This is a genomic window from Martinezella miluonensis (assembly GCF_900094545.1).
In the GTDB taxonomy this organism is placed as follows: domain Bacteria; phylum Pseudomonadota; class Alphaproteobacteria; order Rhizobiales; family Rhizobiaceae; genus Rhizobium; species Rhizobium miluonense.
This window is the reverse complement of the sequence record NZ_FMAH01000049.1, coordinates 1-46,420: the sequence shown is the minus strand read 5'-3', so window position 1 is coordinate 46,420 and position 46,420 is coordinate 1. Positions and strand designations below refer to the sequence as shown.

The following is a 46,420-nucleotide window of genomic DNA, read 5'->3' as shown; positions in this document are numbered from 1 at the left end:
CCCCTCATGGCGGCCTCAACAATTGTCGTCGCCCCTCTCATCGTCGCATTCCTCTCCGCTCAAAGATGGTTCGTCGAAGGAATGACCGGAGGGGCCGTGAAGTAATCTTCAAACCGGAAACCAACGGCTCCCAGCCGGAACGGAGAGAACAATGTTGAAAGGCCTGAAATCAATAGTTGCAGCCGTTGCGATTGTCGCGGCGAGCAGCGCCTCATACGCAGAAGAAGGCAAGATACTGCGCGTTACGGCCGCTTCCTCCGATCTTAACGCAATGTGGGTCGAACTCTGCAAAACCTTTGAGAAAGAACATCCCGGCGTCACCGTCGAACTCGATAATACAAGCAGGAATTACGACGATCTGGTGCAGGCAACCCTGCGTGCCTCCATCACTCACTCACTCCCGGACATATCGTTTCAGGGAGCCAATAGCATGAGGGTTTTTATCGACCGCAAGCTGGCCGTTCCGTTGAACCAGTTCCTGAATACGGACACGTCTGAGAGCAGGAAGGCGCTTTCGCCCGCAGTAGCGAGCATTGGCTCCCAGAGTGGAGAGACCTATGCACTCGGGTTCGGAGTGGCGGAACCAGTCGTCTATTTCAACCTCGACCTGATGAAAAAGATCGGCTTCACCGCCGACAACCTCCCCAAGAAATGGGACGATATCATCTCGGCTGGCGACAAGATCACCAAGCTGGGGGATAATAACCTTGGCCTTTTCTTCCAGTACGATAGTGCCGAATTCTTCTGGGACGCCCTGATCTTCAGCCAAGGCGCGCGGCTGATGAAAGCGGACGAAAGCGATATTGCCTTCGATGGGCCTGAGGGCCTGAAGGCTCTGGAAATCATTGCCGAGATCGGCAAGGTCGGCCAAGCCTCATCGGATATGTCCAGAGATCAGGCGCGAAGCCTGTTCGCTGCCGGCAAGCTCGCTATTCTCTTTGATTCCAACTCAAACTTGCCGCGCTTCGAAACCGACAGCAAGGATAAATTCCAAGTTGCCGTTGGCGTATTCCCCATGCTGTCTGAAAAAGGCCAGCTTCCGGCTGCCGGTTCGATTGCCATGATGTTTGCAGACACGTCAGCTAGGCAGCTCCTGGCGTGGGAGTTCCTGAAGTTCGTCACAGGCCCGACTGGACAGGGTATTGTTGCACATCGCTCCGGCTGGATACCTGCCAACGACTTCGCAATTCAGAACAGCCCGGAACTGCGTTCGCATTTCGACAAAAACCCGAACTATCACGCGAGCCTGGAACAGCTGCCTAAGCTCACCGGATGGTACGCATTTCCCGGCCCGAACTCGCTCAAGATTACGAAGGGCATTGTCGACGTGATGCGCGATGTCATGACTCTAAAGAAGAGTCCGCAGGATGGGTTGGGCGTAATGGCGACCTCCACCCGCAAGTTGCTCGCCTCTAAGTAAAACGGCGATGTCGCGAAAGGCGGGTGATGTGACAAAATTCGCTCGTCTTTACCCCGGCGAACGGTTCGCAACCTTTCGCGGCATTCCTCATATTCAATGGGATGCTATTCACGACAGCACAAGGCCCCTTGCTGTTTTTCTCACCGGTGGTGGGCACCTCGGAAGGATTGCCTACGGACATCCCGAAGGCAAAGCCAACGACTTCCTGGCGCACTGGTTGGTGGAAGAAGGCTACAATGTACTCGTTCCATCCCCACCCATCCAGCATAACCTGTTCGAAGAACCAATCCCAGACCTCAATATCTTGACCTGGTGCGAGGTTCTGCTCGACATCATCGTAGAGAAAATTCGCGATTTCGATTTGAGCAGACGGTTTGTCGCGATCGGTTGGAGCATGGCAGGCCGCTTCGCCATTCGTCTCGCCAGCGTAGCGAAGACACGAGGGATTGAAATCGACGGATTTGTCGGGCTGGCGGCAACTCCACCGATTCCCGGCCTATCACCCATCGACCAGATTCTGACACCCGTAAACCCACAAGGCTTCCGGCAATTCGTCCCGGATGGGGACAACGTTCGACAGACCGTGAGCCAAAGGTGGCTTGCGTCGCTGGAGGTGCAAAATCAGGCGGCTGGTCGAACCATAATCGACCCTGCGGCCTATCAACATGAATTTATTGGCAATTCTCCGCTCGCGCTCCATGGCGAAGCACTACGCATTCGCAGGGCAGCTGTGTATTCAGCGATCGATGAAGCTTACCAAGACGTCATGGCTTCCGCATTCTCGCAGGCACCCTTATGCGCGTCCATTTCCCCAACATCCCTGACGGATTTTCACCATTCGTTTACAGACACTGCCAATTGGGCGTATCTGACAACACATTCTATCGCTTCTCGTCTGAAGCCGTCATCGCAAGAGGCGCTTGGCTATATGTGTGGCCTTATTGATGAGATTCCGACTAGGCTTTCCCGACGCGTTCCTGGCGGGCATTTCTTGTTTGTCGGTCAACCTGGCGCGCAAGCCGTCGCAATCTCTTTCAACAAGCTGCATCTGGAAATGCTGGAAATCGCAGCAATGGTTTCTGAAGCGAGCCAGGCAAATTTTGCCATCACATATCCATGACGAATTCGACACGGCTCGAGGAGAAACAAGTCACTGCATACATTACCGGGACATTATTCTGATCGACATTCGTCACCGAAAGTTCCAGCACGCTTTCAGTCATCGATATTTGCAACCGTTTAGCCTCTTCGGCATTTGGCTGACGCGACCGTATCCGCACCGACGTCCTCCGAAAATCGGTGATGCCCACCGCCGCCAGACACGCTGTTATGGAGAGGCGTTTTTCTATGTCAGCACCAGCCTGCCGGAATACTTCGCGAATTTCCGGCAGCCGTGTCTTCGGGAAATAATTCCTCCCGTAGCTGAGGGGAATGCCATCTGCGTCTCCAAGCAACGTCGCCATCGTTGCCTCCTCTCCGATCTGGATCGCGAGGCCGGCGGCAATGCTCTTGCTTGCCGGAAGGTCCGTTAACGAAATCAGCGTTCGCCCAGGGACTTTATTCAGGCCATAAAGGTTTTCTTCAAAACGCGTGCGGGCACCCATCGAATAAGGTATCGCCTTGTGCACTACATAGGCACCTCGACCGCGTTCTATCCGGATCAAACCTTCGTCCTGCAGATGGCCCAGAGCCCGTAGAACGGTATGTCTGTTCACCCCGAAACGGACGGCCAAGTCCGGCGCCGAAGGCAATCTTGCGCCGGCGGCGAACACATCTTCTCCAATCTCCTGGGTTAGTGCCTCGGCGATTTGCCGCCAGAGATTTACACCGTCTGTCTGCATTTAGATCCTCATTCTGGCATAGCGAGTCGTTTGTCACAAAAGGTTCATTTTGGTGCCTTAATAGTGGTCTAGACTACTAGTCTACGATAGCTTTGACAAGGTTTACCATGAAGTTCCTTATTGTGAGTTTCGACGGTCTGAGACCAGATCTAATTGATTCCAAGCAGACGCCCAACCTCACTCGACTGAAGGCTATGGGTGCAACGCTGACCGGCCAAAGGACAGTTTATCCGAGCGAAACGCGAGTAGCTTTTCCCAGCCTCGTAACGGGCGCTACATCAAGCAAGCATGGGATGGTGGGAAACAAATACGTTGATCGCAACTCTAACCCACAGATGTATGTGGATACCGCTGATGCAGTGCTTCTGGACCGACTGAACCGCGAAAGCGGCGGGATGCTCATGAGCGCTCCTACGCTCGGCGAGATTCTTGGTCGAGCCGGCAAGTCACTCGCCGTCCTAGCCACCAACACTCCTGGGACAACTCGCTTTTTTCACCACAAGGCGGAAGAATTTCGACACGTCCGGATTTCCGGACATTTCGCTGAGGCTTGCTCGCCCAAGGTGACGTTGGACGCGATCACCGCACAGTTCGGCCCGTTGCCACCCGTTCCTCCGAAGGGCGAACCGGACATCGAAGCGCAGACATTCATCACGTCGGCATTCCTGGACCATGTCTGGCCGCAGCACGCGCCGGACGTAACGATCCTTTCCTATGGCGAACCGGACACGGCGTCGCATTTCAATGGAACAGGTGGAGTGAAAACACGCCAAGCACTCTCGCACTGCGACGCAGAGTTCGGACGCGTTCTGGATTGGTGGGAAAGTGAAGGGAGGGAAGCGGGAGTGCAGATCATTGCCATTTCCGACCATGGGCACATAACGGGGCACACGCAGGTCTCCGTTCTAACTGAATTAGCCGCAGCCGGTTTCCGTGTCGGCACCGCGCCCGCCGGCGACATTGATGTCGTTGTCGTTCCCGGCCAGGTCGGAGCCCTTTATTTGGCTGAGCGGACGCAGATGCAGTTGACCCGGCTGGTGGAGGCCTTGACGGACAAGCCCTGGGTGGGGCCGATCTTCACCGAGGGCCGCAACGAGGTCGAGGGGCTAGCCCCGGGAACGTTTGGGAGTGATCTTGTTTTCGGGGACCATGTGCGCGCACCCGACGTCTACTTTTGCTTCAGGGCCGACGACAGCGTGGATGAATTCGGACTTGTGGGGGGCACCTTCTACGATAACGATCGTCGACCTGGCCTTGGGGTTCACGGCGGCCTTCATCCAAAGGAACTCGCATCCGTCGGCATTGTTGCGGGCAACGCCTTCAACGGCAAAGGCCTCTTATCTCATCTTCCGACGGGTATTTGCGATATCGCTCCAACCGTACTTTCGATGCTCGGTGTGCCGCTACCGCAAACGATGACCGGCCGTGTGCTGAGCGAAGTGATCGCCGGACGGGAGCCCTCCTTCGAAACCCTGCCCGATCTTGTCGAAGGAAAGCCACAGGTCTTCGAAACGGGCATTGGCCGCTACTCACAAAGGCTTCAGCGCGTGAGTGTTGGTAACACGATCTACCTCGATGGAGGCTGGGTCAGCTCAAACGGATCCTAAGCTGCCCCCCATTTCCTTCCCCCATTCTCCTTCGTTGCAACCCTAAATTCAGGAAGACGAACAATGCGTAAGCTCTTTGGGGCCCTGGCCCTCACTGTGCCAGCTCTCTTCTGCCATCACGCCTCAGCGGAAGACTTAAACGTCCTTTACTCCAACGCCTATCTCCTGAAAAAACCGATGGACGAGATCGTCAAGGGGTTCGAGGCTTTGCATCCGGGAACGCAGGTCAAACTATCTGATGTCAAGGGATATGCAGACATGACCCAGCTCATGCTGCGGGCCGCAGTGACCGGTGGAGCACCGGATGTGGCGTTTCAGGGTACAAGCTTCCTGAGATTATTCGCCGATCGCAACTTGGCCGTTCCTCTCGATGACTTCATCAAAGAGGAGTCCGACTGGAATACATTAGGTTATTCTAAGTTCATCACAGAAGTCGGCAGAGCTAACGGGAAAATCTATGCGATCCCCTTCGCTGTTTCCATCCCGACGGTGTATTTCAACGGAGATCTGTTGAAGGCTGCCGGTGGCGATCCCGCGAACCCGCCGAAGACCTGGAAGGATATCGTAGATATCGCAAAGAAGATAAAGGCGCCGAGCGGACCGATTTATTTCGACTACACCCCGACCGGGAATTGGACCTTCATATCGCTCATCCAGGCCGCTGGCGGGTCCATGATGACGCCCGACATGAAGAAGATTGCCTTCAATGGACCGGAAGGACGAGATGCCCTGAAACTGCTTCAGAGTATCGGTCAGGCGGGCATGATGGACATGAGCCGTGACCAAGCAAAGCAAGCATTTTCGGCAGGCTCAATTGGAATCTTCATAACATCTAGTTCGGATATTACGAGCTACACCGAACAGGCCGCTGGCCGTTTCCCTGTAGTTGTTTCGCAGTTTCCGATTCCTTCGTCAAAGGGAACTCTGCCGGCAGGTGGCAGTGCGATTATGATCCATACGCAGAACCCGGCCAAGCAGAAGCTTGCCTGGGAGTTCGTCAAATACGCGACGAACCCTCAATCTCAGGCCACAATGGTCAAGGCCGCGTCCTACATTCCGGTCAACACTATTGCAGTAAATGACCCAAAGTTGCTTGGAGCATTCTACAAGGAGAATCCTAACTTAGGAGTCCCGGTCGCTCAATTGGACCACCTGGCGGGTTTCTTCGCATTCCCGGGAGAGAACTCCACGAAAATTACCAAGGTGATTCAGGACCAGTTGCAGGCAGTTATTACGCTCAAGCGGTCACCTGACGACGCCATGCATGAAATGACCAGCCAGGTCGAAGCCCTTCTGCCCAAAAATTAATAGGAAATAGACGACTACCCACATGCATGGGCAGCAGTTTATGCAACTCCCAAAGGTATTACTATGTCAACTGAACCGATAAGCTTGATCAGAACGACTCCGCCGACACCCTCCTGGCTTGGTGAGGAGTTCTCGAACGCATTTATCGACCTTTCGAAGCGGAACGATCTGTCGCAACTTCTTCGATCTCACAAGCACAACGGCGCGCCCGAAGACCGGCGCGCGGGTAGCATCTGGCTCAAACAGCGATTTGGTGACGAGCTGGACCCCGATCGCATCATCGTCACCAACGGCACGCAGAACGCATTGTTCATCACGCTGGCCACGATGGTCGGACGCGGTGGGCTCTTGCTGACGGAACGTTTAAGCTATTACGGCTTCCGCCGTCTCGCGGGCTTCCTAGGAATTGAAGTCCAGGCTATCGACATGGACGCAGATGGCGCCCTGCCCGACGCCTTCGAGGCTGTATGCAAAAGCGCGAAGCCGAAAGCCCTGTTTCTCTCTCCAACCCTCCACAATCCCACGACGATCGTGATGTCGCGCGAACGCCGATTGGCCTTGGCCGAAGTGGCGCGGAAGTACGGTGTCATCATCATTGAGGATGACGTATACGGCGTCCTGCCGGCAAGTGCACCGCCTCCCATCGCGGCCTTGGCTCCTGACGTGACCTGGCATGCAACCGGGCTGGCAAAATGCATCGCGCCTGGCTTGCGTATCGGGTATCTCGTCGCGCCAACAAAGGCTGCTGCGGCCGGCGCCTATCAGCCATTCAACACGACATCGACCTGGTTCGTCTCACCAATTTCCGCGGCAATCGTACAGAACTGGGTTGAAAACGGAACCGGTCAGCGAATCCTTGGCGCGGTCCGCGATGAGGCCGCAGCGCGGCAGATAATTGCGAGGGAACTACTGAAGGACGCGAGCTACACGACCAAGCCGGAAGCGCTTCACTTGTGGCTCGATCTTCCCGACGGCTCTTCCCAGGAAACGTTCCTTTCTGCCTGCGCGCAACGAGGCGTTCTGCTGCGCAGCGGCGAGATGTTCGCGATCTCCAAGGAACAGGCGCCGTCTGCAATTCGAATTGTGCTTGGAAGTCCGAACACTCGTGAGGAACTCACACAAGCACTAATTGGTGTTGCTGGCGCGATTCAGGCGTTCGCTTGAAATTATGTCAATCGGACTAAATCTTCGCTTGGGATGGGTGCGAACTGTCTCAGGCGAACATTTAGTCTAGTTCGTAATTTAGATGCCTTCGATTGCTTCCTCGAGACGAACGACTTCATCATACAGCTCGGACAGATACTTGATGGTATTTTGTGCGCCGGTCGAGCCAACAAAGAAAAAGTGCCCGCCAGAAATGTAACGGGTGAGGCGTTGTGGAGCTCCAATCACAGTCTCACGGAGCGATCTCCATCCATCTTCCGAAAGCGCTGAAATTGCAACGGCTGATAATCGGTTGTGAACAAGCCCCTTGGCCGTTATTTCCCCCCAAACGACCCCGTCGGTCAGCGCATGCCGAAAGTCGCTTCGATCGAGTGGCACGATTGCGGCGCAGATTGGGTAATCCTCCCCGGAAAAGGAGCCTGCGGCGTGAAGCGTTTGCACACGGTCCTGCGGCGGCTCATTCTCAAAGTACGGCTCGAGTTCTGGCCCCCAGAGCCCGCGTGGAACATTCGTCCTATAGAATTTGGCAAAGGCCAACGGCGTGATGACAGATCGGCCTTCTCCGCGGGCTGTCGCGGCAAGTTCAGCCAACCACCGCTCATCACGGTCCGTACCGTCGCGCTTGCCGCTTGCGAGGTCCCAGAGGCCATTCGGCAGCAACCGCTCCGGCGGAGTTTCCTCTCTGGTCAACCTTGGGAAAGGCGGAGTGCCACAAAGTGAGACGAAGCAGGTCAGATGAAGGCCCAGTTTGCGCAGCTCGCGCGCGAGCGCAAAAACCATCCGGCCGCCCATGCTCCAGCCAAGGGCAACGATAGCTCGACCAGCTTGTCCTCGAAGGGCCTTGGCCGTCAAGGTAGCCTGAATTCGCGCCCACTCCTCAAGCTGAAGGTCCAAAATGAGGCTGCTGAAAACTGGGTGATCACAAGGGTAGGAAAAAGCTGCCAGCCCCCAATCAGCCGCATCGAGCCAGTGGTCAATGAAATCGTTCCGATCACCCTCGGGGTGACCATAGGCGATTCTGCCGAGTACGCCACCGCCTGTCAGGAACAAGGCCAGCGGCTTTTCCGCCAACCCTGCCCTATAATAAGCGAGGGCTGGAACGCCCTCGACTTCGACAAGCTGCTCATCCGGGAAAAGCGCTCCATTTCCCTTGTTTGGTTTCATGGATGATTTCCAATCGTTATCTGCTCGACATCAGAAACTACTAACGGGCGCGCGGCGCGCCGTCCCATCATGATCGATCTCAAGCCATTCTCCCGGCCGCATCACAATCGCTTCAGGCACCGTCTCACCTCGTGTCCGAGCTTGATCAATAGCCTCAACGAACGCTGTGACCTGATGATTTTCCGGGTTCGTGTAGTGGCAGGGCAGTACGGTTCGAAGACCAAGCCACTGCGACGCGAGGACCCCTTCCTCCGGAGACAGGTCGCTGGTCAGTTTCTCGCCAGGACCAGGCGAAGACACGCCGTCTGGATTGGCGATGCCAATAGATCCGATGGTCGGCCTGTAGAGCTCGGCGAGGAGTTTCATGTCGGAGAAGAGTGACGTATCGCCCGGATGGTAGAGGCGCACATTGTCGTCAAGCATGATCACGTAGGAAAGTGGAATGCCGGATATGAACGTTCCATCAGGCATGGTCATATGCGAGCAATGCCGGCACTCAACTGTCTGGACTTCGATTCCCGCAACGGACAAGCGCATCCCCCATGCAGAGGTCCGCACCTGGGTCGTAGGAATACCCTGGCCTGTGAGAAAGGCCTTCACCTCGCCGCCACAGATGACCGGCGCTCCAGTACGGCGGGCGATGACGGCAGTATCGCCGAGATGATCCATGGCGGCGTGGGTAACGATGATCAGGTCAACCTGATCAAAGTCTTCGGCTCTCGCCGGAGAAGCCGGATTGCCGGTGAGAAACGGATCCAGAAGTACCCGCAGGCCCTCGCGGGTGATGACTTCGTACGCGGCCACTCCAAGGAACCGCATGCGAGTAAAGGAAGCGCGTGTCATTTGAACTTACCTCGGCAGAAGGTGTTGGATATCATTGACCATCAGTGTCATCGCCTCCTGCGGCGTTCGCCTCAAGGTCACCACTTGTTGAAGATAGGAACGGACGACTTCCGTGATCCGCAAGGAATTGTCACCGGGGAAAGAATACCACTCGCCGGCCTTCGTAGATGCGCGAACGGACGTCATGCGCGGATCGTTGGGACCGATGGTCTTTTTCAGCCCAGCCACACCAAGCCGATTGCCAGGAATGTAGCCTGTCGTGTCGAACATCAGTTGCTGCGCCTTGGCATCGGCCATGAACTTCATGAAGGTCCAGGCCGCCTTCTGTCGCGCCGGATCCACAGCGGTCATCATCATGCAATTGCCGCCCGCGGGCAGCCAGCCGTCCTCAGCGATCGGAATTGCTGCTGTGCGAACTTCGAATTTGGCCTGTTTGAGCAGACTCTTCAAAAAGCCGCTGGACGTCAGAAGTACGCCTACCGTGCCTGCCGAGAAAGCCTGATAGGCTTGATCCCGGGGCATATCGACCTGCCCCGCTTTGCCGAACATCTGCAGCACGCTGAGCGTCCTCATCCCTGCCGGGCCGTCGAAGGTGATCTTGCTGTCGTCCGCTGACATGATCTTGCCGCCCTGCGCGTTGATCAAAGCCATGAACGTCCAGTTTCCGGCTGCTGCGTAGTCGAAGAAGCCTCCGATGCGGTGATCGCCGAGCGCGCTGATCCTTGCCGCCAGAGCGGTAATGTCCTCCCACGTTTGAGGAAGCTGATCGGGATTGCCGCCCACTTGGCGCACCAGGTCGGCATTGTAGTAGAGGATTGGTACCGAAATGATGAACGGGAGCCCGTAAATTTTGCCGTCGTCTCGGCAAAGCTCGTCGGAAGTAGCGCTGTAACTATCTTGAACCCAATTCTTGTCAGCGTCGAGGAAGGAGGAAAGCGACGCAGCGAGTCCGCGTTTCACCGTCAAAGCCGAGCGATTGTATCCTTGGAAAATGACGTCGGGCATCGTCTTGGAAATACTGTCACGTATCAGGCGCTGAGTCAGGTCGTCATAGTCGACTGCTGGCGGCCGCAGCTTCAACTCGATTTCCGGATGCTCCGCCTTGAATGCATCAATCAGTTGAGGCGGCGTCGAAAGCGGCAGAGAAAGAACCTCGAGACTGACGGCATGCGCCTTGCCGGTCAGGAGCGCCCCAAACAGGCATAAGGATAACAATGATCGTTTGAACATAGACTGGAACCTCTAAGTCGCCGACATAAACGCCGGTGTGCTCGAATTCTCTGACGCCGCAGTCTTGCGGCGACGGATCGCTGCTCGCGTTTGTCAGTTTCCCGGCAATGCAGCCAGGAACTGCGCCGCACTTTGGATCGCCGCTTCAGCACGGGAAACGAGCCGCACACGATTGGCAAATCCATGAATCATGCCGTCATAGCGCTGTAGATCGATCGAGACGCCGGCCGCTTGTAGACGCCCCGCCATTTCAAGCTGCTCGTCGCGCAGCACGTCGAGTTCAGCCACTCCCATCCATACAGGCGGCAGGCCCTCAAGATCGGCATGGAGCGGAGCGAGGTAGGGATCCATGGGTGAGACTTCCCCCGGAACGAGGGCGCGCAAATAGTGCTCCATACGCGCCTTGGACATGCCAAACTGACCATTGCCGAACAGGCGATAGCTTTCCCTTTGCGTGTTCATGATATCGAAGACGCCGTAAAACAGCGCCATACCAACCGGAATCTTTGCCCCGGCATCGCGTCGCCGAAGTGTGGACGCTATGGCGAGAGTTGCCCCAGCCGAGCCACCGGCGACAGAAACCCGACTGGCATCCAGTCCAAAATCAGTGACAGAGGCGAATGCCCAATCGAGCACCTTGGCAATATCGCCGACGGCCGTTGGATATGGATGTTCCGGCGCAAGACTATAGTCGGTGGAAATCACCGCCAGGCGGCCATCCGCAACCATTCTTCGGCAGATGCAATCGCAGTGGTCTAGCGACCCGCGGACGAACCCGCCGCCATGCATGAAAAGCGCCACCGGCATTATATTCGAACCGTTCTTGTAGAGACGCGCGTTAAGCGGCCCCTGAGCGCCTTCGATCGTCAGGGGGACAATTGTTTCGATCTCCGGTGCTCCTTCATTCCAGAATGGAGCAAATCTCGCCTGTTGTTCGCGGTCGCCTTCGAAGGTGGTTGTCGGGCCGCCGTCAGCCGCAACCATTTCTGCGTGCTTTCCCATCGCAATTGCCATTTCTGGATCGATCAGATCGGGAGAAGCGGCCTCTGCGCCGCAGGGGGGCATTGAAGGCATCAGACGTTTACCTTGTTTGGTGGCAATCAGGCGGCACTTGTTCGATGCCGCCAAAGGCTATCGCGGGTGTGGTCGCAAACTGCCCCATGAACATTCAGGGACTGACGCTATGCAGATACCGGCTGCCAGTCTCGGGCCAGATTGAAAACGCAATCGCCGAGCCCGGTTCGAGCGGGAATCCGGCGACACATGGTGATGCCGTCAGCCCGCGCTATCACCGGTTCTGCTTCTCCCCAGGGTGCAGTGGTGAAATGGATCTGACCCACTGTCTGCCCTTCGCGGACTTCCTCACCGAGCGCCACAAACGGTTCAAACAAACCACGCTCGGTATTGCCTGCGTAGATGTAGTCTCGTGCCGGCACCCGATGCAGCAAGCGTGTTGGAAGAGCCTGTTCATCCATCAATGGCTCACGCAAAACACCGATATGATGTAGCAAGCGCGCAAGGCCATGTTCGGCGATTGACAGGGCCTTGAGTGAAACGGTCCCGCCCCCGCCGAGCTCCGTGGACATGTGATAGACCCCTGCCCGGCGACAGGCGCCGATCAATGCACTGTCACCGCCAGTCGACTGATCGATGATCATGCTGACCGGCATTCCGAATGCTTTCAGATATTCGAGTGAGTGGGCGAAACGGTCAGGCTCGGCAGAGCGAGCAATAACGCCACAGGGAAGATATTCCATGCTGCGGCTGCCAGAATGAAAATCGAAGGCATATTGAACGCGTGGCAATATTTCTGCTTCGATCAGATGCGCGATCATCGCTGTCGGCGGGCCATCCGGATTGCCTGGAAAATAGCGGTTGAGATTACCATCATCGAGTGGTGATATCCGGGTGTCTGCGCGGACCGCAGGTGCGTTCGCCGCAGGCAGAAAAATGATCTGCCCGCGAATATCCTTTGGTTGGAGGCGACGGATCAGCTTCATTAGCATGACCTGACCCTCGTATTCGTTGCCGTGATTGCCGGCCATCAGCAGGACGCGTGGCCCACCGCCATTGCGTAGGGTAACAACCGGAATGGGTTCGAAGTTGTAACCGACATCGTCTCCCGACTTGTCGTGGACTGCGAGCGGAAGGCGGAAATAGCCGGCGCTTTTTCCTTCAGCGTCCAGATCGATATCGGACCATATTTTTGATTTCGACATAGATTTTCTCACAATTATCGGGCTGCGGGTGTCGCGCAGCAGATCCGTCCACTGGATGATCTCCGCTCGACTAAAGTGTTGTCCGCCGGATTTCCGGCAGGGAGCGTGCGCTCTTGGGAGCGGGCCCCTGTGGAAACCGCGCCGTCCGTGGCTCACCTCAGAGGCGATAGACCTGTGTTATCGCCTCGAGACCACGCTCAAACTCTGCTCGGGTGGGCGGGGTGCCGGTGCCAAAGCGGATATTGTTCGGGCTTTCGCCATCGCCGAAATAATAGCCGTCGGCGGTACTGATCGAGATGCCGCGATCGGCTAATTTCGCTGCAAACTCCTTTTTCGGCAGGCGGTCAGGCAGGGTCAGCCAGACCTGCAGGCCATCGGGCTGGGCGCGATAGGAGGCGCCTGCCAGACGTTCGGACACCATGGCCTGGCGAATGGCCGTCTCCGCCCTGACAGCGTCTATGATCCGCGACGCTCCGCCACTCGAAACGAGCTGGCTCAACATGAGGCTGTTGATCGGAGCCGCCATCCAGTATGTCGCGCGATCGCCGGGCCAGAAATACCTGGTTGCAGCCTTGGCCGAAGGTGCGATCAGATAGGCAATCTTGAATGCGGGCGCCATGCTTTTGGCCGTGCCAAGAACGTACCAGGAAAGCCCGGGGGCATAGGTCGACAACGGCGGCGGAAGGTCCGTCGGAAGCAGGGAATAGATATCGTCTTCAAAAATTGCGACACCGTATTTGCGCGCGATTTCCGCCATCTCCTTGCGACGTTCTATGCTCATGACGGCTGTCGTTGGATTGTGCATCGTCGGCTGTGCATAAAGCGCAGAAGGGCGATGGTTCCGGCAAACCGTCTCGAAAGCGTCCGGCAACATGCCTTCTTCGTCCATGGCGACGCTGCAAACCTTGATGTTCAAAAGAGCGGCGATGTTGCGGATTGTCGGGTAGGTAAATTCCTCGACTGCCAGAACGCCGCCGGTTCCGACAATATTGGTGATCAAGATATTCAGTGCGCTTTGAACACCATTCGTGACGATGACGCGGCTTGGATCCGGCGCTTCCGGCAACCGGAGATGAACGAATTGCGAACCCGCCGCACGGTCACGAAACACGCCACGAAACTGGTGCGCTCCGATCAGGCTCATCGGCGAATGGTCCGCCATCATCACCTCCATCGCTGCGCGATACTCGGCGTCGAAGACATGGGGAACTTGCGGTGGTAAATTCCCGCTCATGTTGAGGAGCCCATGTGGCGGTATGTAATGCTGCTCCAGCCGCTCGACTGGCCGGTTTGTCGATTGAATGTTCATGTTCATTTTCCATATTTAAAAAAGACGGGCCCCGATGCGCGCGCAAGCGCCAGACTGCGGTCAGCCGAGCAGTTTTCGGGTTTGTGTGGCCATTCTCTGGAGTGCGACGTCCGGCTTGGTGCGATGGGTGACGACGTCGTGCATGTCGTCGGCCATCGTCTGGACGATTTTGACCGTGTTGTTGCCGGGGAACGAGAACTGATCGCCGGTAATCGCGAGCCGCTCGACAACGGCGCGATGGTAGGGATTGATCTTGAAATACGCGTCGCGGAACGATGGCTCGTTAAGCGCCTTGAGGTTGACCGGCATATAGCCGCTGTTCTTTGCCAGGATCATCTGGCCTTGCGGGCTGGCGGCAAACTGCATGAACTCCCAGACGACCTTTTGCTTTTCGGGGTCTTTAGTGAACATGAAGAAGCCATGGCCTGCGCCGACCAAGCGGCCATTCGGATTGGGCAGCGGAAACTGCGCCACCGCGAGCTCGAAATGACCGGCCGCCGCCTTGGCGACGGAGGTCGTTCCGCTGGCGGAGCGAATGTGGATAGCGGTCACACCGGCATTGAAGGCTTGGCGGGCTTGATCGACCGTCATGTCATTCGTGCTGATGTCACCGAAGCGCGAAAGCGTTTGCAGTGCTTGCAGTCCTTCCGGGCCGTCGAACGCAATGGCAGAGCGGGCCTCGTTCATCATCCGCCCGCCATAGGAAGCAAGCAGGTTCTGGAATATCCATGCATTGGTGGAGGTGTATTCGATATAGCCGCCATTGATATTACCGCCGAGCGCGGAGACTTTGGCGCCGATCTCATGGATCTCGTCCCAGGTACTGGGAGGCTGCGGCTTCGAATAGCCGACCTTGCGGAGGAGATCCATATTGCAATAGACGATCGGAATGGTCGTGCCGAAAGGCAAGCCATAGATGCTTTTGCCGACCGTCGTTGCCTCGATCATCGGCGTGGAAAGGCCCATGGCCTGCAGGTTTTTGATATCGCCGTTAAAGAACGAGTTGACCGGCTGGACAATCTTGCGGTCGGCAAGAATGCCGGCATAGGTGAGGGACTGCCAGGTCGCATCTGGGAGAGCGCCGACGACTGCGGCGCGCAGCGTGTTGTTGAGCAACGGATCCCAATTGTCGCCGTCGGCCGAGAATTTGACCGTCATGGAAGGGTTCTGCGCGCTAAACCCGGTGCTCAGCTCCGCCAGCAAGGCTTGATAGTTTGGTGCGCCATGGCTGATCGTTATGGTGGGCTTTTCCTCGGCTCTGAGAATGCCCGGCATCGCCAGGGTCCCGGCTGCCGCCACTCCAGTCATCATCATCTGTCTGCGCGTCAAATGCATAGATGTTCTCCATGAAGTGAAGTCATGCTTCCACACGGCGTTTCAGCGGGGAAGCAATTGTGGACTTGGTTTCAATCCAGCCGCCATCTAGATAGACCGTTCGGCCGACAGCCGTGCGCTGGAGCTTTTGAGAGTAACTATTGAGCCCGACTTCGAAGATCTGAGGCGCAGCGACCTTGGGCAATTGTCTGACCAGGCCGCCTTCATACTCTTCGGAAAGTACTTCGGAGAGAACTCGGCCCGTCATGGTACCGGGGACGGGTATGTCGAGGAGCGACAAGATGGTTGGCCCAATGTCGCAGATGCCGGTCGGGACCGAGGAGACATGCGCGCTGCTGCGGAAGGCGGAGCCTGCCACGATGCCGACCGAGGCGAGCTCCTTTGGATGAAGGCCGCCATGAACGCCGAGACCCGGTCGCCTGTCATTGTCGTAGAACGTGCCGCCGACCAGTCCGAACTCGTCGACGCCGTCATCGGCACGAAAGGCAAAATAAACATCCGGCGCGCGTTCATGATCGGCAAAGACCAGATGGCTGGCGAAGCTGCCCGGGGCGAGGCCTTCAACCTCGTTCTTCCCGGCCGTGAAGATTGGGCCAATCCAGGGCTGCTCGATCAGGGCCTCGACAAGCCTGGCAAGTTGGGGTGTTGATCGGTCAGCAAGATAAAGCGCCCCGACCTGTCCCGGTACCACCACGACATCCACGCCCGCGCTTGGCGCGGTCGCGGGATTGAAGCCGGCGGCTTTCAGGGAACCAGCAACCGAGACGCGCGTATGGGCGGTGATGTGGCCGTGATCCGAAAGCACGATGATCTGCACCCCGGCAGCTCTGCCCTCCGCCTCCCACCAGTCGAGAACGCGGCCGAATTCGGCGTCGCTATGGGCAATAGCCTCACGCGTCTTTGCGCCGCCCGTTCCGTTGAAATGCGATGCGGTATCCGGCTCACCATAGGAAAGCACGGTGACGTCGGGAGCATGCTTCGGCCAGATGTAATCAAGAAAGATCGAGGTGATCAGCGTCTGCGCCTCAATGTCGGGTTCGCCCTGCGGTGGGACCGGGGGCAAAGCTCCGAAGCGCCCGACGATTTCCGAGAGCGCACTTTGCGGAGTACAGGCTTCGGGGAAATGGCCTGAGACACGAATATGGCCGAACTCCTCGGCCTTGTGATGGAAGAAGCGGGTTGTGCCAGGCGTATTGGTTGCGAGCACCGCAAGGCTTTTGCCGGCCCGGCCGAGAATTTCGCCGAGCGTTGGCGCCCCCATCAGATTCCCACCACTTTCGCGGTTCAATTGGTCTAGTAGAACGGCATCGGCCGTATCGACGTAGCGATGTAGTGTCGCAGACCGATCGACGTATTTATTGCCGACCATGCCGTGCTTACTGGAGGTTGCTCCCGTCACAAGACTGGGGAAAGCCACACGCGTTTCGCTCGGATAAACCGTTCTTTGGGCCGAAAGGGTTGCGCCCAGCCCCTTGGTCCGGGCAATATTGGGGGTCTGAGCAGAATCGATCAGATCGGGCCGCAGCCCGTCGAAACTGACAATGAGAAATTTAGGAGCTGTCGTCATATTGGTTTCTTGCGCATTAGAGTTCTAGAACGCTAGAATGCATGAGTATGTGAATGTTGTGTGACGACCACGGAAACGGGTGATGAATGGAACAGGACGGGATCAATCTCTGGCGCCAGATCGGGGAGACACTTGCCGAGGAGATAGGCACAGGCACTTTCGCGCCTGGCGATCGGCTGCCGCCCAGTACCGATCTCGCCACACGTTTCGGGGTCAATCAGCACACTGTTTTGCGGGCCATCTCTCACTTGCAGAACGAGGGGATGGTACGAATTGAACGTGGTAGGGGAACCTATGTTGCCGATGTAATCCCCTACCGTCTCGGACGACGCACGCGCTTTGAAGAAAATCTGAAGGAGCTGAACCACGCGCCTCAACGCACTTTGATTGCCGTAACCGATATTCCCTCGACGCCTGCAATCGCAACCCATCTGGAGCTGGCGCCCAATGAACTCGTAACGCAGGTGACTGTTCTGGCGATTGCCGACGATATCCCCATCAGCATCAACAGTAATTTCTTTCCTCGTTCCCAGCTGCCGGGCATCGGCGATGCCTTTCGCGTCGAGGCGGCTCGACCGAAACCGAACCTTGCGACGCAGTCAGTTCTTGCCGCCCTTGGCATTGCTGACTTCGAACGCCGCAAGATCCGGATACGCGGTCGAGAATCGACACAGGATGAAGCTCGCCTTTTGCGTATGCCGCCCCAAGAAAATGTATTCGAGGTCGAAGTGCTCAATGTCGACGCCGAAGGCAGGCCAATCGTGTTTGGACAGTCGATCTTCTGCTTGAGCCGTGTGGAGTTCGTATGGGATTTTGCATTGGGCGATCTATCTTAATCGCGCTTCATCCGACCGGCTATCCAAAAGACGCTCGCTACCGATTGTAACCTATTCGTCCGGCATAGGACGAGGGATGAGAATTTGTACACCGGCGCTTTCTAGAGCCCGTTGGTGCTCATCTGTCGGCTCACCATCCGTTGCGAGGATCTGAACCTTGTCGAGTGCGAGAGCAACATGTGCATCGCGGCGGTCGAACTTGCCACGATGCATTGCTACTGCCATCACGCTTGATTGTTCCGCCAAAGTCTGGGTGAGATCCACCATCGCGCGCGTCGTAGCAAACAAACCGAACTCGAAGTCAAGTGCGCTCGATCCTATGACGGACAGATCGAAAAAGCGATCCTTTAACGACCTCAGGGTCTCGGTACCTCCGATCGACCGAAGTTGACCGTTCAAAACACCGCCTGTCAGAGTAACCGTAAAGCGGGGCGATGCAGCTAAGGTAGTGCCCACATCAACCATGTTGGTCGTAACGGCCAGGCTCTTGTCCGAGGACGCGAGCACTTCGGCAAGCAGCAACATCGTTGAGCTGGACCCGATAAACACATTCATGCCATTTTCAAAAAGTGGCAGCGCGGCCTTTGCCGCCAGCAACTTGGCCCCCTGATCAACGCTGATTCTTTCCGAGATCGGCTTGCGCGCATTGATACTCGAAGGATTTGTCGCAACCGCTCCACCATGAACACGCCGAAGCAGTCCATCGCGTTCCAGCGCGCGAATGTCCCGGCGGGCGGTTTCGGTATGCACGCCGAAGCGTTCGGCAATTTCGCCTACCGCGACCACATCTCCGCGATTGAGAAGCGCAAGAATGTTTTGCTGACGGGTTACGCTCAGATTGCTGCCGCTTCTTGAGCGGGATGTTTTCTCATTGTCCGACATATTCTGCCTATTCCTGCATTAACGCACTTCCAGAAAAAGCGCATCACGGTTTTGCGTCCGGAGCGACTCCGGGAGGGCTTATTGTCACGCTGCACTGGGTAGCGGCGCGGTGTTCGGCGCAATGTCGATTACTCTATTGTCACGGATAGAATGGGGATGCACCACCACGTCTCGTTCGTTGACCAGGATCACGGTATAAGCGGGTTCAACCTCCACATGCCGGACCAGTTCAGTCTCGAAATCCAGCATCACCTGATGCGTGAGGCCCGCCGCCACGGTGAAGGGAATGCCACGCCAGGAACCGGCTACATTACGATGCATGTGCCCGAAGAACATGTGCCGGATGCGGCTTTTGAACGGCGCGATGGTTTCCCATAATTCATCTTCGTGCTGCAATGCTATATGATCGAGGCGTTTTAGACCCACCCGGACTGGTGCGTGATGCATGAACATCAGGATCGGATGTTCCCCGTCCGCAAGCTGCGATTTTAGCCAATCGAGGCGCGCGCGGTCGAGCGCTCCAGCATGTGTGCCCGAAGTCCAGGTGTCGAGCAGCAAACCGATATGATCATCCAGATCGAATCGGCTATGGGCATACCCGTCAGCCGCCAGGTGCTGGGGGAAGATCTCGCCAAATGTACTGCGGCGGTCGTGGTTGCCCACCGTCATGTGGAGCCTAGGCAAGGCAAACTCGGATGCCACATCACGAAACAACTCATAAGAAGGTCGATCTGCAAGATCAGCGATATCGCCACTGATAACCAGTGCAACGGCGTCGGAATGATATTTGGCCATATCGGACAGGCACGCCCGCAGGCGGGCTTCCGGATCGATCCCCTTGAGTTGTTCTCCCTTGGGAACCAGGTGTGGATCGGTAAGTTGAACGATCTTCATGGCGCTACTGAACCACCTTTATAGCAGAGTTGAATGGGCCGAAATCCAGCACCAGCGCCGAATAGGGCGCCCAGGCGATCTCTCGCCGCTTGGCGAAAAAGCTGCCATTGTTGTGCAGAATGATGAAGGGCACTTCTTCAGCAAAAATCTCCAGTACCCGCCGCGCGAGTTTCTTGCGCTCCTCGGGAACGTCCGATTCTGCGAAAGCTGTGCCCACGGCTTGATATTCCGGCGAATTCCAGATCTCCAGCTTACGTTGGCCGCCGCCGGGACCATGCTGCCGCCAGATCATCGAGGTCGGGTCTGGCCACGACGGCAGGAAAGATTCATCCCAAATCGCGTGGGAAGGCTTGGCATACACCTGGCTGAAGTTTTCCATAGGCTGAAGAACGACGTTGATGCCGACGCTCTTCCACATAGCCACGAGGATTTGCGCGGTCAGCACCTGGTTCGGGTACCAGTTGTTCAGCAATCGATACGGAATCGGTTCGCCCGTATACGCAGCCAGTTTCACCAGAGAGCGGGCTTGGTCCGGATCATAGGTCGGGGTTGGGAAACTCGGGTCATATGCGTCTCCAAAGATCGGATATTGTGCGCCATTGGGAATATCTATCCGGCCGCGCCACAGTTGTTTGATGATAAGGTCGCGATCGATGGCCAGACTCATGGCCTGACGAATACGTACATCCGATAACCAGGGGCCGGTTGTGTCTATTGCCAGCGCACGGAGATTGGCGATGGCGCCGCCTACGATGTCGAAACGGGATTGATCGAGCGCGTCGAACTGATCCGGCAGCAGGTCCGATATAAGGTCATAATCGCCCGCCAGAAGACCGTTGATACGTGACGCAGCTTCCGGAACGATGCGAAACTCAATCCGGGAGAATGGCGGAAGACCACCCCAGTATTCGTCATGGGATTCCAGGATCAGACCGACGTCCCTGCGGTTCGAAACCACACGATACGCTCCGGCGGCCACAGGTGCGGCAAACCACTTCTCCCAGCTGCCCGCCTTGCGGAATGCCGCTTCGCTGACGATTTGCGCGCTCCATGCCGCCAGCTTCTTGTCGATCGCCGGGTCGGGAACCTTGGTCGTGATGCAGACCGATCTTGGTCCCGTCGCCTCTACAGAGGCGATAGTTCGTTGATACTGCAATGCGTTCGTATTGCCAGCGCCGTTGGGACCGAGCTTTCGCTCTTCACTCAGCGAAAAGATCACGTCGGCCACGGTCACCTCCGAGCCGTCATGGAATTTCACGCCAGGGCGTAGCGTGAACTCGATCCGTTTATCGTCGATACGTCGCCAACTTTCTGCGATCGCTGGCTTGAGCGCCATGTTGTCGCTAAAATCGCTGCGCAGCAAACCATCGAATGCATTGTAGAGAATACGCAATGCCGGGGTGTTGTTCACCATGATGGGGTCGGCGTAGTCGGGCTGCGTCGGTACGGCGACGACGATGCTGGGACGGCCCTGGCTCGATGCCAGTCGTGGGATGGCAGTCGCTGCCGCACCGGCTGCAAGCGTTCTGAGGAGGGATCTTCGGCTGAGGTTGAGCATGGAGCGTCCCATCTGTTTTTGGGGAGGTGAAGAGGAAATTATCGCTGTGATCCGTCCAGACGATCACGCATCCAGTCGCCAACCAGGGAGATCGATAGCGCCATGAGCGAAATGACGAAGGACGGTATTACCAATATCCAAGGCGCTTGGGTCAGGTAGTCACGGCCATACCCGACCATCGCGCCCAGTGAGGTTGAAGGCGGTTGTACGCCGAGTCCGAGAAAACTCAGGCCGCTTTCGATCAGGATGATCTCGGGAAACGAAATGGTCATCGACACGATGAGCGTCGCTGCGACGTTGGGTAGGATATGCCGCCAGTACACCTGAACGGGATGAGCGCCGAGCTGCTCGACGGCCCCTGCATAGCCTTGCGCATTGGCGCTTATGGCGAGCCCTCTGGCAATACGGGCATAACGCTCCCACCCGTGCAGCGCGAGCAAGCAGATGAAGACCGGAAGAGAGTTGCCGATGAAGGCCAATACGGCCAAGGCCAGGATGAGGAAAGGCACGGTGGCCTGAAAGTCCACCAATGCCAGAATGACATGCTCCGTCCACCCACGGAAATGGGCAGCAAGGAAACCCAACACCGTGCCGAGCACTGCCCCTAGAAACGTAGCGCCCAGTGCGATGAGCACGCTCATCTGAATGGAGAGGATGAGACGAGACAGCATGTCACGCCCGAGTTCGTCGGTGCCTAACGGATGAGCTGCCGTGCCGCCCAGCCCCACGGGCGGAGACAGCCGGGCCAGCAAGTCGATCGCGGCAGGGTCGAATGGTATGATGACATTTGCAAGAACCGCTGTCGCCACAAGCAGGGCAAGGCAAGCCAGCGCGACGCAGACGAGCAACGGCGTCTTTTTCCTGTCTTTCTTTGCCTTGACGCGCAAATGATCCGGAGGGGTGCGCTGTAGCATCATGTACGTCCTCCAGCGCGGGTCCGTGGGTCGAGAAGCCCGTAGGCGAGATCGACGACAAGGTTCGAGGCAACCATGGTGATTGCGACCAGGAACAATATGCACTGAACGACAGAAAGATCACGGCTGATCACCGAGGAAACCAGCAGCCGCCCAACGCCCGGCCAGGAGAATACGCTCTCCACCAACACGGCCCCGGCGATCAACTGCCCCACCATGAAACCAACGATCGTGACGGTGGGAATTGCCGCATTCGGCAAGGCATGTCCGTAGACCACCAGGCGCCACGGTACACCCTTGGCATTTGCCGTGCGGATATAAGGCTGACCCAGCACCTCCAACATCGCGCTACGGGTATAACGGGCCAAAACGGCCGCGCCGCCGACTCCGAGTGTGAGGACGGGCAAAATGATATGCCGCCAGCCTTGCGCGCCCCCTGACGGCAGCCAGCGGAGCCAGACCGCAAAGACCAGCACAAGCAGCAGGCCAAGTACGAAGGAGGGTATCGTGAAGCCGGCTACAGCGGCAAGCATCACGCCGCGATCAATCAGGCTGTTACGATGAACCGCCGCATATATGCCAGCGGGGATGCCGATCAGGACGTTGATGAAAAGCGCCGGGATCGTCACGATCAGGGTGATTGGAATCCGCTCGATTACGAGGGTAAGCGCATCGCGACCCTCGCGCATCGACACACCGAGATTGCCGGTTGCAACATGCTTCAAATATTCGAAGAACTGCACCCAGACCGAGCGGTCGAGCCCCCAGGCCTTTCGGAAGGCCTCCAGCGCCTCGGGCGAGGCATCGTTCGAGAGGATCTCCAATGCCGGATCGCCCGAAAGACGCAACACCACGAATGCAAAACCAACCACGAGAAAAATGGTTACGAGTGATCTTGCAAGCCTTGCCAGGATCAAATGCGCCATCATCATGCCCCTTTCCGGAGGCTGACACCAGGGGTCTCGACAAGGTGGCAGGCCACCTTACGGCCGCCGTGTCGGGTATTGACGAGGCTGGGCCGAACATTGCGGCAGGCAGGAATAGCCACCGGGCAGCGGGGATGGAAATCACACCCGCCCGGCCGGTCGGCCGGGTTCGGTGGGTCACCCGCCAATACGGTTGGGCGTGTATTGGTTTCGCGTACATCGGGCACAGCCGAAACCAGGGCGCGGGTATAGGGATGAAGAGGCGTGTGCAACACCTCGTCGGTCCTACCCTCCTCAACGATCCGCCCCAGATACATCACGGCGACTCTGTTGCTGATCTGTCGAACAGCCCGCAGGTCATGGCTGATGAACACCATTGCCAAACCCAGTTCCTTCTGGATGTCGATGAACAGGTTGATTATCTGAGCCTGAATAGAGACATCGAGCGCCGAAATCGGTTCGTCGCACACCAGAAGATCCGGTTTGGTTGCAAGTGCGCGCGCCAGAACTACGCGCTGCCTTTGCCCACCAGACAGCTCATTCGGCAGGCGTGCGCCATGTTCCTCGGATAGTCCGACGAGGCCGAGCAGGGTCGCGACACGTTCGCGTCTTGAGGCTAGGTCGCCGATGCCATGGATGCCAAGCGGCTCGCCGATCTGGTCAGCCACAGCTAATCGCTTGTCCAATGCACCAAGCGGATCCTGATAGACGAGCTGCATCCGCGCGCGCAGCCGTCTCCAGGCGGTGCTTTTTCGAGGCGGGATAGCGCCATTGTCAAATTCCACAAAGCCGGCGTCTGGTTTCTCCAGCCCAAGCAGCAGCCGCCCCAGGGTCGATTTCCCACAGCCAGACTCTCCGACCAGGCCCAGCGTTTCGCCACGCTGAACTGCGATCGAGATTCCATCGACGGCTGCGACAAGCCGCCGACGCTTCAGAAGACCGGCTGGTGAAGTATAAGTCTTCACCAGCCGGTCAGCGACAAGCAATTCACCACTCACGCCACGACCTCCACCAATTCTGTCTGGTCCGCGCAAAGGCATGCCACCAGGCGTTCGTCTCCGCGATCGATGAGTTCGGGGAGGGTATGACGACAAACGTCCTTGCTGGATGTGCAACGTGGCGCAAAATCACAGCCGGCCGGTCTTGCATTTGCTCCAGGAACAGTCCCGGGAATGGCCGTTAGCCGTTGCAATGGTCCATCGAGTCGGGGAAGAGCGTCCAGAAGACCTCGAGTGTAGGGATGGCGTGGCCTTGTGAATAACTCCCGGACGTGCGCCGCCTCCACGATCCGGCCCGCATACATGACATATGCACGGCTGCATACCTTTGCGATCACACCCAGATCGTGGGAGATGAACACCAGTGCCATGCCTGTCTCACGCTGAACATCACGCAGCAGATCAAGGATTTGCGCCTGTATCGTTACGTCCAATGCAGTCGTCGGCTCGTCCGCAATCAAAAGGTCAGGTTTGCCAGCCAGCGCCATCGCGATCATGACGCGCTGATTCTGACCACCCGACAATTCGTGCGGATATGATCTCAGCCGTCTCTCCGCATCAGGGATACCCACGAGGTCGAACAACCGCTTTGCCTCGGCTCTGGCGGGGGCGCCTTCCATGCCGCGATGCAATCGCAATGCCTCGACCACCTGGCGTCCAACCGTGTGAACAGGGTTGAGCGCACTGGCTGCATCTTGAAAAATCATGGCAATCCGCTTGCCTCGAATCCTCGAGAGGCTGTCGGCTGATGCGCCAAGAATTTGCTGACCATCGAGCAGGACGCGGCCGGAGAGCGCGGCAGTTGGCGGGAGAAGCCCGAGAACGCCGAGCCAAGTGACGGATTTTCCCGATCCACTCTCGCCGATCAGCCCAACGGTTTCACCTCGGCGGACAACGAGATCGATGCCGCACACTGCCATCCCGTCACGGAAGCCGACCGACAATTTCTCGATTCTAACGAGTTCGCGCATCCTTTACCCTTCATGTCATTCCTGAGGCTGCGATCACGATTTATCGCGACAGCGCGTTACCCGAGAACTGGGAGCGACCATAGGTACGGCGAATGACAGATTGATGACATTTGCTGGTTTATGTTTGTTTTTGTTGTTATCGGCATCCTCTTTTTGAGGTCGGCTTGAGCCCAGGTGAATGATACCCTCTCATGACGGTCATGGTCGTTGGAAAGCATAAGTGCGCAATGCGAGTACGAAATGCGTTCAGTTCGGCAGCTTTGTTGTACGCGATTGGTCGGGACCGCAAACTTGATCTCCAGAACGTTTCACAATCTTCTGGAGCCACTGCGGCCCCGACTACTCAACCACTTGCAAACGGCTTCTTAGCCAAGCCCCCGAACGACTTCGACCACGGCATCTAACCCGCGGACCAATTCCTCACGCGTTTCAGGCGACCCAAAGCAGATACGAGCCGCATCCGGGACGGGCTTGCCATTGTTCACGAACGGAGCAGCATCTCCGGCCATGACCTCGTGACTTCATGAGCCTTCTCCGATTGAGGCCCACAGAGCGTATCAGTTTTTCCGTTTCCCGTGGTCCAGCCCGAAGGGTTCACTCCAAAACCGGCTCAGTTCCGCGTGGAAACCAACACCCCGCCTCTCGCAGTTGCAAAGACGTAGCAGCGAGGCGTCTGAATGGGCTTCCTAGTCAAGGGGCCCGCGACGTTGCGAGCCCCAAAGAGATGGCTTAGCGATATGCGGCGCCGCACACTGACTTTGCCGTCACCCCTTCGGCAGGGACCATTTCGGCAGGATAATCGTATTTTGCGAGGATCTTGGCCACCGAACCGTCCTTGACGGCTTTCGCGATCGTCTCGTTCAAACGATCACGAAACTCGGCATCTTCGGGACGAAATGCGATCGAGCCGTAATTGATCCGTTCTTCGCCATTGACCAAGCGTTTGAACGGAGTTGCAACTTCCAGGCCCTTGGCGTTGGGATCCTTGACCTGCTTGATCGCCGCCTCATAGGACAGGATCAGGGCATCGACCCGGCCCGCCATCAACGCAGAGATACCCGAGGTCTCGTCTTGAAACAGAGGCATGTTTTCTTCTTTGACGCCTGCGGCGATTAGATCGGTGATCGACGCAGCGTTGCGAAGGTTTCCAACTGTCACGCCCGGCTTTGCTAGATCGGGATAGCCATGAAGGTTCTTTGGGTTTCCTGCCTTCACCACAGCAGCCGCCCCCCCCGAAATGAACGGGTTAGCGAAAATAACCTGCTCGCAACGTTTGGGGAGAATGTACATTCCTCCGCCGATCGCATCGACCCGACGCGAGATCAGACTTGGGATCAGGGCACCGAAATCCATGCTCTGAAACTCGATCTTCTTCACGCCCAAAGATGCAGCTGCGGTAGCTAGAACGTCGGGATAGATGCCGGCGATGTTGCCGTTGGCATCCGCAAAGCCACTTGGCGCTGAGTTATAGATGCCGATTGTAATGACACCGCTTTGCTTGATTTTTTCCGAGAGCGTTTGTGCACTGGCGATTGTTGGGGCAACGATAGAAACGCTTGCGACGGCGACGGACATCGCCGCGATTGCCTTGATGATTCTTTTGAAGGACATGTTGTTCACCCGTTTTTGGAGGAGCTTGAGACCAGACCCATCGGCGCCATTTGGTCTTCTCGACTGGCGGGCTGTCCAAGTCAGAAGAGCTTCACCTAGTATATCAGGTATGTCAAGTGGCCTTGCGCTCCAAGATGGAGCGTTCGGCCGAGGTTGCCGGCTCGCTCCATTTATACTAGGTATAACCAGTTGATGCGCCTTGGATCCTTTGGTTCTGGCTGCATAATTCAAGTGGCCCTTTCTTTTGCAGCGGGAATATCCATGGCTCAGCCGAAAGCATTGATCGGATCATCTTCGACCCTTTATGAGGTCGTGAGAGAAGAGATCATCAAGCGCATCAAGAATGGGACTTACAAACCGGAGGAACTGATACCCTCGGCGTCAGCTCTCAGCGACGAGTTCAATGTGAGCCCGATCACGGTCAAGCGCGCTCTGCAGGATCTGAGGTCTGCCGGCTTTCTAATCTCCATTGCCGGCAAGGGTAGTTTCGTCAAGAAGCAGTCGCGCGTACTTCGCAAGCTCGACGTATCGAGGCTCGTCCTGGGTGGCGACAGTCTCAAGTTGCTCTCGATCACACGCGAAAAGATCACCGACGCGACCATGCTCGCATTCAACCCGCCGAGCGAGCCTATGCTGTGCATTCGGAAGATCGTTTACATCGACGATGCCCCCTTCCTCTATGATGCTACTTACATATCGCGGGACGTCGGGGACGATCTGATCGAAGAGTTTGGCAAAACTTTCGTGATTTCCGCGCTCGAAAAGCGAAGTATCCAGGTTACAAATACAGATCTTATCATCGACGCCGCACCGGCAGGCGGGCAAGTCGAAGATGTTTTTGGCATCCCGACCGGCTATCCCTTGCTTCGACGTTTCTACAAATTCACCACGAACCACAAAGATATCACCGTCTACGGCATGTTGCAGGCGCCATTCGATCAGTTGGCCTGCACAATCTCGTTGCCAGGAAAACCGACGAAATAAAGAACGGGTTTATCACGTCTCTTTGTCCGTGGTCAGGCTTCGCTCGGTTCCGGGACGTTGATCGTGCAGGCCAGTTGTTCAAATGGTGCTTGAACCAAGCCCATGACGACGAGACCGGTCTTGGACATCGTGAACCGGTAATATCTTCTGAAGAGCGGATAGCCTGTGGGAACTCCCAGCAATGCCGCGATCTCACCGTCAGCGGGAGCGGCCTCTATGATCAAGTCGGTCTTGAGGACCCCGATGCCAGCGCGCTCGAATGCCTCGACGACCAGATAGCGTTCGAACTCGGCAACAATCACTTCGGACACTGGTTTCGAAATGAAGGCGACATCGTGAAAAAATGGCCGCCCCTCGGCCATGAGGATCTTTCGCACGCATAGAACCGGCCCATCGACTGGCTCCATTTCTCGCAGGATCGGATCATCGACCGTTTCAAGGGCGATAGAAAGAATTTCGATCTGCGTGTCGGCATACGGGTTTGTGGAGCCGAGCTTGCGCAGGAGCCGGGTCCGCCGTTTGATAAAACTGCCTCTTCCCACTTGGGCCATCAGGATCCCCGCGGCCTGCAGGTCGCGAAGAGATCGTTTTATCGTGATCTGGCTTACTCCAAATTCTCTTCCAAGTGTCGCAGCCGATGGCAGAGGCTCGTCATCGGGATAAACGCCCTGCTCGATCCTTCTCATCAGTTCCTCACGGATTGAGCTGTGCAGCGACAACGAACGGTTCGCTCTCGATATCGTCATTTTTGTCCTCCGACATAAACCGACAAATGAAACGCTTGACGGCGATAACATACCTAGTATATCAGGCTATGAAAAGCAAAATTGGGAACGAAGCCCGAGCCTTTTCTCGGGCCAACAGACAGGCTTTGACATCAGGGTAGGCACTCAGCTGTTCGCCAGCCTGCATCGTCCTGTTGAAGTGCTACAAGCGATTGGGAAGGTAATGAGCTTCTTCAATATCCTAACTGGCATCTTTCAGGGCCTCGGGGTTACAGCCGAAGTGACCTTTTACGGCCTCCTCTATGCAATCCCCTTCGCTCTGATCGCTGGCGTCCTGCAGCATTTCACGCGAGGGTTCTCGCGGGGCGTGATTACCGCCTTTATCGAATTTTGGCGGAGCAGTCCGATCATCGTGCTGCTTTACGCGTTCTACTACTCACTCCCTGCCTTCGGCGTCTTTCTGTCCGGTGTGACTGTTGGAGCTATGGTGCTCGGATTGAACATCGGCGGTTACGGCAGCCAATCCGTTCGGGCTGCACTTCAGTCGTTAAGCAAAGGTCAAGCGGAAGCGGGCTTGGCACTCGGCTTGAGTCGCTTCGATGTGCTGCGACTGATCGAGCTGCCGCAGGCAATCTCGTCGATGATGCCGACATTCGTCAATCAGGCCATCCAACTTGTAAAAGGGACAGCTCTCGTTTCGCTCCTTACCCTAACGGACATGACGTTCCGGGCGAAGCAGATCTCCCAGCTGACCTACGACCCCGTGAAGATCTATAGCGCCCTTTTTCTGGCCTATCTCATCATTTGCTATCCGATCACTATCCTAGGTCGCCGGCTCGAGCGCACCAAAGCCAAGGGAGCGCGAACCAATGACATTTGATTTCAGCTTCGCGATCCAGATCATCCCGCTCGTTCTCAAGGGAATTGGCAACACGATCCTGGTCGGCATCGCGAGTTTCATCGGTGCGACGGTTCTGGGTCTGATCTGGGAACTGATCAGACGATCCAATCGCTACGCTCGACCGGTGATGCAATTCATCATCGACTGCCTGCGGTCGACCCCTGTCATCGTTCACCTGTACTTTCTGTTTTTCGTGCTGCCCTACTACGAAATCGTGCTCCCCGCGATGTTTGTCGGCATCTTCGGTCTCAGCATCTACTTTTCCGGATACATCTCCGAAGTGTTCAAGGCAGGCTTCGACACCGTGCCGCGCGGACAGTCGGAAGCAGCTCAAAGCCTCGGTCTTGGCGGCGCAGATATCTTCAGGTTTGTCATCGCTCCGCAAATGATCCGAAACGTTGCGGCGCCGCTTGGCTCCTATTCCGTATCGATCCTCAAATCGACGCCCTATCTCTCGATTATCGCCGTGCCGGAAATGCTCGGCAGCGCCTTCGACGTAGCGTCCGACACGTATCGCTATGCGGAACCGATGTTCGTTGCGGGCATCCTCTTCCTCGCTCTCTCACTGCTTATGGTGGCAGGAATCAGCTACGTCGAGCGACGCCTCGGCCTAACTCATGCACATGCGTAAACAAAGCACCACGCCCAATTCCACCGGGAGATTTTCGATGCCCTCGCCAATCCCACTGAACGCCGGCTCGACCGACAATAGTTCCGTACCAGCCGTTTCAATGGAAAGCGTATCCAAGTGGTACGGAAAGTTTCAAGTTCTACACGACATCAACTTGAATGTTCGAGCAGGCGAGAAGGTTGTCGTGTGTGGCCCTTCCGGCTCGGGAAAATCGACCTTGATCCGCTGCATCAACCAGCTCGAAGTGCACCAGTCCGGCATCATCCGCGTCAATGGCACGGAAGTCCGGCAGGGAATGAAAGGGCTGGCTGAAGTCCGCCGCGACGCCGGCATGGTGTTTCAGCATTTCAATCTCTTTCCGCACCTCTCTGTCCTGGACAATTGTACTCTCGCGCTGGTCCGTGCACGCAAGATGACCAAATCAGCAGCCGAGGAAGTTGCGATGGAAAACCTCAATAAGGTTCGGATTCCGGAGCAGGCGAGGAAGTTTCCAACCCAGCTTTCGGGCGGGCAGCAACAACGCGTGGCAATCGCCCGCGCGCTCTGCATGAAGCCACGGGTGATGCTCTTCGACGAACCGACGTCTGCGCTTGACCCAGAGATGATCAAGGAAGTGCTCGAAGTCATGACCAGCCTCGCTGATGACGGGATGACGATGATCTGCGTCACCCATGAGATGGGCTTTGCCCGTCAGGTTGCCGATACCGTCGTGTTCATGGACGCCGGGCGGATCGTGGAAGCCGCACCGCCAGCAAAATTCTTTGATGCTCCCGAAAATGAGCGCGCACAAAAATTCCTCGGACAGCTTCTGCACTAGTTCAGCAGGCGCTTCCACGAGCATTCAGTCTAAAATTGCCCTGTGAAGGATCATGTCGATGACGAACACGACTACGCAGTCCACGACCATTTGGTCTGAAATCGACTATCAGACAGACGCCGGCCTCGGCGCCATCGCTCAGATCGGAATGATCGTCCTCGATAACGATCAGACGCTTTCGCATGAAGCCCGCCAGATGCTGACGATCCCGGGCATTGCGCTGTACGAGAGCCGTCTTTCCACGGCACGCCAGGATGCGCCAATCTCCGCAGGCCTCCTGCATGATACCTTCAATGGACTTGAGGGTGCGCTTGTCCAGGTCAACGCCCGTTTTCCGTCGAAGGTCATCGCGCTCGGATGCACCTCGGCTGCGATGACGATTGGAGCGGAAGAGCTGGAACGGCGCGTCCATAAAGCGTCGCCTAGCGCGCAGGTAACAGATCCGTTCACCGGGATCCTGGCTGCACTTCGGACTTTGGGCGCCAGACGTATCGGTTATGTCTCGCCCTACCCACGCGATGTTGCAGAAGACATGGTCCGCAAGATCGAAAAGGAAGGATTCGTGGTCCCCGTGGCCAAAGGCTTTCACCACGAGGGAAGCTTTATCCGTCACGACGCCCCATTCATCTCGCCGGAAAGCACGGCGAACGCTGTCAGAGCAGTGGTAAACGAGGGTGATGTCGATGCGGTTGTCGTATCCTGCACGCAGATGCGTGCTGCCGTCGCCATCGACAAACTCGAACAGGAAATCGGCAAGCCGGTGATCACGTCGAACCAGGCCCTGTGCTGGCATGCGCTCCGTCTTGCCGGCTACAAGCAACCTGTAGTTGGCTGGGGCAAACTGTTCGAACGCGACATCTAAATAATCATTGGCGCAGCGTCCCGACGGCGAGTTGTGCCATTATCCTAATATACCAGGCATATCATTGTCTGAACCCCGGACGTGCAAGCAACATTGCTCGCTCGGATCGAAAGCAACACGAGGGAAAATTTGATGACAATGAACGTTCCGGTATGGCCAAGCGCTGACGAGGTCATGGCAAGGGTAGCGACCTTGAAGCAGAACATGGCAGACGCTGGAATCGATGCAGTCCTGATCACCGGCGAGCACAATTTCGTATACTTCTCCGGTTTCAGGACGCTGTTCTGGCTGTCTAACGCCCGTCCCTTGATGGCCCTAGTCGAGCGCAACCGCGACGGCATCACGATCCTTGTCAATCGGTCCGAACGCAGAAACGTCGAGCAGTCGGCATACCCAGGCGTCACACCTGCATTTTATGACGGCTTCACCGACGCGGCGCTGCAGGCTGCCGGTGATCTTGTCGCCAAGTTGCCTGCCGGGTCTCGGATCGGCTTCGACTATGGCTATGACATGATGGGACGCGGCTCGGTCGACGTTGCGGATCGTCTTCGCTCAGCACCCAATAACATGCAGCTTGTCGATGCGGCGCTGGTGATCTGGAAGCAGCGTCTGATCAAGAGCGAACATGAGATCCTCGCCAAGAAGGTTGCCTGCGATATCGCAACGAGTTCCTTCTTCGACGGGCTCTCCGACCTCAAGCTCGACATGACCGAATATGAGTGGGGCCAGCGCCTCAAACAACGGATGATCGGCCGCGGCGCCGATACTGTAGAATGGCTTCCGGTCCGTTTCGGCAAAGGCGGCGACACCTATGCGCGACCGAATTCCGAGCGATCGCTGGAGATGGACGATTTTGTGTGGTCGGACATGGGCGCGCGCCGCGGCGACCAGATCAGCGATCTGAACCGCATCGCCAAGATCGGAAAGGCAACCGAAGCGCAGAAGGATATCTATCGCTACGTCCGGGACGTCACTCTTCGCCTCGCCGAGAGCGTTCGTCCAGGAATGACCGGCGACGCCGTCTTCCGGGTGTTCGAGGATCTGTGGTCGGCTCGACCGGCATACAAGCTCGCAAGTCCCGGCCGCGTCGGTCACGGATCCGGTCTTGCGCTCACGGAGCCGCCGTCGCTGATGCCCGGCTCTGAAGAGATCATCGCCGAAAACATGATCCTTCATGTAGAGCCCAAGCTCGAGACCGAAGGCGGCGTCTTCCAGGTCGAGGAAGTCTTCCGCGTCACGGCTTCGGGTCCGGAATTCCTCAGCACCTTGGCTCCCGCCGAACTTCCCGTTGTCGAACTCTGACCCGCGCCGACAACCGGCAGGCGTGCGGATAATCTGATCATGGAGATGAAGACAATGAAAAGCCCGATCTGGACCTCGATCGACTTTGACGCCATCGGATATCAGGCTGACTTTGCCCGCCTGCCTTATTCGTCGGACACATCTGCGTATGGCTGGATTCCGATCCCGATGGTTTGCCTGAAAGGTGGTGACGGTCCAACGGCATTGCTGACCGCAGGCACGCATGGCGACGAGTATGAGGGGCAGATCGCTCTGCGACGCCTGCTGCGCGATCTTAAAAACACGAAACTCGAAGGGCGAGTGATTGCCCTCCCTTCGTTGAACTGGCCGGCTGTTTCGGCCGGTCGACGCAACTCGCCGATCGACAGCGGCAATCTCAACCGCGTCTTCCCTGGAACGACCAGCGGCGGACCGACGGCTGCCATTGCGCACTTCGTGTCTTCGGAGCTTTTCCCGCGCGCCGATCTCGTCATCGATCTGCATTCGGGTGGCAGCTCGCTCGACTATCTCCCCCTGGTGCTCGGTCGCCAGGGTCGAAACGAAGCCGAGGGTGCGGAGATCCGCCGGCTGATGGCGACCTTTGCAGCCCCCTACAGCGTCATCACCGATGGCGCAGCGGGTGGTGCCGGATCCACGATGTACGCGGCTGCTGAAAGCCAAGGCGTGCTGGCGATCATGACGGAGCTTGGAAGCGGGCCAACCCTCTGCCCGGAAAGGCTTGCCATCGCTGAGGCCGGTTTGCGCCGCGTGCTAAGAGATTACGGTATCGCCCCCGAGCTTGAGGCCCCCGACGCCCCCACTCCACGGATGATGAGAACGCTCAGCCCAAGCGCGTCGATCTACGCGCCGTCGGCTGGTATGTTCGAACCCTTCTTCAGGCCTGGCGATGAAATCGCCGCGGGGCAACTCGGCGGTTTGCTGCATCCGCTCGAAAACCCGTTGCAGGATCCGATCGAACTACGGTTCAACCACGCCGGTACTGTTGCCTACCGACGTTTCCCGACGCTCACCAAGACGGGCGATGCGTTGTTCGGGCTAGCCGTCCCGGTATAGCCGGCTCGGAATAACGACACGTTCCGCTACGGCTCACCACCTATGTGCGGACAAAGCAGGACATCCAAATGCGTGACAAGACTATCTGCGTAAAGCGGCCCAAAGTTTCCGCCGACGGTTTCGCGAGCCTCTCGACCGGCGTGCATCGCGCCTCGACAATCGTCTTCGACAGCGCCGAGGACTATGCCAATCGTGCTGCGCGTGGCCCCGACGGGTATACCTATGGGCTTATGGGAACGCCGACCACCCGGGCTTTGGAAGCTGCAATTACTGAGCTTGAGAAAGCCTCCCGCACGGTGCTCGTCCCTTCGGGTCAGGCAGCCGTTTCCCTCGTTTTTCTGTCGGTCCTCAAGCCGGGTGACACCGTTCTGGTTTCCGAAAGCGCCTACCCACCGGTGATCGATTTTTGCGAGGAATACCTAAAACCTAGAGGCATTGTCCATCGGCTGTACGACCCGACGATCGGCGCGGGTATAACAGACCTTTTCGACGACACTGTTAAGCTCGTTTGGATGGAATCGCCTGGCTCGACGACCATGGAGGTTCAGGACATCCCAGCGATCGTTTCCGCCGCGAAATCGCGCGGCATCTATACCGGTTGTGACAATACATGGGCAACGCCATTGTTATTCAAGCCGCTTCAGCACGGTGTCGATTTCTCAGCCATGGCTCTGACGAAATATGTCGGCGGCCACTCCGATCTTCTGCTCGGCTCTGTCGCGGTCGCGGACTACGAACTGTTCAAGCATCTTAAGCGCATCTTGAGCCTGTTCGGTGTCACCGTTTCTCCGGACGAATGTTCGCTGGCACTGCGTGGGTTGGAGACGATGGGCGTGCGCATGGCACATTCCGGTCGTGCCGCCCTGGAATTTGCTCGGAACATCCGGGACATCGCTGGACCTGGAAGCGTTCTACATCCGGCACTGCCGGAATGCATGGGCCATGACATCTGGGCGCGCGACTTCAAGGGCGCCAGCGGCGTCTTCACGATCGTCGTTCCAGCAGCCAAGAAGTCACGTATCGATCAGTTGCTGACAGCGGCTGAGACCTTTTCCATCGGCGCCTCATGGGGTGGGACGCATAGCCTATTTGCGCCGATGACCATCAAACGGGCCGCCCTCCAGAACACCGATCAACCAATCTATCTTCGCGTCAGCATCGGGCTGGAAGACGAAGCCGACCTATGGGACGACCTGGTGCCCATCGCGAATGCGATCGCCTCCTGAGTGATCGGCCACGAACAATCCAATAAACAGAACCCTGGGCACTAGTCACCTTAGCGCCCCCTTTAACCGAGGTGATCCTATGATCTATAAGAGCTTCTTGAGCCAACATCTGAAACGCTCTGCCTGCGCCGCGATTTTCGCGGTCGCTGCGTCGGTTTCGGCCTACGCCGGCGCGCTTACTGACAAGGTTAAAAATGACGGTGTGATCGTTGTTGGCATCAACAATTCTGCCCCGAGCGGCTATGTCGATGCGGATGGCAACATTGCTGGTATTTTCCCAGAAGTCTTGAAATCCGCCGCCACGCCTCTTGGACTGAAGAAGATCGAGTTCCAAAGCATGGACTTCGCAGCTCTCATTCCGAGCCTGATGGCCCATAGGATTGATGCGATCGCGGGTGGAATGTACATCCTTCCCAAACGCTGCGAGCAGGTCATTTTTGCCAATCCGTTTTTTACAGGCGGCGCCGCGGCAGTCGTGAAACAAGGCAATCCCAAAGCTGTGCACAGCTACGAGGATTTGGCCAAGAACGGCGTTATCGTCGGAAATTTGCGCAGTGCAGCTTCCATCGGCGATCTGATCGCCGCCGGCGTCAAGCAGGACAACATGCCGTTGTTTCAGGATGAAACCTCAGGCATCTCTGCGCTGATGGCAGGTCGCGTTGACGCCTTGATCCTTCCTTACGATGCCGCAATCAAGCAGGTGAAAGACCCGAACGTGAAGGGTGTGGAAATCGCAGCACCTTTCAAGCGGATCGTAAACGGCGAAGAACGCGTCAACTACGGCTCAATTGTCTTTCGTCCGGACGACGCGGATTTCCGTGACCGTTTCAATGAAACTCTCACAAAGACGATGAAGGACGGCACAGTTCAAACCATCCTTGAAAAATACAACTACCCGCGTGAAATGATGCCATCTGAAAGCGTAACCGCTAAAACAGTCTGCGGTCCCGCCTATCGATAAGCGGGCGGCTTGGTCTCTTTCGGAGCGCTGAGCAAATCTTTTCGGCTACATTCTTGCGGCCAGTCGATTGACTGGCCGCTTTTGCTTTTGAGTGACGACCATCTTTAAAAGCATGCCGAAAAAGCTTCCGGATCCAATTCACTCCCAATCGGGTTGGCCCGAACCTGATAGATCTCTAGCCTTGAACCAGCAATGGATCGACGCAGGCAGACTGCTTGATTGCTCTGAGACTGAAGGTCGTCTTTGAATGACGGATGCCTTTGATCTTGTAGAGCTTTTCTCGGAGAAATCGTTCGTAGTGACCCGTGTCAGCGACTGCCACCTTGATCAGATAATCATAATCACCACTCACCAAAAAAGCCTCCACAACCTCCGGGATCTTGAGCAGCGCCTCCGAAAAATCGGCAAGAACCTTGTCGTCATGATGGTCGAGTGTCACCTCGGCAAACACCGTCATCGGCAACCCGACAGCCTCGTGGTTGATCAGGGCGATGTAACCATCGATAGCCCCCGAATTCTCGAGCCGTTTCACCCGCGTCCAACACGGCGATGGAGACAGGCCAACTCGGGCGCTCAGATCATTGGTGCTCAAGCGCGCGTCCCCACGCAAGACAGACAATATCTTGCGATCAATAAGGTCCAGATCGCCGTGGGCACCCGCCGACCCAGCGGCGGGGCGTTTATTCTGTCTGACTGCCACAATGGCCTCCATTCATACTGAAAAAACGTACATTTTCTCAATAATCAGAGAAACACAAGCCAAATGCGAGCGTAGTGTGGATCCAACAATTGCGATGACACGGAGACACCCATGAGCGGCTTGATCAGGAGGACAGGGGACCTTCCAGGGAAAAGAGGCGCAGAAGTGCTTCTCGAAATTCTCGATAACGAAGGTGTCGAATATATATTCGGCAATCCGGGAACGACCGAGCTTCCTTTGATGGATGCACTCGTCGATTCGACCTCGATTAAGTATGTGCTGGCGCTTCAGGAAGCCAGTGCCGTCGCCATGGCAGACGGATATGCCCAGGCAGCGCAAAAGCCTGGATTTCTTAACTTGCACACGGCGGGCGGCTTGGGACATGGAATGGGCAATCTGCTCAATGCGAGCATTTCGCAGACGCCGCTGGTCGTCACCGCAGGACAACAGGACTCCCGTCACTCGGTCACAGATCCCCTACTTCACGGCGACCTTGTCAAGATCGCCGAACCGGCCGTCAAATGGGCGTCCGAAGTCACGACGGCGGCGCAATTGCCGGTCCTCGTCCGTCGGGCATTTCTCGACGCGGTGGCGCCCCCGCCTGGCCCCGTCTTCCTTTCTCTCCCCATGAACGTGATGGAGGAGATCAGCGAGGTTGAGATCGGCTGCAAATCGCTCATTAACCGCCATGCCGTTGCGGGCGGCCTTACGGACCTCGCGCGGTATCTGACGGCTATCGAGCCGGGCCGGCTCGCGATCATCGCCGGAGACGAAATCTATCCCAGCAAGTCGGCAGAGGCCGTGGTCGAGATCGCTGAATTGTTAGGAGCACCGGTGTTCGGATCGTCCTGGCCGTCGCGCATCCCGTTCCCAACCGCACATCCGCTCTGGGCAGGAAATCTCCCGACCACAGCAAAGGCGATCTCCTCCCAGCTAAGCGAATATGACGCCATCTTTGCCCTCGGCGGCAAATCTCTCATTACGATCCTTTACACCGAGGGTTCGGCGGTGCCTACGACCTGTAAGGTCTATCAACTTTCCGCCGATGTCCGGGATCTCGGACGCACTTATACCAGCGCATTCTCTGCTGTGGGCGATATCGGCGTGTCTCTCAAGGCACTACTACCACTGGTACGAAAGGCAACGGCAGACAAAGAGAGTGAATACGCGAGGTCCTACGACCGCATCTCTTCCGCTCGTCAAGCCCGCAAACAGCAGCTTGAGGAGCTCGCGACATCTCAGTTCGACCACGTAACGATCTCTCCTCTGGTCGCGGCCAGGGAGGCTGCCAGGGTGATCGGAGGAGACATCATGATCGTCGATGAGGCGATCGCAACGTCATCCTATCTACGGCAATTCCTGTACAGTAATTCCGGCTCTCAATATTCGTTCCTGCGCGGAGGCGCACTCGGCTGGGGTATGCCGGCCGCGGTGGGATGCTCGTTGGGATTAGGCCGCGAGCCCGTCGTCAGCTTCGTCGGCGACGGAGCTGCAATGTACTCGCCTCAAGCTCTGTGGACGGCCGCGCATGAAAACCTGCCGGTGACGTTCATCGTGATGAACAATCGGGAATACAACGTCCTCAAGAAGTTCATGCGCTCGCAAACCGATTATGCCTCTGTCCGGTCGAACCGCTTTCTCGCCATGGATATCGACAGGCCCGCAATCGATTACGTCGCCCTGGCCACTTCAATGGGCGTGCCCGCCCACCGTGTCGGCGAAGCCGGCAACATCGCGCCGGCTGTCGAGGCTGGCATTCGGAGCGGCCGCACCAATCTCATCGAAATCACCATCAGTGCAACTTGATCGAACTTGGGATCCATTAAAATGAACATGACATTCGACAGCTATCGTGAGCTGGAACAGTTCGAGATCGTCCGCGATCCCCAGAACGGCCTGGAAGCGGTGATAGCCATCCACTCGACAGGTCTCGGGCCTGCCGCAGGCGGCTGCCGCCTCTGGGCGTACGAAGATGTTGAGCAGGCTAAGATCGATGCTTTCCGGCTTGCGGAAGGCATGAGCTACAAGAACGCTCTGGCCGGCTTGCCGCTTGGCGGCGGCAAGGCAGTGATCCGCAAGCCAGCAGGTACGTTTTCTCGTGACGCGCTGTTTCGCGCTTTTGGTCGGGCCGTATCACAGCTAAACGGGCGTTACGTCACTGCCGAGGATGTCGGAACCTCGGTTGCGGACATGCTTGCCGTTTCCCAAGAGACGCGACATGTCGCGGGCCTGCCGCCGAAAGATGGCAGGCCTGGTGGCGATCCTTCTCCGTGGACAGCCCTCGGCGTCTTCCTTTCAATGGAAACGTCTGTGCGCAGGCGCTTGGGCAATTCCCTGAGCGGCAGCACTGTCGGCGTTCAAGGACTGGGTCATGTCGGCTTCTCGCTGGCGAAATTGCTGCACGACGCGGGAGCGAAGTTGGTGGTCGCAGATCTGTCGAAAGAGCGCGTGGATGCGGCCGTTGCACAATTCGGTGCGAAGAGCGTTGCTCCGGAAGATCTCATCGCCGCAGATCTTGATGTGTTCGCGCCCTGTGCGCTCGGCGCGGTATTGAATGAGGGGACGATTGGGCGTCTTCGAGCAAAGGTGATCTGCGGAGCTGCGAACAATCAACTGGCCACAGACGAAGATGGGCGGCGGCTTGCGGATCGCGACATTCTCTACGCCCCGGATTACGTCGTGAATTCGGGAGGTATCATAAACGTCGCGGCAGAATATCTCGGCTGGTCGAGCGAGCGTGCCAAGGCTTTGGTCGAAGACACAGGCGCGCGGCTGGATGCGATCTTCGACATCGCTGCGAAATCGAGCTTGGCAACGCACGAAGCTGCGAACCAGGCAGCGCGTGCCATCATTGCTTCGAAGCGTAGTGCCGTCAGCGTTCGACAGTGAGCCACGCCATGAAATCGACACCAGCGTTCGAACTCACTGCGGAGTTGGAGCCCGGCTATGACGCGCTGCTGCGAATAACAGGAGATCTTCAGCGGTTTGCTGTGGGATTGCAAACACTTGCTTTTAAATCGAGCGATAACGGAGGAAGCTTGACCCTCGTCTTTTCGGAGCATCCTTCTCTTGAGGCTGAAGGACTGCTCGACAGGATATCGAGGCATCCAAGCGTACGCTCTGCTCGATTAGGTCTTCCTCGTTGTGCGGTAGGTCGATGAGAAGCAATCTGATAAGGAAAGCTCGGCTGGACCAAAAGTTCCGGCTCTGCGCGGGTCGTCAGCCATCTTGTTAGCAGCCGCAAGCCCGGAACCGATACCACCGATTTTGCCTTCAGCCCTATGCCTGAAATCACAACGCTCGTGAAAGGACAGAGTTTTGATCGAACCAATTTCCACCGCCGATGCCCCGGGCGCTGTCGGGCCCTACTCACAGGCTATCAAGACTGGCAATTTGCTATTTGTATCCGGGCAACTGCCGATCGATCCGGTCACCGGTGAATTCAATTCGCAAAATGCCGTGGAGCAGGCAAAGCAGTGCCTGAGGAACCTTGCTGCAATTGCCAAATCAGCGGACACTGATTTGTCCCGCACCATCAAGACCACTGTACTTCTGACCGATCTCGGCGACTTTGCCGAGATCAACCGGGTGTACGCGACCTTCTTCAAGGATCCCTTCCCGGCTCGCGCTTGCTATGAAGTCAAGGCCCTGCCGAAGGGCGCTAAGGTGGAGATCGAGGCGGTTATAGCGCTCGATTGAAGACGTGCAACAAGCCATGCCACCAAGATCTCAAATAGGTGTGCTGGCACAAGCGGCATCAACGGAACTTCTAAACTTTGTGATTGCCGCAGATCGAGCATCGGCGGCAGTCACAGGCCTTGGAAGACTTCAATAGGCTGCGGGCTGGACCTAACCTTGCGCAGCGTGGCCCACTGCATGGACATTGCGTTCTATTTCAAGATCAGTGACCCTTGGCAGCATTTAGCTGGTGGCTGCTTTACCGTCGGCCAGCTTGATCTCGATGCGATCGCGCTTTGCAAGGCTCGTCAAGGCTTTTTGAATGTCAGCCGCGAGCTGTTCGAGTTCAACATTGGAAAGGAAGTATGACTCAATCAGCTTGCGATCGAGCGTCCAGATGGAATCTTCCGGAAGCGGGTCGTTGCCATAGCGAGGAATAATGTTCCAGTGAACATGCGCCCAGAGATTGCCGAAGAAGGCAACGTTCATCTTTTTCGGGTTGCAGGCCAACTGAACCGCTTCCGTCACAAGCGACATTTCTATAAGATGGCGATTGCGAACGTCGCTCGGCATTTCGTGCAGCTCGCGGGCCTGCCGCTTTGCTGCGAAGAAGCAATAGCCGCGAAAATACTGGCGATTACGGCTGAGCCAGAGATAGCCGGTTTCCAGTTCGGCGACGAAGTGCCGCATATCGGCTTCATCGACATGCTTCATGCATTCTTTAAGCGAATAGACTTTTTCGGGCATTGCTGTCTCTTCCTGTTTGAACGGATCAAAACTGCATCCCGCCTTAAGCCTGGCCGGGACGCGGTTGGTTTGCGCATCAGCTCTTGGGCAACAACTTTTCGACGTCAGAGAGCATTTTCAGCATTGCCTCTTCCGGCGTCTGCTTCAACGTGATCACGGCCTGCAGATGGTCGCGGATTGCGGTGGTGATGCGGGGTGCATTGTCGCCGGGATAGAGGTTTTGAATCTTGATGCGCGGCAGTTCGCGGATGGCGGCAAGCGCATTTGGATTGGCCTTGTAATAGTCGCCGAGATAGGCCGGCTCCTTGACCGCGATCGTGTTGACCGGCGTAAAACCGGTCGCCTTGACGATTCGGGTCTGGGATTCGGCGCTGGAGGCGAATTTCAGGAATTTCCAGGCCGCCTCGATCTTCTTGGTGTCTTTCGCCGTGATGGCCATGCCACCGCCACCGGAGGCAAGCGTACCGGTGTTCGACGATTGCGGGAAAACGCCGGTCTGGATGTCGAGCAAAGGTCCTGCATTGGCCGTCAACGTCTTCAGGCGGGAATTCGACGCGAAATAGATGCCGATCTTGCCCGAGGCAAAGGCCTGGCGCGCCTGTTCGGCGGTCATGTCGACCATGCCGGCCTGACCGAATTGTTGCAGGAGTCCGAGCGCGTCCCTCCCCGCCTTGGAATTGAAGCCGATTTTGCCATCCTCAGTAAAGACATCGGTGCCATGACTCATCAGCAGCGAGTTGAAGGACCAGTTATAGCTGTCGGCATAATATTCGAAAAAGACCGGCATGATCTCCGGAGAGGCGGCCTTGAGATCCTTGGCGATGGAAAGAACATCGGTCCAACTGAGATCGAGGTTCTTCAGGTCCGGACGGATCTTGCGGACGGCCGTCATGTTGTAATAAGCAATGCTGGCCGACACCGACTGCGGGATCGCCACGACATGGCCCTTGACGGTGGTGGTGCCCAGCGCGCCCGGCTCGATGCCGACCTCTTTCCAGGAAGCATCCCCGGCTATGATCTTGTCCAAGGGGTTGATGATGCCGCGATCGGCAAGCATCGGCATGTCCGTGTAGCAGACACCGGAGGCGATGTCGGGCAGATTGCCGGTCACGCCATCGCGGAGCAATTGCTGCAGGAGTGCCGGGCAGTCGGTGGCATTGCCCTCAAGTTCGATCTTGATATCCGGGTTCTGCTGCATGAACCTCTCGGCTATCGCCTTCAGGAACACGCCGTCGCGGCTCGGAAATGCATGCGTCAGGCGCAGCGTCACCTGCTCTGCCTGTGCGCCGGTGACGGCTGCCAAAAGCAAAGCTCCGCCGAGCAATGCGATAAGTGGTTTTTTCATGTTTTCGCTCTGTATTGCAGTGATTGGGAGGTTCAGGTTGATCAACCCAGCAATTTGCGGGTCTGAGAGGCCATTTGCGCCAGAACCGCGTCGGGCTTGGCACGTTGCGTCACGACGTCATGCATCTCGTCCGCCATCATCTGGACGATCTTGACTGTGTTATCGCTTGGAAAGGAGAATTGATCGCCGGTGATTGCCAGGCGATCGACGATGCCGCGGTGATAGGGATTTATCTTCAGGTAGGCATCGAGGAAGCCCGGGTCCTTCAGCGCCGCAATATTAATTGGCATGTAGCCCGAATTTTTCGCCAGGATTATCTGGCCTTTCTGGCTGGTGGCGAATTTCATGAACTCCCAAACTACCCTTTGCTTTGCAGGGTCCTTCGTGAACATGAAGAAGCCGTGGCCAGCACCCGCAAGGCGCCCATTGGTGCTTTCGACCGGGAATTGCGAAATGGCGAGTTCGAAGTGACCGGCGACCGCCTTGGCCGTCGATGCGGTACCGCTGGCTGATTGGATGTGCATGGCGGTCGCGCCGGCCTTGAAGGCCTGGCGAGATTGTTCCTGAGTCATATCGGTCTTCAGGATGTCGCCGAAACGGTAAAGCGTCTCTAGCGCCTGTCGTCCTCCAGCGCCATCGAAGGCGATGTCGGTGCGACTGTCATTCATCATCTTGCCGCCGAAAGAGTTCAGAAGGTTCTGGAACATCCAAGCATTCGTCGACGTGTATTCGATATAGCCGCCGTTGATGCCGCCGCCGAGCGCGGCGACCTGTTTGCCGACCTCGAAGATTTCTTGCCAGCTGGCCGGCGGCTGCGGCTTTTGATAGCCTGCCTTGCGCAGTAGATCCATGTTGCAGTAGACGATCGGAACGGTCGTGCCATAGGGCAGGCAGTAGACTTGGCCCGAAACGCTGGTCGCATCCACCATCGTACTAGAAAGGCCAAGCGCCTCAAGAGCCTTCACGTCACCGCCGAACATTTCGTTGAGCGGCTGCGCAATCTTGCGGCTTGCGAGGATCCCTGCGTAAGTAAGCGATTGCCAGCTGCCATCCGGAAGCGCATTCACCACTGCGGCGCGGATCGTGTTGTTCAGAAGCGGATCCCAGTTTTCGCCATCGGCCACGAATTTAACCGCCATGGATGGGTTTGCCGCTTCGAATTCCGCGGCCAGTTCGGCCAGCAGCGCCTGATATGTCTGCACGCCCTGGGTCAGCGTGACCGTTGTCTTGCCGGCGGCATGCGAAATGGCCGGGATAGCCAGCGCAGCGGAAGTAGCCGCACCAGCCTTCATGAAATTTCTACGGCTAAACATCATGGGGATTTACTCCAGACGAAAGGTTTCAAGGATTGAATTTCAGGTGGTTGGCATTGGGCGGCATGGTTTCCGCTGGCCGGCACGGTCGAGAATCTACTGGGAGTCTCACGATGGAATTGGCACTCCGAGCTTGAAGAGGCCGTCGCCCATTTCGGCTCTCACGGCCAACCGTCTGCACAAGACGATCCCGCCCTCGCGAAAATGAACCGGCATAGGCGGTTTCCACGGTATGTCGACATCGTGGATATAGCCCGCGAGCTGCCCCGCTTTCACCACCCGCGCCAAATCGACCTTGGGTTCGAAAAGGCCGGCTTCGGGGGCAAAGACAGTCGCGCTAACGGGCAACCGGCGCAGAAGAGCAACCTCGATCATTGGTTGTTCGCAATTAGCGACGGCTGACAGGACCCCGGCCTGTTGCAACATGCGGAGCACGCCATGAAAGCCCTGTTCGAGGTCGGCCTGGCGAACCGGCCCACCGCCACCGATTTCGGCGGAGATGTTCAGCACCCCTACCCTGTCGCAGGCTCCCAGCACGCTTGACGGCGTGGCGTCCTCTTCGTCGACGAAGAAGGCAACCGGCAGACCGAACGCTTTGGCTAGAGAAATCAGTTTTTCGCGCCGCGCGCCGCTGACGGCGCCCGACATCATAGCCGAGGTGCAATATTCGACAGGCAGGCCACCTGAATGGATATCAACTACAAGATTGCTACGCGGCAGCAGCACGGATTCGATGAAATGGGCAATGCGCTGGGTCGCCGTGCCGTCGGCCTTTCCAGGAAATGCCGTGTTCAGATTCCCATTGTCGGCTGGAGAAAACCGCCGCCCCGCTCTCACGGCCGCCGGGTTGGCTGCTGGCAGGATGATGATCTGCCCCGTCACTTTCGCCGGATCAAGCGATGCGAGGAGCAATCGTGCGATGATCTGCCCTTCGTATTCGTCGCCGTGGCATCCGCCCATGACGACAACACAGGGACCGGAACCACGCCTGATTGAGCTTATCGGCACCATGATGGAGCCGAACGGAGAATGTTCGCTCGAGGCTTTCACCCGCAGGTAGCCATTCTGGCGGCCATCCCGGTTCAAGTCGATATCAAGATCAAAGGTTGACGGCATGGCTTGCTCCATCTGCTGGGAGGAATGGTTTGGCTCAGTTGCGAGCAGCGCGGTCAGCTTGCCGGCGGCGATCTCCGGCAGGTCGGAATTATCGATGTGAACGACATCTGCGCCATCGACGAGATGTGTTTCAGCACGCGTCAGACGCTGGCACACGCTTCCGATACTCTCGCGTCCGCGCTCGACCAGACGCCTGGCGAGAATATCCACCGGAGCGGTAATATTGACGATCGTCAGCTGCGGATAACGATAACGCGCCTCGTGTAGCATGGCGCGAGATCCGTTCGCGACGACGACGTCGCCGGCGGCAAGCCACTGATCGATGACGATGGGCAAACCGTATTGCAGGCCATGGGCTTCCCAGTGAAGCGCGAAGGCCCCCTGCCCGATCGCCTGCTCGAAGCTCGCCACATCCATCGGGTTATGGTCTTCCCCCACCGATGCAGGACGGGTGATGGTCCGCTGGACGAAGCGGATACGCGGATTGTCCACAAGCTCGCGGCGCGCAAGATCGATCAACGTATCCTTGCCGGCGCCGCTAGGGCCGACGATCAGCACGAGGCGGCCTGGGATCGAAGGTGCGGTCTTCACAGCAACGCCTCCGGATTGAGTGGGAAGCGGCGTCGGACGACGAAATCCGCATCCGGGCTTTCCTGATCGAACAGCGTCACTGCGTCGATCGCAAAATCCTCGTCGAGCAAGTGGCCGAGGCGAAGCTCGAGTTCCGCTTCGACGCGAGAGCGCTCTTCTGGCTGAATACGGTTCGTTAACGTCATGTGGAAGCGGAACCGGTCGAACACATAAGGATAGCCCCAGCGCACAAGGTGCTCCGCCTCACCGTCGTCGAGGCACTCGATCCTTCGCCGTTTGAGTTCCGCGGTATTGAAAGGAGCCCGGAAGCTGTCGAATGCCTCAACGACATCCGCGCAAAGCGACCGGACCCGGAGCATCGGTTGGACCGGAACGAGTGCGAGAAAGCCGCCCAGCATGCCGACGTGCAGCGGACCAAGAGGGCACGGGCGGGTCGAGTTTGCGAACTTTGAAAGCGCCCGCTCTAGTTCCTCGACTGTAACGCCATCAGCGAGCCGGAAAGGAGCCTTCAGCGTCGCGTGGAAACCGTAGCGCCTCGGTTCACCCACGAGTGTATTGCGATTATTCCCCTGACCTCGGGATGAGCCTGCGATCGAACTGGCTGGCTGCGACTTGCGTTCGAAGGCACTACGACCGAGCCAAGCCTCGGCTGCTCTGGTCAGAGGGTGGTCTGCCGGGGTCGTATAATAGATCGCAAAACGCGGCTCTCCTGACGGAGCCGGTGCGAAGGTCGCAGCTGACGCCGGAGCAATGGCAGGATGCGATGTCATTTTACCGCCCCTCCGGTCATTCCTTCGACGAACCATCTTTGAGCGGAGAGGAATGCGACGATGAGAGGGGCGACGACAATTGTTGAGGCCGCCATGAGGGG

42 protein-coding genes are annotated in these 46,420 nt (G+C 57.2%); 18 read left to right on the top strand and 24 right to left on the bottom strand.

Translation table 11 applies throughout. From position 1 onward, the window contains the following. Nucleotides 1–151: 151 nt before the first annotated feature. Nucleotides 152–1,420, top strand: coding sequence for an extracellular solute-binding protein (locus GA0061102_RS27740; protein ID WP_092855223.1), 1,269 nt, complete (start codon nucleotides 152–154; stop codon nucleotides 1,418–1,420). 28 nt (nucleotides 1,421–1,448) lie between these two features. Beyond that, on the top strand, nucleotides 1,449–2,540 hold the full coding sequence (locus tag GA0061102_RS27735; RefSeq protein ID WP_139115113.1) for an alpha/beta fold hydrolase: 1,092 nt from the start codon (nucleotides 1,449–1,451) through the stop codon (nucleotides 2,538–2,540). Here GA0061102_RS27735 and phnF (GA0061102_RS27730) read toward each other — a convergent pair. Further along, on the bottom strand, nucleotides 2,527–3,261 hold the full coding sequence (phnF, locus tag GA0061102_RS27730) for a phosphonate metabolism transcriptional regulator PhnF (protein ID WP_092855219.1): 735 nt from the start codon (nucleotides 3,259–3,261) through the stop codon (nucleotides 2,527–2,529). The genes GA0061102_RS27735 and phnF (GA0061102_RS27730) overlap by 14 nt on opposite strands. A gap of 107 nt (nucleotides 3,262–3,368) precedes the next feature. Here phnF (GA0061102_RS27730) and GA0061102_RS27725 point away from each other — a divergent pair, with 107 nt between their 5' ends. The 3 genes from GA0061102_RS27725 (at nucleotide 3,369) to GA0061102_RS27715 (ending at nucleotide 7,340) form a co-directional block, all read left to right on the top strand. After that, nucleotides 3,369–4,868, top strand: a complete 1,500-nt coding sequence (locus GA0061102_RS27725; RefSeq protein WP_092855217.1) for an alkaline phosphatase family protein — start codon at nucleotides 3,369–3,371, stop codon at nucleotides 4,866–4,868. Between the two features lie 63 nt (nucleotides 4,869–4,931). Next, nucleotides 4,932–6,176, top strand: coding sequence for an ABC transporter substrate-binding protein (locus GA0061102_RS27720; RefSeq protein WP_092855215.1), 1,245 nt, complete (start codon nucleotides 4,932–4,934; stop codon nucleotides 6,174–6,176). Between the two features lie 63 nt (nucleotides 6,177–6,239). Continuing rightward, the gene (locus tag GA0061102_RS27715) at nucleotides 6,240–7,340 is read left to right on the top strand and encodes an aminotransferase-like domain-containing protein (protein WP_092855214.1); all 1,101 of its coding nucleotides are present in this window, start codon (nucleotides 6,240–6,242) and stop codon (nucleotides 7,338–7,340) included. A gap of 78 nt (nucleotides 7,341–7,418) precedes the next feature. Here the strand turns inward: GA0061102_RS27715 and GA0061102_RS27710 are convergent, their stop codons facing one another. From GA0061102_RS27710 to GA0061102_RS27675, 8 genes are all read right to left on the bottom strand, one after another. Next, nucleotides 7,419–8,504: a dienelactone hydrolase family protein gene (locus GA0061102_RS27710; RefSeq protein WP_092855212.1), complete on the bottom strand. Its 1,086-nt coding sequence runs from the start codon at nucleotides 8,502–8,504 to the stop codon at nucleotides 7,419–7,421. A 30-nt stretch (nucleotides 8,505–8,534) separates the two neighbouring features. After that, on the bottom strand, nucleotides 8,535–9,347 hold the full coding sequence (locus GA0061102_RS27705) for a metal-dependent hydrolase (RefSeq protein WP_092855210.1): 813 nt from the start codon (nucleotides 9,345–9,347) through the stop codon (nucleotides 8,535–8,537). A 6-nt stretch (nucleotides 9,348–9,353) separates the two neighbouring features. Further along, the gene (locus tag GA0061102_RS27700) at nucleotides 9,354–10,577 is read right to left on the bottom strand and encodes an ABC transporter substrate-binding protein (RefSeq protein WP_092855208.1); all 1,224 of its coding nucleotides are present in this window, start codon (nucleotides 10,575–10,577) and stop codon (nucleotides 9,354–9,356) included. Nucleotides 10,578–10,670: 93 nt separating this feature from the next. Beyond that, nucleotides 10,671–11,705 (bottom strand): alpha/beta hydrolase, encoded by a 1,035-nt coding sequence (locus GA0061102_RS27695; RefSeq protein ID WP_092855206.1) that lies wholly within the window; start codon nucleotides 11,703–11,705, stop codon nucleotides 10,671–10,673. 53 nt (nucleotides 11,706–11,758) lie between these two features. Beyond that, nucleotides 11,759–12,952, bottom strand: coding sequence for a succinylglutamate desuccinylase/aspartoacylase family protein (locus GA0061102_RS27690; protein ID WP_245298158.1), 1,194 nt, complete (start codon nucleotides 12,950–12,952; stop codon nucleotides 11,759–11,761). Between the two features lies 1 nt (nucleotide 12,953). Continuing rightward, entirely contained in the window at nucleotides 12,954–14,105 is a 1,152-nt protein-coding gene (locus GA0061102_RS27685; protein WP_159432217.1) for an aminotransferase-like domain-containing protein, read from the bottom strand. A 60-nt stretch (nucleotides 14,106–14,165) separates the two neighbouring features. Further along, nucleotides 14,166–15,440, bottom strand: a complete 1,275-nt coding sequence (locus GA0061102_RS27680; RefSeq protein ID WP_092855200.1) for an extracellular solute-binding protein — start codon at nucleotides 15,438–15,440, stop codon at nucleotides 14,166–14,168. Between the two features lie 22 nt (nucleotides 15,441–15,462). After that, a complete protein-coding gene (locus tag GA0061102_RS27675; protein ID WP_092855199.1) occupies nucleotides 15,463–17,007 on the bottom strand; it encodes an alkaline phosphatase family protein in 1,545 nt (514 codons plus the stop codon). Nucleotides 17,008–17,093: 86 nt separating this feature from the next. Between GA0061102_RS27675 and phnF (GA0061102_RS27670) the strand changes: the two genes are divergently transcribed. Then, on the top strand, nucleotides 17,094–17,843 hold the full coding sequence (gene phnF, locus GA0061102_RS27670; RefSeq protein WP_092855197.1) for a phosphonate metabolism transcriptional regulator PhnF: 750 nt from the start codon (nucleotides 17,094–17,096) through the stop codon (nucleotides 17,841–17,843). Nucleotides 17,844–17,894: 51 nt separating this feature from the next. On the opposite strand, the gene GA0061102_RS27665 is transcribed toward phnF (GA0061102_RS27670), so the two are convergent. The 8 genes from GA0061102_RS27665 to GA0061102_RS27630 all read right to left on the bottom strand — a co-directional run bounded on the left by GA0061102_RS27665 (nucleotide 17,895) and on the right by GA0061102_RS27630 (nucleotide 26,597). Then, nucleotides 17,895–18,725 carry a DeoR/GlpR family DNA-binding transcription regulator gene (locus GA0061102_RS27665; RefSeq protein ID WP_092855195.1) on the bottom strand — a complete coding sequence of 277 codons (831 nt, stop codon included), beginning with the start codon at nucleotides 18,723–18,725 and terminating at the stop codon, nucleotides 17,895–17,897. 84 nt (nucleotides 18,726–18,809) lie between these two features. Beyond that, a complete protein-coding gene (locus tag GA0061102_RS27660; RefSeq protein ID WP_092855193.1) occupies nucleotides 18,810–19,619 on the bottom strand; it encodes a metallophosphoesterase in 810 nt (269 codons plus the stop codon). 4 nt (nucleotides 19,620–19,623) lie between these two features. Further along, nucleotides 19,624–21,177, bottom strand: a complete 1,554-nt coding sequence (locus GA0061102_RS27655) for an ABC transporter substrate-binding protein (RefSeq protein WP_159432216.1) — start codon at nucleotides 21,175–21,177, stop codon at nucleotides 19,624–19,626. 38 nt (nucleotides 21,178–21,215) lie between these two features. Further along, a complete protein-coding gene (locus GA0061102_RS27650; protein ID WP_092855189.1) occupies nucleotides 21,216–22,094 on the bottom strand; it encodes an ABC transporter permease in 879 nt (292 codons plus the stop codon). Further along, on the bottom strand, nucleotides 22,091–23,017 hold the full coding sequence (locus GA0061102_RS27645; protein WP_092855233.1) for an ABC transporter permease: 927 nt from the start codon (nucleotides 23,015–23,017) through the stop codon (nucleotides 22,091–22,093). Before GA0061102_RS27645 ends, GA0061102_RS27650 begins: the two co-directional genes overlap by 4 nt. A 2-nt stretch (nucleotides 23,018–23,019) precedes the next feature. After that, nucleotides 23,020–24,015, bottom strand: a complete 996-nt coding sequence (locus GA0061102_RS27640) for an ABC transporter ATP-binding protein (RefSeq protein WP_167668075.1) — start codon at nucleotides 24,013–24,015, stop codon at nucleotides 23,020–23,022. After that, nucleotides 24,012–24,986 carry an ABC transporter ATP-binding protein gene (locus tag GA0061102_RS27635; protein ID WP_092855185.1) on the bottom strand — a complete coding sequence of 325 codons (975 nt, stop codon included), beginning with the start codon at nucleotides 24,984–24,986 and terminating at the stop codon, nucleotides 24,012–24,014. The genes GA0061102_RS27640 and GA0061102_RS27635 overlap by 4 nt, the downstream gene beginning before the upstream one ends. Nucleotides 24,987–25,715: 729 nt before the next feature. Beyond that, on the bottom strand, nucleotides 25,716–26,597 hold the full coding sequence (locus GA0061102_RS27630) for a transporter substrate-binding domain-containing protein (protein ID WP_092855183.1): 882 nt from the start codon (nucleotides 26,595–26,597) through the stop codon (nucleotides 25,716–25,718). A 261-nt stretch (nucleotides 26,598–26,858) separates the two neighbouring features. Between GA0061102_RS27630 and GA0061102_RS27625 the strand changes: the two genes are divergently transcribed. Continuing rightward, entirely contained in the window at nucleotides 26,859–27,581 is a 723-nt protein-coding gene (locus GA0061102_RS27625) for a GntR family transcriptional regulator (protein WP_092855181.1), read from the top strand. 32 nt (nucleotides 27,582–27,613) lie between these two features. Here the strand turns inward: GA0061102_RS27625 and GA0061102_RS27620 are convergent, their stop codons facing one another. Next, on the bottom strand, nucleotides 27,614–28,300 hold the full coding sequence (locus GA0061102_RS27620) for a GntR family transcriptional regulator (RefSeq protein WP_159432215.1): 687 nt from the start codon (nucleotides 28,298–28,300) through the stop codon (nucleotides 27,614–27,616). Nucleotides 28,301–28,529: 229 nt separating this feature from the next. Between GA0061102_RS27620 and GA0061102_RS27615 the strand changes: the two genes are divergently transcribed. The 8 genes from GA0061102_RS27615 to GA0061102_RS27580 all read left to right on the top strand — a co-directional run bounded on the left by GA0061102_RS27615 (nucleotide 28,530) and on the right by GA0061102_RS27580 (nucleotide 36,059). Then, nucleotides 28,530–29,186 (top strand): amino acid ABC transporter permease, encoded by a 657-nt coding sequence (locus tag GA0061102_RS27615; protein ID WP_092855177.1) that lies wholly within the window; start codon nucleotides 28,530–28,532, stop codon nucleotides 29,184–29,186. Beyond that, entirely contained in the window at nucleotides 29,176–29,838 is a 663-nt protein-coding gene (locus GA0061102_RS27610) for an amino acid ABC transporter permease (RefSeq protein WP_092855175.1), read from the top strand. Before GA0061102_RS27615 ends, GA0061102_RS27610 begins: the two co-directional genes overlap by 11 nt. Nucleotides 29,839–29,875: 37 nt before the next feature. Then, the gene (locus GA0061102_RS27605) at nucleotides 29,876–30,655 is read left to right on the top strand and encodes an amino acid ABC transporter ATP-binding protein (protein ID WP_092855173.1); all 780 of its coding nucleotides are present in this window, start codon (nucleotides 29,876–29,878) and stop codon (nucleotides 30,653–30,655) included. A gap of 58 nt (nucleotides 30,656–30,713) precedes the next feature. Continuing rightward, nucleotides 30,714–31,517 (top strand): maleate cis-trans isomerase family protein, encoded by an 804-nt coding sequence (locus GA0061102_RS27600; protein ID WP_092855231.1) that lies wholly within the window; start codon nucleotides 30,714–30,716, stop codon nucleotides 31,515–31,517. Nucleotides 31,518–31,649: 132 nt separating this feature from the next. Next, entirely contained in the window at nucleotides 31,650–32,819 is a 1,170-nt protein-coding gene (locus GA0061102_RS27595) for a M24 family metallopeptidase (protein ID WP_092855171.1), read from the top strand. A 39-nt stretch (nucleotides 32,820–32,858) separates the two neighbouring features. Continuing rightward, nucleotides 32,859–33,872: a succinylglutamate desuccinylase/aspartoacylase family protein gene (locus tag GA0061102_RS27590; protein WP_245298157.1), complete on the top strand. Its 1,014-nt coding sequence runs from the start codon at nucleotides 32,859–32,861 to the stop codon at nucleotides 33,870–33,872. A 68-nt stretch (nucleotides 33,873–33,940) separates the two neighbouring features. Then, nucleotides 33,941–35,098, top strand: coding sequence for a trans-sulfuration enzyme family protein (locus GA0061102_RS27585; protein ID WP_092855169.1), 1,158 nt, complete (start codon nucleotides 33,941–33,943; stop codon nucleotides 35,096–35,098). 79 nt (nucleotides 35,099–35,177) lie between these two features. Next, nucleotides 35,178–36,059 carry a transporter substrate-binding domain-containing protein gene (locus GA0061102_RS27580; RefSeq protein ID WP_092855167.1) on the top strand — a complete coding sequence of 294 codons (882 nt, stop codon included), beginning with the start codon at nucleotides 35,178–35,180 and terminating at the stop codon, nucleotides 36,057–36,059. Nucleotides 36,060–36,234: 175 nt separating this feature from the next. Here GA0061102_RS27580 and GA0061102_RS27575 read toward each other — a convergent pair whose 3' ends face one another. Beyond that, entirely contained in the window at nucleotides 36,235–36,759 is a 525-nt protein-coding gene (locus tag GA0061102_RS27575) for an Lrp/AsnC family transcriptional regulator (protein WP_245298156.1), read from the bottom strand. Between the two features lie 111 nt (nucleotides 36,760–36,870). Between GA0061102_RS27575 and GA0061102_RS27570 the strand changes: the two genes are divergently transcribed. From GA0061102_RS27570 to GA0061102_RS27560, 3 genes are all read left to right on the top strand, one after another. Further along, complete coding sequence (locus tag GA0061102_RS27570) at nucleotides 36,871–38,565, top strand: thiamine pyrophosphate-binding protein (RefSeq protein WP_092855164.1); 1,695 nt, start codon at nucleotides 36,871–36,873, stop codon at nucleotides 38,563–38,565. Nucleotides 38,566–38,586: 21 nt separating this feature from the next. Then, complete coding sequence (locus GA0061102_RS27565) at nucleotides 38,587–39,648, top strand: Leu/Phe/Val dehydrogenase (RefSeq protein ID WP_208858710.1); 1,062 nt, start codon at nucleotides 38,587–38,589, stop codon at nucleotides 39,646–39,648. A 429-nt stretch (nucleotides 39,649–40,077) separates the two neighbouring features. Then, a complete protein-coding gene (locus GA0061102_RS27560) occupies nucleotides 40,078–40,458 on the top strand; it encodes a RidA family protein (RefSeq protein WP_092855162.1) in 381 nt (126 codons plus the stop codon). Nucleotides 40,459–40,680: 222 nt separating this feature from the next. Here the strand turns inward: GA0061102_RS27560 and GA0061102_RS27555 are convergent, their stop codons facing one another. The 5 genes from GA0061102_RS27555 to GA0061102_RS27535 form a co-directional block, all read right to left on the bottom strand. Beyond that, the gene (locus GA0061102_RS27555) at nucleotides 40,681–41,184 is read right to left on the bottom strand and encodes an HIT family protein (RefSeq protein WP_092855160.1); all 504 of its coding nucleotides are present in this window, start codon (nucleotides 41,182–41,184) and stop codon (nucleotides 40,681–40,683) included. A 76-nt stretch (nucleotides 41,185–41,260) separates the two neighbouring features. Then, complete coding sequence (locus GA0061102_RS27550; RefSeq protein ID WP_092855158.1) at nucleotides 41,261–42,529, bottom strand: extracellular solute-binding protein; 1,269 nt, start codon at nucleotides 42,527–42,529, stop codon at nucleotides 41,261–41,263. A 41-nt stretch (nucleotides 42,530–42,570) separates the two neighbouring features. Beyond that, nucleotides 42,571–43,845 carry an extracellular solute-binding protein gene (locus tag GA0061102_RS27545; RefSeq protein ID WP_092855225.1) on the bottom strand — a complete coding sequence of 425 codons (1,275 nt, stop codon included), beginning with the start codon at nucleotides 43,843–43,845 and terminating at the stop codon, nucleotides 42,571–42,573. Nucleotides 43,846–43,950: 105 nt separating this feature from the next. Continuing rightward, on the bottom strand, nucleotides 43,951–45,549 hold the full coding sequence (phnN, locus tag GA0061102_RS27540) for a phosphonate metabolism protein/1,5-bisphosphokinase (PRPP-forming) PhnN (protein WP_092855156.1): 1,599 nt from the start codon (nucleotides 45,547–45,549) through the stop codon (nucleotides 43,951–43,953). Continuing rightward, nucleotides 45,546–46,319: a DUF1045 domain-containing protein gene (locus tag GA0061102_RS27535; RefSeq protein ID WP_092855154.1), complete on the bottom strand. Its 774-nt coding sequence runs from the start codon at nucleotides 46,317–46,319 to the stop codon at nucleotides 45,546–45,548. The genes phnN and GA0061102_RS27535 overlap by 4 nt, the downstream gene beginning before the upstream one ends. Between the last annotated feature and the right edge of the window lie 101 nt (nucleotides 46,320–46,420).

Excerpts from the sequence above, each read along its gene's own strand:
- GA0061102_RS27570 (WP_092855164.1), top strand. The coding sequence starts at position 36,871 with ATGAGCGGCTTGATCAGGAGGACAGGGGACCTTCCAGGGAAAAGAGGC.
- GA0061102_RS27555 (WP_092855160.1), bottom strand. The coding sequence starts at position 41,184 with ATGCCCGAAAAAGTCTATTCGCTTAAAGAATGCATGAAGCATGTCGAT.
- GA0061102_RS27710 (WP_092855212.1), bottom strand. The coding sequence starts at position 8,504 with ATGAAACCAAACAAGGGAAATGGAGCGCTTTTCCCGGATGAGCAGCTT.
- GA0061102_RS27665 (WP_092855195.1), bottom strand. The coding sequence starts at position 18,725 with ATGTCGGACAATGAGAAAACATCCCGCTCAAGAAGCGGCAGCAATCTG.
- GA0061102_RS27605 (WP_092855173.1), top strand. The coding sequence starts at position 29,876 with ATGCCCTCGCCAATCCCACTGAACGCCGGCTCGACCGACAATAGTTCC.
- GA0061102_RS27700 (WP_092855208.1), bottom strand. The coding sequence starts at position 10,577 with ATGTTCAAACGATCATTGTTATCCTTATGCCTGTTTGGGGCGCTCCTG.
- GA0061102_RS27600 (WP_092855231.1), top strand. The coding sequence starts at position 30,714 with ATGACGAACACGACTACGCAGTCCACGACCATTTGGTCTGAAATCGAC.
- phnF (WP_092855219.1), bottom strand. The coding sequence starts at position 3,261 with ATGCAGACAGACGGTGTAAATCTCTGGCGGCAAATCGCCGAGGCACTA.
- GA0061102_RS27660 (WP_092855193.1), bottom strand. The coding sequence starts at position 19,619 with ATGAAGATCGTTCAACTTACCGATCCACACCTGGTTCCCAAGGGAGAA.
- GA0061102_RS27580 (WP_092855167.1), top strand. The coding sequence starts at position 35,178 with ATGATCTATAAGAGCTTCTTGAGCCAACATCTGAAACGCTCTGCCTGC.
- GA0061102_RS27740 (WP_092855223.1), top strand. The coding sequence starts at position 152 with ATGTTGAAAGGCCTGAAATCAATAGTTGCAGCCGTTGCGATTGTCGCG.
- GA0061102_RS27545 (WP_092855225.1), bottom strand. The coding sequence starts at position 43,845 with ATGATGTTTAGCCGTAGAAATTTCATGAAGGCTGGTGCGGCTACTTCC.
- GA0061102_RS27595 (WP_092855171.1), top strand. The coding sequence starts at position 31,650 with ATGACAATGAACGTTCCGGTATGGCCAAGCGCTGACGAGGTCATGGCA.
- GA0061102_RS27725 (WP_092855217.1), top strand. The coding sequence starts at position 3,369 with ATGAAGTTCCTTATTGTGAGTTTCGACGGTCTGAGACCAGATCTAATT.
- GA0061102_RS27645 (WP_092855233.1), bottom strand. The coding sequence starts at position 23,017 with ATGGCGCATTTGATCCTGGCAAGGCTTGCAAGATCACTCGTAACCATT.
- GA0061102_RS27630 (WP_092855183.1), bottom strand. The coding sequence starts at position 26,597 with ATGTCCTTCAAAAGAATCATCAAGGCAATCGCGGCGATGTCCGTCGCC.
- GA0061102_RS27715 (WP_092855214.1), top strand. The coding sequence starts at position 6,240 with ATGTCAACTGAACCGATAAGCTTGATCAGAACGACTCCGCCGACACCC.
- GA0061102_RS27550 (WP_092855158.1), bottom strand. The coding sequence starts at position 42,529 with ATGAAAAAACCACTTATCGCATTGCTCGGCGGAGCTTTGCTTTTGGCA.
- GA0061102_RS27615 (WP_092855177.1), top strand. The coding sequence starts at position 28,530 with ATGAGCTTCTTCAATATCCTAACTGGCATCTTTCAGGGCCTCGGGGTT.
- GA0061102_RS27685 (WP_159432217.1), bottom strand. The coding sequence starts at position 14,105 with ATGAACATTCAATCGACAAACCGGCCAGTCGAGCGGCTGGAGCAGCAT.
- GA0061102_RS27655 (WP_159432216.1), bottom strand. The coding sequence starts at position 21,177 with ATGCTCAACCTCAGCCGAAGATCCCTCCTCAGAACGCTTGCAGCCGGT.
- GA0061102_RS27535 (WP_092855154.1), bottom strand. The coding sequence starts at position 46,319 with ATGACATCGCATCCTGCCATTGCTCCGGCGTCAGCTGCGACCTTCGCA.
- GA0061102_RS27625 (WP_092855181.1), top strand. The coding sequence starts at position 26,859 with ATGGCTCAGCCGAAAGCATTGATCGGATCATCTTCGACCCTTTATGAG.
- GA0061102_RS27565 (WP_208858710.1), top strand. The coding sequence starts at position 38,587 with ATGAACATGACATTCGACAGCTATCGTGAGCTGGAACAGTTCGAGATC.
- GA0061102_RS27720 (WP_092855215.1), top strand. The coding sequence starts at position 4,932 with ATGCGTAAGCTCTTTGGGGCCCTGGCCCTCACTGTGCCAGCTCTCTTC.
- GA0061102_RS27650 (WP_092855189.1), bottom strand. The coding sequence starts at position 22,094 with ATGATGCTACAGCGCACCCCTCCGGATCATTTGCGCGTCAAGGCAAAG.
- GA0061102_RS27610 (WP_092855175.1), top strand. The coding sequence starts at position 29,176 with ATGACATTTGATTTCAGCTTCGCGATCCAGATCATCCCGCTCGTTCTC.
- GA0061102_RS27680 (WP_092855200.1), bottom strand. The coding sequence starts at position 15,440 with ATGCATTTGACGCGCAGACAGATGATGATGACTGGAGTGGCGGCAGCC.
- GA0061102_RS27675 (WP_092855199.1), bottom strand. The coding sequence starts at position 17,007 with ATGACGACAGCTCCTAAATTTCTCATTGTCAGTTTCGACGGGCTGCGG.
- GA0061102_RS27585 (WP_092855169.1), top strand. The coding sequence starts at position 33,941 with ATGCGTGACAAGACTATCTGCGTAAAGCGGCCCAAAGTTTCCGCCGAC.
- GA0061102_RS27590 (WP_245298157.1), top strand. The coding sequence starts at position 32,859 with ATGGAGATGAAGACAATGAAAAGCCCGATCTGGACCTCGATCGACTTT.
- GA0061102_RS27635 (WP_092855185.1), bottom strand. The coding sequence starts at position 24,986 with ATGCGCGAACTCGTTAGAATCGAGAAATTGTCGGTCGGCTTCCGTGAC.
- phnF (WP_092855197.1), top strand. The coding sequence starts at position 17,094 with ATGGAACAGGACGGGATCAATCTCTGGCGCCAGATCGGGGAGACACTT.
- GA0061102_RS27705 (WP_092855210.1), bottom strand. The coding sequence starts at position 9,347 with ATGACACGCGCTTCCTTTACTCGCATGCGGTTCCTTGGAGTGGCCGCG.